Origin of the sequence: Bradyrhizobium sp. JR4.1 (genome assembly GCF_040548605.1) — a bacterium.
In the GTDB taxonomy this organism is placed as follows: domain Bacteria; phylum Pseudomonadota; class Alphaproteobacteria; order Rhizobiales; family Xanthobacteraceae; genus Bradyrhizobium; species Bradyrhizobium canariense.
On sequence record NZ_JBEPRY010000019.1, the window covers coordinates 109,411 to 152,541 of the forward strand.

A 43,131-nucleotide genomic window follows, 5' to 3' on the forward strand; every position below is an offset into this window, starting at 1 on the left:
ACAGCTTGTCGGCGGTCTCGAGGATCCGCTCTTTCATCGTCTGTGGGGCGGGCGGGGGAGCCATGCGGCGGTGAATGTCCTGTTCGCTTGACAGCGCACGCTATCCATAGCCTAAGTACACAGGTCTGTGTAACCAAAATCAACTGATATTGCAGACGACGGCGCTCGCGCCGCGCCGATGAGGGAGACGAAAATGCCCCTGTTGCAGGTCCTGCGCCCGACATTGCCCATCCTGATCGGCGCCTCGATCATGCTGACGCTGAGCATGGGGCTGCGGCAGAGCCTCGGCATCTTCATGCAGCCGCTGACCCACGACATCCATCTGTCGATCTCCGACTTCACGCTGGCGCTGGCGGTGCAGAACCTCGCCTGGGGCTTTCTCCAGCCGCTCGCCGGCGCGATGACCACGCGCTACGGCTTCCGTCCCATCATGATCGCAGGCTCGTTCATGTACATCGCGGGCCTGGTGCTGATGGCAACCGCGAACGGTCTCGTCGCCATCATGATCGGCGCCGGCGTGCTGATCGGCACCTCGCTCGCCTGCACCGCGGCGGCGATCGCGATGTCGGTGGCGGCTCGCGCGGTGCCCGCGACGGTGCGTTCCACCGTGCTCGGCATCGTCTCCGGCGCGGGCTCGCTCGGCGCGCTGCTGTCGGCGCCAATCGGGCAGATGCTCAACGAGGGATTCGGGTGGCGCGTCGGGCTCGCCGGCTTCGTGGTGATGTCGGTGCTGATGATCCCCGCGGCCTGGTATGCCGGGCGTGTCGACGCGGTCCCGCTGCCCAAGCCCGCGACTGACGAGATCGTCGATGCCACGGCCATGATCGCGGCGAAGACCGCTTTCGGCAACGCGTCCTTCGTGGTGATGACCTGCGCCTATCTCGTCTGCGGCATGCAGCTCGTGTTCCTCACCACGCACCTGCCGTCCTATCTCGCGATCTGCGGCCTCGATCCGATGCTGAGCGCGCAGACGCTGGGCATGATCGGCGGCTTCAACGTGCTTGGCTCGCTGTTCTTCGGCTGGGCCGGCCAGCGCTGGAACAAGCTCGCACTGCTCGGCGGCATCTACGTCTTCCGCTCGCTCGCGCTCGCCTGGTACTTTACGCTGCCGGCGACGCCTGCCTCGACCTTGCTGTTCGGCGCGATCATGGGCTTCCTGTGGATGGGTGTCGGCCCGCTGGTGGCGGGCGCGGTCGCCGAGATGTTCGGCTTGCGCTGGCAGGCGATGATCCAGGGCCTCGCCTTCATGAGCCACCAGATCGGCAGCTTTCTCGGCGCGTATGGGGGAGGGGTGATCTACGATGCGCTCGGCTCGTATACGATGGCCTGGCGCATCGGCGTCGCGCTGGGGCTGGCCGGCGGCATCATCCAGGTGGCGTTCGCGCTGATCCGGCCGTCACAGCCGCCGGCGCCGGTGTTGCGGACGGCGTAGGGGGGCGTGTCCTCGTGAGCGTCCGCTTGGGAGTTTCTAGCGGACGCCGCGCGTCTTGGTCGTGATCGGCCGCTTGTGACCCTGAGCGGACAGTGGGTATCGCCTACGTGCCGCTCCCGAAATGGGCTGCTGCAGCACCGACGCAGAGAGCAAAGATGGTCCACAAAATGATTGCAGCCATTCCGTAGTTAATCTGGGTTCTCGCGCGAGTGACCGTCGTCTTCAGGTCATAAGGAAGCCCATTAGCAATATCGTCCTGTCCCCAAAATTGCTTCGCGTACCAAGGGCTTTGCAACACGGTGTAGAACCATGGAAAGTTCGCGCCGTCGAAGCGGGCTCCGATCAACTTGTATGTCGAATAGGCCGTTCGCATGCTCAGCAGCCCGGATAGAGTTCCGACTATCGGAATAGAAATGAACGACGCTTTTGAGATTTCTGCCCACACGCCTTGCCTCACGATCATCAAACGATGAACTATGTCGCCCTCAATTGTCATCGTAGCAGGCAACACTCAATACGTCAGCTTCTGGCCCTCAGCGGACCAATCGGCAGCGTTGGCGCCAAGGCTGCTTTTGACCCAAAGCGGGCGACCAACATTACCGCTCGCGGCTCGCACGCCAGCTGGCCGCTCTTGCTTTTAGTCGCAGTGATCTGCGAACAGGCTCTGAACGCGGCTCTACTTCGGGATCGTGCCCATCTACGGTCTCTCGCTCATTGTGCGGTCGGTTTGACGCGATGATCATCCCGACGATTGCACCAATTCCGAAACCGCCGAGACCGACAAATACACTTAGTGCCAAAGCAATGAAGACGTACAAGTCGCCGTGCTTTTCAAGTAGATAGGCAAGGAACATTAGACCCGGGATGTTAGCCAAGGCAGCCAATCCCCAGCCCCACGCGATACGACGCGGGGAGAAGTACGCAAAACACAAAACAGCGACAACAAAGCCTGCGGCATTACAGAGTAGAATTGTAGCAATCATTGCGACTCTCTACCGGATCAGATCCTTCGCGTGTCTAAACGGATCGAGATAGCACGCTTTAGTAGAAACAGACGGAAGTCTTAACCTGACGTAAATTCGCGTGTCGACAGCTTCGACAGTCGGCTTGTGGCCCATCGTTGACCTAGAGCGATACGGCTTCAACATCGTCTTCTGAGCGCATAGCGGACGCGACAGCTTCAGGGGCCGCCGAGCCCACCCCTCGCGCCCCGGACGCAGCGCAGCGCTTCTTCAGCGGTGCGCTGCGTCCGGGGCCCACGTCTCTGCAGCGTGTTGTGTTGCTTTCCGGGTCCCCGCTCTGCGCAGCGGCGTTTCACGCTGCAGCGCGTCCGGGAGACGACAGGGAACGTGCGGGGCGCAGTCGCAGCCCCCGGGCCAATGCCGGGCGCCTCGACGCCGGCTGCCTTTCCGGAAGCTTTCCGCAATGCGAAAGAGTCTGCATCAGCGCGCCTCTGACGATCGGTTCGATCTTCGCGCAAATGAACCAGCAGACCAGAACAAGCATGCCCAGCGCGATCCAGACGGCCGAGGTGGCATCGAGGCCTGCATCGACCAGGGCACGGATGAGCGCCGTGCCAATGACGTTGTGCGTGAGATAGAGCGGATAGGTGATCAGTCCGAGCGTTCTCAAATAGGCCGGTGCCTTGGGGGACGCGATGCCCGCAGAGCGCCTGTGCCGGTTCGCGGCGATTGCAATGAGAAGCACCGCGGCTGCCCAAACCATAATCGGCACGAGAGCCGATTGATCCGAGATGGCGGGGATGGACGTCAAGAAGAACGAGGCAAAAAAGTAGATCTCCGCGGCGCCCGAAAGACACGCGACGGCAATTGCGACCTGTTCGAGCGCAGTCAATTCTCTGTTCGCGGAAATGAACAGCCAGATCCCCAGCGCAAAGAAGCATCCATGCGTCAGCAGGAATGCCGCGCACGGCACGCGAAACATCAAAATGACGAGATAGGGCAAGTCGGACGGCGTCGTGCATGACAGCACGAGCAGCGCGACGGCATTGAATATTGCGCTGTAGATGGTGAGACCCCAGGCCAGGTGCCGCAGGGTGATCTTCTTCGTGAGCATCGCGCAGAACACGAGGCCATAAAATGCCGTCTCGGCTGCCAGCGTCCAATAGACCTCGTCAAGCCACTGACCTGTGACTCCCTTGGGAACCATCAGCATGGCGTGGATGTAGGGCAGAATGAATTCGGAGGCCGGTCCGCTCCCGAAGAGAAGCAGAACGAGGAAGGTCGCGGTGGCGCAAACCCAGACCGCCGGATAGATCCTGAGGGCGCGACCAAGAAGAAACTCGCCCGGCGACGATGTGCTCGCGGAATTCGCGATGACGAAACCGGAAATGACAAAGAAGATTTCAACGCCGACCCAGCCGAACCATGTGAAGGGCGCGGCGGACGGGTAGAGGACATCCGCTGCGACGCTGCGCTCGAAACCCGGGACGCCAATCGACACCCAGGCCCAGGACCAGAACATCTGGTGAAACATGGCGACGCCAAGGGCAGCGGCGAAGCGCAACGGATCCAGCAACGGCAAATGGCTCTTCACGGGAATGGACCAAGGTCATGCAACGATCCCGCTGGAGATATTGAAACTGGTCACGGCGCTCTGCGAGGTGGGTCACACTTGCTTTGCTCCGGGCCAATGCATCAATTCCGCTCATTGATCGAAATCGGTCAGTCTTGCTCGATCTCGCAATACGATTTGTCGCTGCGACTGCCCGATGAAGCTGAGAATGTCACGGTCCCTGAGTTGCGACAGGGCACGCGAGACCGTCTCCAGCGTCAGGCCCAGATAGTCGGCGATATCGCGACGGTTCATGGGAAGGCTCATGACTCCGGCCGCAGTCAAGCGGACGTCCATTTCGATCAAGAAAGCGGCGACTTTCTCGATTGCCGTTTTCCTCCCGAGCAACAGCATGTGAGTTTCGGCATGTTGAAGGCTGCCCGTGACGAGTCTGAGCACATTGTTCGTCGCGGTCGCGCCGCCGCACTCTTGCTCGACGACGTTCTGGCGATCGGTCAGACGGACAATCGTTTCGACAATCGCCTCGGCGGTAAATCTATGAACTGCACCGTTCTCGACGCCGAAGATGTCACCCGGCAGATGAAAGGCCATGATCTGCCTGCGACCGTCAGCCAATAATTTATAGCTTCGAACCGCTCCGCTCTTGACCTGGTAAAGATATTGGATCGGCTCCGCCTCTCCGAAGATCTCGGTGCCACGCCGATACTTGAATTCACTGCAAAACACGGCGTGACCGGCGAGCGCATTCAATTCGCTCGAGCTTGGCCGTTGAGGCGGAATTTGTTGCTTCCTTACGAGCATTCGTGGCCCCCCGCGTTGCCTGGAACCCGACCGAGGCTATGGGAAAAACCGGCAAGCAAAGTTGAGGGGGATCAATTTTGATGTGATGAGCGCAGCGTTACGGGCGCGAGGCGAAAGGAAAAGCCGCCGGCGCTTGGCGGCACTGGCGGCTCATTGGGGAAGTAGCAGTGTTCGCTACCCAGGCGGTATGGACTAACGCGTGCGTCCTGATCGCTTGAGATCGGCGACCTTAAACCTGTTGCCGGCGGCCAGGCTGCTGCACAACCAGTGTGCCTTGTTTCGGTTGTCGCCCAGGAACGTCCTGGTTTCGACGCAATCCAGGTAGGATTTGTGGGTGATGGTGTCTCGGCAGGTTGGCGAGAAAGGTCCGTAGTCGATGTTGCCGCCCGACAGGCTGCATCCCACCCAGGGATCCTTGCCGCTTGGGAAGCTTGATGCACAGCCTCCGTTGCAGCTGCTGGCGACTTTCTCCAGGCTGGCAATCCTCCCCATCACAGAACCTGGCGCGTACGAAGGCGTTCGCGCGGTTGACGTTGGAGCTGTTGACGCAGTCCGACGCGGCGCAATTGTGTTTGCTCCCCGCTCCGACACGTGCGGCCTTGCCACCTGTTTCGCCGCGTCGACCGTGACGGGAGGGAGTGTGGCGGCGGAGCCGGTTGGGATTTGCGACGCTGCCGGCGCGCACAGCAAGGCAGTTGACAAGACGGCGACGGCTGAAGGCACGACAAGGCTTGATGACAATCTCATGACCATCTCCTTCCAAATCCGGACGGAAATGCCGTTCCGGTAAGTGCACGGTAACATGCATTGGGGGGCGGGCAACCGGGGGTTGTTAAAATATCTGCTGATGACTCACCGCGCCGAGTTCAGCTCTCGTGCCCGGACGCAGCGCAGCGCTTCTTCAGCGGTGCGCTGCAGAGCCGGGGCCCATGTCTCCGCGGCGTGCCGTGTTGCATTCTGGGTCCCGTCTCTGCGCAGCAGCGTTGCACGCTGCAGCGCGTCCGGGACACGAGAGAGGAGGGTACAAAATGAAACGGGGCCCGAAAGGGCCCCGCAAAAGTCTTCAGCGTTCCGCGATCTTGCTTGATGATCTTACTTGATCTTGGCTTCGCGGAATTCGACGTGCTTGCGCGCGACGGGATCGTACTTCTTCTTGACCAGCTTGTCGGTCATGGTGCGCGAATTCTTCTTGGCGACGTAGTAGAAGCCGGTGTCGGCCGAGGACACGAGCTTGACCTTGATGGTGACCGCTTTGGCCATGTTCAGAACCTCAGGAATGAAGGGAATCTGGAGCCGGCCAAATGGCCCGCGTTGGCCGGCAACCTAGCCAGAAACGGCTTGATGTCAAGATTTTAGGGCTCGAAAAGCACTCAAATCGGGCCAATCAGGCCTCGAAGAACCGGTTTTTAGGCCGCGGCAGGCCCAGATTCTCCCTCAAAGTGGGCCCTTCATACTCTTTGCGGAAAATCCCGCGCCGCTGCAGCTCCGGCACGACCTTGTCGACGAAATCGTCGAGGCCGGCGGGCAGGAACGGGAACATGATGTTGAAGCCGTCGGAGCCGCGTCCGACCAGCCATTCCTCCATCTGGTCGGCGATGGTTTTGGCGGTGCCGACGAAGGATAGCCCGCCATAGCCGCCGACGCGTTGGGCGAGCTGGCGCACGGTGAGCTTGTCGCGGGCGGCGAGATCGACCATGCGCTGGCGGCCGCTCTTGCTGGCATTGGTCTCGGGGATTTCGGGAAGCGGTCCATCGGGATCGAAGCCGGAGGCATCGGTGCCGAGGATGACCGAGAGCGAGGCGATGGCGCTGTCGTAATGCACGCGGCTGTCGAGCAGCGCGCGCTTCTCCTTGGCCTCGTCGACGCTGTCGCCGACCACGACGAAGGCGCCGGGCAGGATCTTGAGGTGTTCGGGATCGCGGCCGACCTTCTCCATGCGGCCCTTGATGTCGGCATAGAGTTTCTGGCTGTCGGCAAGACTGCCGCCGCCGGTGAAGACGGCTTCCGCGGTCTCGGCGGCGAGCTGCCTGCCGTCGTCGGAGGCGCCGGCCTGCACGATTACCGGCCAGCCCTGGACGGGGCGGGCGATGTTGAGGGGACCGCGCACTTTCAGATATTTGCCGTGATGGTCGAGCACATGCATCTTGGCGGGATCGACGAACACGCCGCTTTCGACATCGCGCACGAAGGCGTCATCGGCAAAGGAATCCCACAGGCCGGTGACGACGTCGTAGAACTCGCGGGCACGCTTGTAGCGCTCGGCGTGCTCCATGTGGTCGTCGAGGCCGAAATTCAGCGCCGCGTCCGGGTTCGAGGTGGTGACGATGTTCCAGCCCGCACGGCCGCCGCTGAGATGGTCGAGCGAGGCGAAGCGCCGTGCGACGTGATAGGGCTCGTCGAACGTGGTCGAGCCCGTCGCAATCAGGCCGATCCGTTCGGTGACGGCCGAGAGCGCCGACAACAGCGTGAATGGTTCGAACGAGGTGACCGTGTGGCTGCGCTTCAGCGCATTGACCGGCATGTTCAAGACGGCGAGGTGATCGGCCATGAAGAAGGCGTCGAACTTGCCGGCCTCGAGCTTCTGGATCAGCGTCTTGATGTGGCCGAAGTTGAAATTGGCGTCCGGCCAGGCCCCGGGATAGCGCCAGGCGCCGGTGTGGATGCTGATCGGGCGCATGAACGCGCCAAGCTTGAGTTGCCGTTGTGCCATCGCCCGGTGTCCGTTCTTGGTGTCGTTCCGGAAGACATAGGCATGCCCAGGAACTCCGCCATCGGGGGAGGCGGGAAGATTATTTTGTTTTTCGATGCGCGCTCAGCACATTCGCGTCATTCCGGGGCGCCGCGTAGCGGCGAACCCGGAATCCATCGAGCAGCAAGGACGGTGATGAATGGATTCCGGGTTCGCGCTTCGCGCGTCCCGGAATGACGGAGGAGAGACGTGGGCCCGCGCGGCCAGTCAGCTCAAAATATCCTTCTGCATCTTGCCGCCATAGAAATGGAAGAACGGCACCGGCGCGTCATGGCGGAGCGGGCCGGCGGCAAGGCGCGCGTCGAGCTCGTTGAGCACGTTGCGCGTCATGGGATGCAGATCGGCGAGCGGCTTCGAGCCGAGCTCGACCCAGACCAATTCGACAAGCTCGGCATCGGCATGGATCACGCCGTCGACGCGATGGGCGATCGCGGAGGCGTCCGCCGTGAAGAAGCGCGTGTCGAACCGCTTGACGCGGCCGGGCGGGGTGATCGCGCGCGCGATCAGGAACAGGCTGGAGGGATCGGGCAGCAGGCCCGCATCCGCGAACGGCTTCCAGGGGCCTTCCAGTTTCGCTTTGCCTTCGGCCTTGCGCCCGAGGCAGAGGCCGGTCTCCTCGCAGGCCTCGCGGATCGCGGCAATCGCCAGCGACTTCGCGCGCGAGGCCGGAGTCTTCGGACTGCCCTTGGCGAGATTGGCTTCCAGCTCGGCGGTTACAGGCGCCGCGCACGGCACGCGAAAATCGTCCTTGTCGACGCGGCCGCCGGGGAAGACGAATTTTCCGGGCATGAACACCACCTTGTCGTGGCGCTTGCCGACAAGGACTTTTGGAATGGCTCCGCTGCGGTCGACCAGGATCAGTGTCGCGGCATCCTTCGGGCGGAAATAGGGATAATGGTCGGCTTCCTTGCCCTCGTGGATCTTCGCCTTTTCTGCCTGCGCAATATCCGTCATGTCCTCACCCAAACCACTTTTGCTTATTTTGCTTACACCGGCGGAATACCATCCGTCGGGTTCTCGTCAAACCCATGCATGCGCAGAGCCCATTGCAATCCGACCACGGCTCCCTTCACCGGCTGCAGCAGTGCGAGCGAGGCGACAAAGGTGAAGGGCAGATAGGCCGCGAAGCTGATCCAGACCGGTGTGGTGTAATTGGTCTCGATCCAGAGGATGCTGGGCACCACGATGTGACCAACGATGACGATGACGAGATAGGCGGGCAGATCGTCGGCCCGATGCGGCGTGAAATCGAGGCCGCAGACCGCGCAATTATCCGCCGTCTTCAGGAAGGCGCGGAACAGCTTTCCCTCACCGCAGCGCGGGCAGCGGCCGCGAAAGCCGCGCCTTATCGCAGCAAAGACGTCGCGCTTCTCGACGAGGCCGGTCTCGCGGGTCCAGATCTTCGGGGCTGTGCTCACCATGCCTTACCCTTCTGACCCTTGCCCTTGCTTTGTCCTTTGGCTTTTTTCCCCTTGCCGGGCTTCTTCGGCTTGTCCGGCTTGCGCTTCTTGTCGGGACTGCGCCCCGGATGCGCCTTGAACGAGGGGCGGCGTTGCGGACCGGAGGACCTGCGGTGCCGCGGCGCGGTCTCACCCGTCGATGACAGCAGCTCGAAGCGCAGGGCGCCTGCGATGGGAGCTGCTTCGATCAGGCGGACGTCGACGACGTCACCGAGCTGATGCATGGTGCCGCTGCGGGTGCCGACGAGGGCGTGGCGGCCCTCGTCATAGTTGAAATATTCCGTGCCGAGGGATCGGATCGGGATCAGGCCGTCGGCGCCGGTCTCGGCGAGCTTGACGAACAGGCCGGCGCGCGTGACGCCGGAGACGCGGCCCTGGAAGCTCGAACCGATGCGGTCGGCGAGGTGATGGGCGATCAGGCGGTCGACGGTCTCGCGCTCCGCCTTCATCGCCCGCCGCTCGGTCACCGAGATGTGGGCTGCGACCTCGCCGAGAGTTTCCGGCGTCTCGGTGTCGGGCAGTGCGCCTTCGCCGAGACCGAGCGCGCGAACCAGCGCACGGTGCACGACGAGGTCGGCATAGCGGCGGATCGGCGAGGTGAAATGCGCATAGCGGCGCAAATTCAGGCCGAAATGACCGTAATTCTCCGAGGAGTATTCGGCCTGTGCCTGGGCGCGCAGCACGACCTCGCTGACCAGCGGAAAGTGGTCGTGGCCTTCGAGCTGCGCCAGCACGCGGTTGAACAGAGCGGGGCGCAACGCGCCTGATTTCGCGAAGGGAACGTCCAGCGTCTCCAGGAATTCCGCGAGCGCGTGGACCTTTTCCAGGGTCGGCTCGTCATGCACGCGGTAGATCAGCGGCAGCGACTTCTTCTCCAGCATTTCGGCTGCCGCGACATTGGCGAGGATCATGAACTCCTCGATCAATTTGTGCGCGTCGAGCCTGTCGGGCACGACGACGCGGTCGACCGTGCCGTCGCTCTTCAACAGGATCTTGCGCTCGGGCAGATCGAGATTGAGCGGATCGCGCTCGTCTCGCGCGCGCTTGACGCAGGCATAGGCGGCATAAAGCGGCCGCAGGATCGGATCGAGCAGGGGGCCGGTGGTGTCGTCCGGCCGGCCGTCGATCGCGGCCTGCGCCTGGGCGTAGCTCAGCTTGGCTGCGGAGCGCATCAGGATACGATGGAAGCTGTGCGAGCGCTTGCGCCCGTCGGGGGCGATGATCATCCGCACCGCGAGCGCGCCGCGCGGCTCGCCCGGCACCAGCGAGCACAGATTGTTGGAGATGCGCTCGGGCAGCATCGGCACGACGCGGTCGGGGAAATAGACCGAGTTGCCGCGGTCGAGCGCGTCGCGGTCGAGCGCGGTGCCCGGCCGTACGTAGAAGCTCACGTCGGCGATGGCGACATCGACGATGAAGCCGCCTCTGTTGTTGGGATCGGGATCCGGCTGCGCGTGCACCGCGTCGTCGTGATCCTTGGCATCCGGCGGATCGATGGTGACCAGCGGGACGTCGCGCCAGTCCTCGCGCCCCTTCAGATTGGCCGGCTCCGCCGCTTCGGCCTCGCGCTCCGCCGCGGGGCGGAATTGCAGCGGGATGTCGTGCGCGTAGATCGCGATCAGGCTGATCGCCTTCTCCGACTTAACCGAGCCGAGCTTCTCCTTGACGCGGCCCGACGCCAGCCCAAAGCCGCGCGAGCGGATGATGTCGACGCTGACGAGATCGCCGTCCTGCGCACCGTGCATCTCGGTCGCGGCGATGTTCAGTTCGCGGTCGGCGGACTTCTTGTCGACGGGGATGATTCGCCCGCCGCCTTCGGGCAGGCTGCGGAAGACGCCGAGGATGCGGCTCTTGGTCTTGTCGAAGACCTTGATGATGTGGCCGCGATAGGCCGGGCCATCGGTCTCATCCGAGCGCTCGACCCGCAGCAGCGCGCGATCGCCGACGCCGGCCGCGGTGCCGGGCTTGGGCCGGCGCGGCATCGTGATGAGGATCTTTGGCGGTTCGCCGCTTTCGACTTCGTCCCATTCAGTGGGGGAGGCGACCAGCTCGCCGTCGGCGTCTCGGCCGGTGATGTCGGCGACCAGCGTCGGCGGCAGGCTGTCCGGCTCTGAAATCGTATGGCGCTTTTTCTTGACGAGCCCGTCGTCGGCGAGCTCGCGCAGCATGCGCTTGAGCTCGATGCGGTCGGCGTTCTTCAGGCCGAACTCGCGCGCAATTTCGCGGGTTCCGACCTTTCCGGGATTTGCCTTGATGAAGGCGACGATGGCTGCCCTGTCGGGAAAGCCACGGTCATTCTTGCGTTTCACTTAACCTCTATTTGGTGCCGGCACTTTTCTTGGCCGGAGCTTTGGCGCCAGCTGCCTTGGTCGGCGACGTTTTGGCCGTCGACGACACGGCGGCGCGCGCCTTGCTGGTGGATTCGGATTTGGGTTTGGCCGCCTTCTTCGCGGCCGGCTTTTTGGTTGGCGCGGCGTCATCGCCGTCGGCGGCCTTCGCCGCAGCCTTCTTGGCCTTGGCGGGCTTGGCCGCCTTCTTCGGCTTCTTGCCGCCGCCCTTGGCCGCGCGCTCGTCGATCAGCGCGATCGCCTGCGGCAGCGTGATGGCATCTTTCTCGATGTCGCTCGGGATCGTGGCATTGACGCCGCCCGCCGTGACATAGGCGCCGTAGCGGCCGCCCTTCACCGTGACGGTGCCGAGGGTGGGATGATCGCCGATCGCCTTGCCGGGATCGGCGCCGAAGCGGCGGCTCGGGCCCTTGGCGATCTTCTCCGCGATCAGCGTCACCGCCCGGTTGATGCCGATGTCGAACACTTCGTCGCCGGCCTCGAGGCTGGCATAGGTCTTCTCGTGCTTCACGAACGGCCCGAAGCGGCCGAGGCCCGCGGTGATCGGTTCGCCGGTTTCCGGGTGCTTGCCGATCTCGCGTGGCAGCGACAGCAGCTTGAGCGCAAGGTCGAGCTCGACATCTCCAGGGGAAGTCCCCTTCGGAATGCCCGCGCGCTTCGGCTTCTCGCCCTCCGCATAATCCTTCTGCTCGCCGAGCTGAATGTAGGGCCCGAAACGGCCGGCCTTGACCCAGACATCGCGACCCGTATCAGGGTCCTGGCCGAGCGAACGATCGGCGCTGGCCTCGCCATCGGCGGCGAGCTGACGGGTGTAACGGCATTCCGGATAGTTCGAGCAGCCGACGAAGGCGCCGAACTTGCCGGCCTTGAGATTGAGCCGTCCGTTGCCGCAGCTCGGGCATTGCCTGATGTCGCCGCCATCGGTGCGCGCCGGATAGATGTGCTGGCCCAGCATCTCGTCGAGCACGTCGAGCACCTGGGCTACGCGCAGATCCTTGATCTCGTCGACCGCGCCGATGAAGCCGGTCCAGAAATCCTTCAGCACCTGCTGCCAGGAAATCTCGTTGTTGGAGACGCGGTCGAGCTGCTCTTCCAGATTGGCGGTGAAGTCGTATTCGACGTAGCGGGCAAAGAAGCTTTCGAGGAACGCGACCACGACGCGGCCCTTGTCCTCGCCGTGCAGGCGCTTCTTCTCGAGCTTGACGTAGCCGCGGTCCTTGAGCACCTGGAGGATCGAGGCATAGGTGGAGGGCCGGCCGATGCCGAGCTCTTCCATGCGCTTGACCAGCGAGGCCTCGGAGAAGCGCGGCGGCGGCTCGGTGAAGTGCTGGGTGACGGCGAGCGACTGCCGCTTCAGCGCGTCGTTGGGGCTCATCGCGGGCAGGCGGCGGGAGTCCTCGTCCTCCTCGTCGTCGCGGCCTTCCTGATAGAGTGCGAGGAAGCCGTCGAACTTGACGACCTGGCCGGTGGCGCGCAGGTCCAGCGTACGGCCGCCAACCTTCGCCGTGATGTCGACCGTGGTGCGTTCCAGCTCGGCCGATTCCATCTGGCTCGCGATGGTGCGCTTCCAGATCAGTTCATACAGCCTCGCCTGGTCGGACTCGAGCTTGCGGCTCATGCTGTCGGGACGGCGGGACATGTCGGTCGGCCGGATCGCTTCGTGGGCTTCCTGGGCGTTCTTGGCCTTGGCCTGGTACTGGCGCGGCGTGTCCGGCACATAGGCGTTGCCGTAATCCTCACCGATCACCTTGCGTGCCTGGGTGATCGCGGACGGATCGATCTGCACGCCGTCGGTACGCATATAAGTAATGAGTCCGGTGGTCTCGCCGCCGATGTCGATGCCTTCATAGAGCCGCTGCGCGATGCGCATGGTATGCGCCGGCGCAAACCCGTATTTGCGGCTGGCTTCCTGCTGCAGCGTCGAGGTGGTGAAGGGCGCCTGCGGATTGCGCCGCGCCGGCTTGGCATCGACAGAGGTCACGGCGTAGCTGGCGGCTTCCAGCGCCTTCTTGAAGTCTTCGGCTTCCGCGCCGGTGCCGATGTCGAGCCGCTGGATCTTCTTGCCGTCGGCGCCGACGAGACGTGCCTCGAAGGCGTCGCCGCGCGGCGTCAGCAGGGTCGCGATCAGCGACCAGTATTCGCGCGCAACGAACTTTTCGATCTCGAGCTCGCGGTCGCAGACCAGCCGCAGCGCCACCGACTGCACGCGGCCCGCCGAGCGGGCGCCCGGCAGCTTGCGCCACAGAACGGGGGAGAGGGTGAAGCCGACCAGATAGTCCAGCGCGCGGCGCGCCATATAGGCGTCGACCAGCGCACCGTCGATCTGGCGCGGATGCTTCATGGCGTCCGTGACCGCCTGCTTGGTGATGGCGTTGAACACCACGCGCTCGATCTTGTGGTCCTTGAGCGCGCGCTTCTCTTTCAGGACCTCCAGCACGTGCCAGGAGATGGCCTCGCCCTCGCGATCAGGGTCGGTGGCGAGAATCAGGCGATCGGCGTTCTTGAGGGACTTGGCAATGTCGTTGAGCCGGCCGGCCGCCTTGGGATCGATCTCCCAGATCATCTTGAAATTGGCGTCGGGATCGACGGAGCCGTTCTTCGCCGGCAAGTCCCGGACATGGCCGAACGAGGCCAGAACCTCGTAGGACGAGCCCAAATACTTGTTGATCGTCTTGGCTTTCGCCGGCGACTCCACAATGACGATATTCATGTAGTTCCAGTAACTTATGGGGAAAATTGGGGCCGAATTCGATGAGATTCGGGTCGGCCCTTTCGTCCCGAACATGGGTGGTGAGGCCCTCGCTGTCAAATCGAGGGGTGTTGAAAGCCACCCAGATGGGGAAAGTTTCATATCGAGAAAGTTGCAAAATACCACCTTTGAGTTGCGGCCGATGTCGGCGTAATGTTTCTACGGGGCATGGATTCGGGTGGGGGCTGGTGACTAAGCCAGGAAAGAAACGGGCCGGCGCCGCATCGCGCGCGGCGGGAGGCTCGCGTCACGAGGAACCGGGGGAGGGCGGCGTCGAGGAGGCGGTCGCCTTCATCGCCGAGCAGGTCGGGGCGCTGCGCAAGCTGGCCGAGCGGCACAAGCTCGACGTGCTGCATTATCTCCTGGGAATGACCAAGCTGGAGGCCGACGAGCATCTGCGGCTGCGGAGCAAGCGCAAGCTGTCGTGAGGGGGGAGTTGGACCCGTCATCCTGAGGCGCGAGTGGCGCGATGCGAAGCATCGCGCCGGGAGCCCCGAAGGATGAGCGACCCCGCTGAACGCAGGCTGGTCTCTACATCGCGTGCGCCACGCAACCGTCTTACGGAGTGCCCATTGTCCTGCTCGACGAGCCACGTCCGCGCGAGCGGGCGCAACCTATTTCGCGGGCTCGTCCGGCTTGGGCCGGCGAGCCAGGACCAGGGCTGGAAGCGAGAACAGGTAGCGCATCACCATCTCGGTGATGTTGCGCAGGTCGGTCAACTCCTTGCGGGTGGGCGGCTCGTCCTCATGTGCAGCTTCGTTGCCGAGATCGCGGACGTGATCCGCCCATTCGGCGATATCGGCCGTGAGCTTGCCTGCGGCCGCGAGCTTCTTGATGCGCACGGCGAGAACTCCCTTGGTCTCTGAGTCGATCTTCTTCAAGCCGACGTCGAGTGCCTTCCGGTACATCGTGCCGGCGGGTTCCTCGTTTCCCTGGATCGGGAAATTGCGCTCGGCCTGCAGATAGATGCGCTCTATGTCCGTCGGCAGAGCTTCGGGAATGTTTGGGCCTGGCACAGGCGGCCAAAATTGCTCGACTTGCCAGCCATGATTGGTCAGGTCCACCTGATGGCTGTCCCAATGGGATGGTTCGAGTTTGTTGTGGCCGTTTGGCTTCAGAATGACACAGGACGGCTTGTTGCATTTTGGGCAATCGAGATGCGCGCTGAATTTGCCGCTGTGGGGTGGTGTGGCCATTCCAAGACGCGCGCGCAGCGCAATGTGCTCGGTGAGGCAGTGCGGGCACTTATGGGTGAACGTCGCCATGTCAATCGAATCCAAAATGCAGGGAGCCGAGCGCGACATACGGATTGCGCTGCGCTCGAAGGACGCAATGGCGGCGAGGATATCCTTTTACGAGATGCGACCGGAAGCGGAAAAGCTAGACTTCGTGGCCGCCCTGATCAGTCGAGTCGTCGACTCGGATGCGGTCCGGTGCATTATTGTGCTTGCCAGCTGGTCGCATAGGGGTACGGGGTGGTTCCGATACCGCCGGCGTACATCAGGCCCTAAGTCAAGCGGGGCAAGAATGACGCGATCGACGCAGCGGCGATCTGCGAAGCGATGTCGCGACCGAATATGCACTTCGTGCCGATCAAGAGTGCCGACCAGCAAGCCATTCTGATGCTGCACAAGATCCGCGAACTGCTGGTGCAGGCGAAGGCGAATGCTGTCGTGAGGGGGCCCTATCGGTTCCGTCATCCTGAGGTGCGAGTGGCGCGATGCCAAGCGTCGCGCCGGGAACCTCGAAGGATGAGCGGCCCCGGGCTGTCGCCCTTCGAGGGCCGCTGAAGAAGCGTCCACCTCAGGGTGACGGTGAGAGATTGGAGCTCGCTGCACCAAAGTCGTCATTGCGAGCGCAGCGAAGCAATCCAGAATTCTACCGCGGAAAGACTCTGGATTGCTTCCGCCTTCGCTAAAGCTTCGGCGGGCAAGTCGCTACGCTCGCAATGACGGGTGAGGTTAGCCGTTGCGGCTTGCCATTTTGGCCAATCGCTGACCCAGATATTCGGCCGTGCTGAGGTCGGTCTGAGGCAAGGCGCTGTCGACCAGATGTGTCGCAAGGCCAAGCTGGCTGCCCAAACGATTGCGGCCACTCGGATCCTCCCCACCCGGAATATCCAGTCCGCACCAGAGCATGCCGTGCTGCGCGGCCAGAATGGAAAAGTAGGTCAGTGTGTGGAGTTGATCGCCGCCAGCGCATGCGCCCGTCGTGAATCCGGCTGCGAACTTGTTGGCCCATTGTTGCCGGCTCCATCGATCACTTGAAGCATCGGCAAACGCTTTGAATTGAGCGGCTGGTCCGCCCATATAGGTCGGGCTGCCAAATGCAACTGCGTCGGCGCGGTCGATCGTCTCCAGTAAGCTCTCATTCTGGAAGCGGCCTGACACGATGTCGCCGCCGGTGATGCGACAGAGCGTGACCCGCGCCCTGCCATCCGCTCCGCGCGCAACCGCATGCGCCAGCTTCTCGGTGGTGCCGGAGATGGAAAAATAGACAATGGCGAGCAGGGGCATGGTGGTGCCACTTTGGTGGACCTCGCCATCCTTCACGCTGGCGATGTCTTGTACAAGTCCCGCCGCGCCACACTCGCTCTCCCTCCGGAGTCGTCCTGGCGAAGGCCAGGACCCATACCGCGAGGTCTATTGACCTGAGCGCGGTGGGAATTCCGGGTGACACGTCTTCGCCAAACCCTCCTTGGGGTAATGGGTCCTGGCTTTCGCCAGGACGACGTTGGAGAGACAGCGCGCCTCTATCCCGCCGACCGCCGTCGCGGCGCCGGCCGCGGCTTCAGCGTGGTATCGGCTTGCGCAAGCAGTCGCCCGTCCTCTGCGCGCAGTTCGAGCTTCTTCACCGGGCGGCCTTTCTCGCGATCGACCAGGATGGTCGCGATCTCCGACGGGCGATCGTCGAATTCCTCGCTCCATTGGCGCAGCGCTACCAACACCGGGAAGGCGCCGCGGCCCTTCGGCGTCAGCACATATTCCTCGTAAGGGCTGCCGTCGGAGGCGGGGGCGGTCGCCAGAATACCGTGATCGACCAGCGAACGCAGTCGCGCCGAGAGAATGTTCTTGGCCATGCCGAGCTTGCTCTGAAACTCGCCGAAGCGGCGCAGGCCGAACAGCGCCTCGCGGATGATCAGCAGGGACCACCGGTCGCCGATCGCTTCCAGCGAGCGTGCAATCGGGCAGGCGTCGCCCTCGAAGCTCGTTCGTTTCACCATGGTCGGGTCCTTTCGCGATCGCACGGTCCAGTCGCCGTTCACGCGCTCGTGTGGTTGCATATTAAAACCAGATAGCCTAGATGGCAATCATAGTTTTATGATGCAACCACTGGAGGCGAACGTGAGACTGAAGAACAAGACGGCCCTGATCACCGGCGGCAATAGCGGCATTGGACTGGCAACGGCAAAGCTGTTCGTGGCCGAGGGCGCCAAAGTGGTGATCACCGGGCGCAACAAGGAGACGCTCGAGGCGGCCGCGAACGAGCTCGGGCCGAACGCGCTCGCGCTGACCGCCGACGCCACCGACATTGCCGCGACCGAAGCTGCGATCAAGAAGGGCGCCGGAAAGTTCGGCAAGTTCGACGTCGTGTTCGCCAATGCCGGCATCGCCGGCGGTACGCCGCTGGGGTCGGCCACGCTGGAGGTCTTCGAGAAGGTCATCAGCACCAATCTGACCGGCGTGTTCTTCACCGTGCAGTCCGCGCTGCCTTATCTCAACGACAACGCTTCGATCATCCTCAGCGGGTCGGTGATCTCCGTGCTCGGCATTCCCGGCTATTCGGCGTATGGCGCCGCCAAGGCCGGCGTGCGGGCGATGGCGCGGATCATGGCATCTGAACTGTCGCCGCGCGGCATTCGTGTCAACGTGGTCGCGCCGGGTGCGATCCGCACACCGATCTGGGGACCTGCGACCGCAACACCGGAAGCCGAGAAGGCGTTCGAGAAGCGGATCGCGCTGACGACGCCGCTGGGGCGCATTGGTGAAACAGATCACGTCGCGAAGACCGTGCTGTTCCTCGCCTCCGACGATTCCGCCCATGTGCAGGGCGAGGAAATCTTCGTCGACGGCGGCGCGGTTGCCTCGCCGAGCGGCGCGCCGATCTATCGCGGCTGATCAATCTTGGTGCAAATTGAATCGGTCGGCGCAGCGGCGAGTGGTTGCGCCGGCCGGTTCCCACGTCTCGCGAGCTGTATTTTCTGAACCTTGCGTGAGGCGTTGAACCTTCGCTTGCGCTGCCAAGACACTTTTACGGGCAGGGGGTCACGAAGACTCATTTTCAAGGGAGCCCGATATGCCAAAGGCAGCTCGTATTACTTCCCCGATTTCAGCACCGCGTATTTACACCGAAAACTCCACCATTCCCGCCAAGCGTTCCGACACCTCCGAGTTCATCGGGGTCGCTCTTTTCTCAGGCATCGGCCTGTTCGTTTCCCTCGTCGCCGTCATCCTCGGCATTCAGGGCTCCTGGTTTTAGCTTCGCCGATCGCGCACCGGTCGATCAGCCGCCGCAGGCAATGTTGCGGCGGCTGATGATGTGGGCGTTGCCTCAGGCCGCGCGCAGGCTGGTTGCCGCCTCAAGCGCGCTTGCGAGCGACTTCTCGCGATGCTCCGGCCCGACCTGGATGCCGTCGGCGGTGATGAATTCGGGATCATGGATGCCCATGAAACCGAACACGCCGCGCAGATAGCTTTCGAGGTGCTCCAGCGATGCGGCGGGCGTGCCCGCGCCGTAATAGCCCCCGCGCGAGATCGCGAAGATCACGCGCTTGCCGCCGGCAAGGCCCTGTGGGCCATTGGCGCCGTAGCTGAACGTCTTCCCCGCCACCAGGACGCGGTCGATCCAGGCCTTGAGCTGGCTCGGAATGGTGAAATTGTACATGGGCGCGCCGATCACGACGATGTCCGCCGCAAGAAACTCGTCCAGCGCGGCCTTGCTGGCGGCGAGGTCGGGGCCGAGTTCCGCCGGCGCAGGCGCGCCTTGCGCGGCCGCCAGATGCGAGCCGGAGAGATGGGCGAGCGGGCTCTGCGTCAGGTCGCGATACACGAGGTCGAGCGATGGCGTCGCCTTCCGCAGACGGTCGACGATGGCGGCGGAGACCTGCCGGGAAACGGAGTGGGGGCCGAGCACGCTGGAGTCGAGATGGAGGAGTTTCATTCGGGATCACCCTGGTATAAGTTTGTAACCAGAGCTACATGAGTGACTATCGAAATCCCCGCAAGAACGCACCTTTTTGAGCCATGGGCACATCCCTGAAACCTGCGCACATCGATTTGCCTGCCACACCGATGCCGGATCGCGACCACGCCGACTGCCGTGGCGTCGCCTCGATCCTCGCGCGCGTCGGCGACAAATGGAGCGTGTTCGTCATCATGATGCTGAGCGATGGGCCCAAGCGCTTCAACGAGCTCAAGCGCATGATCAACGGCATCTCGCAGCGGATGCTGACCCTGACGCTGCGCGGGCTCGAGCGTGACGGCCTGGTCACGCGCACGATCTTCCCGACCATTCCGCCGCGCGTGGATTACGAGCTGACCGATCTTGGCCGCGGATTGCAACAGCCGGTGAAGGCACTCGGCGAATGGGCGATCACGCATCAGGAGCAGATCGCCTCGGCGCGCACGCGCTTCGACAAGCGGAATACTTCTTAAAGCAGCGAGACCAAGCCACCGCCGTGGCGTTCGAGCCGGCCGGCGAGCTCGAGTTCCAAGAGCACGGTGCGCACGATGGCAGGCGAGGCGCCGGACATCCGCACGAGATCGTCGATCGTGACAGGGGCAGGGCCGAGCAGGCCGGTGATCTGGTCGCGGTCGTGTCCTTGCGGATCGCTTTCGAACGGCTCGCTGTCGGGCTCGCTCGCGCTGCGCATCAGCGGCCGCTCCATGATCGGCGCGACCGCGTTGACGACGTCGGCGGCTTCGGTGACGAGCGTCGCACCCTGCTTGATCAGATCGTTGGTGCCGGCGGCGCGCGGATCGAGCGGCGAGCCCGGCACCGCGAACACTTCGCGCCCTTGTTCGGCCGCCATGCGCGCGGTGATCAGCGAGCCCGAGCGGTGCGCCGCCTCCACCACGACCACACCAAGCGCGGCGCCCGAGATCAGCCGGTTGCGGCGGGGGAAGTCGCGGGCGCGCGGCTCGTGGCCGAGCGGCATCTCGGAGATCGCAGCACCCTTGCGGTCGAGGATCGCTGCGAGCAAATCGCCATGCTCCGGCGGATAGATGCAGTCATGTCCGCCGGCGAGCACGGCGATGGTGCCGCTCTCGACGCTGGCGCGGTGCGCGGCCTGGTCGACGCCGCGGGCGAGGCCGGAGATGACGACAAAGCCGGCCTCGCCGAGCTCGCGGGCGAGCTGACCGGCGAATTTCAAGCCTGCACCAGAGGCGTTGCGCGAGCCGACGATCGCGATCATCGGCCGCATCAGCGTGGCATTGTCGCCGCGCACGGCGAGCAGCGGCGGCGCATCGTCGAGCGTTGCCAGCCGCGCCGGATAGCCGTCCTCGCCGGGCGCGAGCCAGGCAATTCCAAACTTGCGGCTCGCGGCGAGCTCGGCCTTCGCCTCCTCGGCGCTACAGATGCGCGCAGATCGCTGCGCACCGCCGCGGCGTGCGAGATCCGGCAGCCGCTCCAGCGCCGCGCGCGCCGTGCCGAAATGATCGACCAGCGAGCGGAAAGTGCGCGGCCCGACATTGTCGGACCGGATCAGCCGCAGGCGGTCGATCCTGTCGGCCTCGGTCAGCTCTACGCTGGGATTGATGGCGTCCCGGCAGCTCCTTGCAGGCGCAGCATGGAACAACCTGAGGGCGTGGGCAACAGCTGCGCACGCTTGCGCGGCCTTGCCCCGATGCTAAAAGCGATCCCAATAAGAAGGGTATTGCCATGATCTCACTCGCCGACGTCCAGCGCCGCATCGAAGCGGGCGAGCTTTCGCCCGAGGCCGCCATCGCGCAATCGCATGCGGCCATCGAGGCCAGGGAGCAGGAGGTCCACGCGTTCGTCCGTCACGACAAGTTGGCGAAGGCGCAAGGCGCCGGGCCGCTGCGCGGCATCGCGGTCGGGATCAAGGACATCATCGACACCGCCGATTTTCCGACCGAGATGGGATCATCGATGTATCGCGGCTGGCAGCCGCGCGCGGACGCGCCTGTGGTGATGATGCTGAAGCGGGCAGGCGCCACAATCATCGGCAAGACCACGACCACGGCGTTCGCCTCGCGCGATCCGACCCCGACGCTCAATCCGCACAATCTCGGCCATACGCCAGGCGGCTCGTCCTCGGGCTCGGCCGCGGCCGTCGGTGCGGGCATGATCCCGCTGGCACTGGGCACCCAGACCGGCGGCTCGGTGATCCGGCCTGCGGCCTATTGCGGCACCGCCGCGATCAAGCCGTCGTTCCGGATGCTGCCGACGGTCGGCGTCAAATGCTATTCGTGGGCGCTCGACACGGTCGGCCTGTTCGGCGCGCGCGCGGAAGATCTCGCGCGCGGACTGCTGGCGATGACCGGCCGCACCGAATTCGCCGGCATCGTCCCGGCGAAGGCGCCGCGCATCGGCGTTATCAGGCAGGAGTTCGCTGGCGACGTGGAGCCGGCCGCCGAGGAGGGGCTGCAAGCCGCGATCAAGGCGGCGACGCGGGCCGGCGCCAGCGTGCAGACTATCGATCTGCCGGAAGCGGTGCAGGAGGCCTGGCGCATCCATCCGATTATTCAGGACTTCGAGGCGCATCGCGCGCTCGCCTGGGAATTTTCCGAACGGCACGACGAGATCGCGCCGATGCTGCGCGCCAGTCTCGATGCGACGGTCGGTCTCACACCCAAGGACTATGACGACGCACGCCGGGTCAGCCGCCGCGGTCGCCGCGAGCTTGGCGAGTTGTTCGAGGGGTTCGACGTGCTGCTGACCTATTCGGCGCCGGGCACGCCGCCGGCCAAGGAGCTCGCGAGCACCGGCGACCCCCGCTACAACCGGCTCTGGACGCTGATGGGCAACCCTTGCGTCAACGTGCCGGTGCTCAAGGCCAATGGCCTGCCGATCGGCGTGCAGGTGATCGCGCGCTTCGGCAACGACGCGCATGCGCTGGCGACGGCGTGGTTCCTGGAGCAGGCGCTGGCGAGATCAGGCTAGGCAGGTTCGAGGGCAACGATGCGCTGGCCGGATGCGGCCGGCGCTGCGCTGTGGTCGGTACCTTGCTTGAGCCAGCGCCCGGCGGCCTCGCGGCCGCTGCGGTGAAGCGCGCGAATGAAACCGCGGCCGAGATCGGTGGACGAGCGCTGCGCCAGGCCGTCGACGAAATCTTCCGCGGCGATCCTGGAGAGCCGCAGCGACGATGCGGCCTGCGATTGCGCCCATTCCATCGCCGCGATCTCGGCATTGAGGGCGGCGTTGGCCGCGATCTGGTCCAGCCTGCGGTCGATCGCGGCGAGCGTGATCGGCACGTAGCTGTCACGCGCTGGCGTGACCTGGACCAGCAGGATTTCGGTGCTCGTCGTGTCCTGCACGAGCCGCAGCAGGGGCGGATTGCCGCCGAGGCCGCCGTCCCAATAAGCCTCGCCGTCGATCTCCACCGCGCAATGAACCAAGGGTGGGCAGGTCGAGGCCAGCGCGACGTCGGCCGTGATGGCGTCATTGCGGAAGATCTGCTGCTGCCCATCGCGGATCCGGGTCGCCGCGATCAGAAGCTTAGGGCAGCTGGGGTCGCGCAAGGCGGAAAAGTTGATGTCGCGCGACAGCGCCTGCCGCAGCGGATCGAGATCGAACGGATCGAACTGGCCGGAGCGTAGCGTCGGGCCGAACGCGACCGAGCTTCCCGCCGGCGAGAAACCGCCGATCAGCATCAGCGATCGGAACGAGGCCTCGTGCATCAGCCGGATCCAGAATCGGTTCAGCCGCGCGCGCGCGCCTTCGCGGCCGCCCTCGGCGAAACCGGAAGCGAGCAGCAGCGCGTTGATCGCGCCGGCACTGGCGCCGCTGATGGTGTCGATCGCGATCGGTGGCTCTTCCAGCAGCCGCTCTAGCACGCCCCAAGTGAAAGCGGCGAAGGTGCCGCCGCCCTGGAGCGCTAGCGACAATTTTTGCGGCGGCCATGGGTTGGCGCGGGGCCGCGCGGACGCAACTGGCGCCGCTGCGGTCACGGCCTCGACAGTCAGAGGAGCTTGCGCGATGCGAGCAGGCTGCGGCGTCGGTGGCGAAACGGGCACAGGCTTGGGAGCAGGAACCGGCGAGGGCGCACTAGACCAGATATTCGTCGTCGAGAGCAGCCGGCTTGCCGCGGTGCAGGTAGCACCTCGCAAATCGCCATCCTCTTGCGCGCTGACAATCTTCTCGCTCATTCTGAGCAACCGCGTAGAGCCATGCCCACGATCAGGGCCAAGGCCTGGAACCCGTTCGTCCATACAGCCGTGATTCGGCTGCAAGTTGCGAACACCATTTGCGATATAATGCAGAAGGGGTGCCGCGGTATCCGTGGTTTCCCGGCTTATGCCTTCTCGCCGATCCGGCTTTCCTTGCCCGATTGCAGCCGCTTGATGTTCTCGCGATGAGCGTAGAACAGCAGCAGCGTCAGCACCGCCGCCAGTGCGGCGAGTGCGGGCTGGCCGAACCACAACAGGAACAGCGGGGTGATGAACGAGGCCACCAGGGCCGAGAGCGAGGAATAGCGGGCGGTAAAGGCGGTCGCCAACCAGAGCAGGCAGAACACCAGTGCGGCCGGCCAGAACAGCCCGAGCATGATGCCGATATAGACGGCGACACCCTTGCCGCCGCGGAATTTGAGCCAGACCGGGAAGAGATGGCCGAGGAAGGCACCGAGCCCGGCCAGCATCGCGGCATTGGGACCGGCGATGTAGCCGGCGATTACCACCGCCACGGTGCCCTTGAGCGCATCGAACAGCAGGGTCGCGGCGGCAAGGCCCTTGCGCCCCGTGCGCAGCACGTTGGTGGCGCCGATGCTGCCGGAGCCGATCGAGCGGATATCCTGTGTGCCGCCGAGTTTCGTCAGGATCAACCCGAACGGAATCGAGCCGAGCAGGTAGCCAATGACGAAAGCCACCGGCAGGAACAATTCAAGCGTCATGTCTGCAAATTCCCTGGCTGCAGCTCCGCACGTCAGACATGCTCGTACACGGTCCGTCCGCCGACAATGGTGCGCACCACGCGGCCTGTAAAGCGGGCCTCGTCGAAAGGCGTGTTCTTGCAGGGCGATTTGAGATCGGCGGGATCGACCACCCAGGGCACATCGGGGTCGATCACGATGACGTCGGCGGGGCTGCCTGTGCGCAGGGTTCCGCCAGGCAATCCCAAAATCTCGGCCGGCCGGGTCGACATCGCCCGGATCAGCGTCTTGAGGTCCAACTCGTCATTGTGCACGAGGCGCAGGCCCGCCGGGAGCATGGTCTCGAGCCCGATGGCGCCGGGGGCTGCTTCCGCGAAGGGCAGGCGCTTGACCTCGACGTCCTGCGGATTGTGGTCGGACATGATGACGTCGACGAGGCCGGAGGCGACGGCGGCGACCAGCGCGCGGCGGTCGTCCTCGGTGCGCAGCGGCGGCGACAGCTTCAGGAACGAACGGTAAGGGCCGATGTCGTTCTCGTTCAGCGCAAGGTGGTTGATCGAGGCCGAGGCGGTCACGGCGAGGCCGGCGTCGCGGGCGCGCTTGAGCACGTCGAGCGACTCGATGCAGGTCAGCGAGGCCGCGTGATAGCGGCCGCCTGTCAGCGCGACCAGGCGCATGTCGCGCTCCAGCATCACGGCCTCCGCCGCGTTCGGGATGCCCATCAGGCCGAGCCTCGAGGCGAATTCGCCCTCGTTCATCACGCCTTCGCCGACGAGATCGCGATCCTCGGTGTAGTGCACGATCAGCGCGTCGAAATCGCGCGCGTAGGTCAAGGCGCGGCGCATCACCTGCGCATTGATCACGCTTTTGTCGCAGTCGCTGAAGGCGATCGCGCCGGCTGCCTTGAGGAGGCCGAACTCGGTCATCTCCTCGCCGTGCATGCCCTTCGTCAGCGCCGCCATCGGCTGGATGTTGACGATCGCGGTGTCACGGGCGCGACGCATCACGAAGTCGACGGTCGCCGAGTTGTCGATCACCGGCAAGGTATCAGGCTGGCAGATGATGGTGGTGATGCCGCCGGTCGCAGCCGCCTGGCTCGCGGAGGCAAAGGTCTCGCGATGGCTGAAGCCGGGCTCGCCGACGAAGGCGCGCATGTCGATCAGGCCGGGTGCGACGATCTTGCCGGCGCAGTTGACGACATCGGTGCCCTCGGGGACGCCGGCAGCGCCAATGCCGCGGCGGGTCTCGCGGATGATGCCGTCGGCAATCAGGACGTCGCCGGGGCCATCGAAATCCCGGGAGGGGTCGACGACGCGGGCATTGGCGAGCAGGATGGGTCGGCGGTCGGTCAACATGAGCATCACGCGTTCGGCAGGTTGCGGGCGAGCGCTTCCAGCACCGCCATGCGCACGGCCACGCCCATTTCCACCTGTTCGCGGATCAGGGACTGCGCGCCGTCAGCGACCGCAGTGTCGATCTCGACGCCGCGGTTCATGGGGCCGGGATGCATGACGAGGGCGTCTGGCTTGGCGTAGGCGAGCTTCTTCTGGTCCAGCCCGAAATAATGGAAATACTCGGAGGTCGACGGCACGAAGGAGCCGTTCATGCGCTCGCGCTGGAGCCGCAACATCATGACGATGTCGGCGCCGTTGAGCCCCTCGCGCATGTCGCGCGCGACCTCGACGCCCATCCGCTCGATGCCGGGCGGCAGCAGCGTGGAGGGGCCGACGACGCGGACGCGGGCGCCCATCGCGTTGAGCAGGATGATGTTGGAGCGGGCGACGCGCGAATGCAGCACGTCGCCGCAGATTGCGACCACGAGGCCCTCGAGCCGGCCCTTGTTGCGGCGGATGGTCAGCGCGTCGAGCAGCGCTTGAGTCGGATGCTCATGCGCGCCGTCGCCGGCATTGATCACGGAACCGTCGACCTTGCGGGCCAGCAGTTCCACCGCGCCGGAGGCGTGATGGCGCACCACCAGGATATCCGGGTGCATGGCGTTGAGCGTCATGGCGGTGTCGACCAGCGTCTCGCCCTTTTTGATGGACGAGGAGGACACCGACATGTTCATGACGTCGGCGCCCAGCCGTTTGCCGGCGAGCTCGAACGAGGATTGGGTCCGGGTGGAGGCCTCGAAGAAGAGGTTTACCTGCGTCCGTCCACGCAGGACGGTGCGCTTCTTGTCAACCTGGCGGTTGAGCTCGACATATTCTTCGGACAGGTCGAGGAGGCCGGTGATGTCGGCCGCGGAAAGGCCCTCGATGCCCAGCAAATGCCGGTGACCGAGGACGAAGGTCGATTTCGATGTCATTAAAGCGAGAGCTATAGGCGGGGATGACCGGGGGGGCAAGGGCCAATGCCGGGGCGGGGAGTTATCCCCCGATCTGTACCTCGTCGTCAGTCCAAGGCGAGGCGAAGCAAGAGCAGCGCAATCGGCAAATCCGGAGTGCCATCGCACGCCGGTGACCTGCCGAGGCAGTTATGGCCCAAGCAGGATGGCCCTGTATTTCGATCCTGAGGCCCTACATCTTTTGGCTTTCTCGGATATGTTCAGCAATCCAAAAGCGAGCTGGATACGCAATCAATGACGTCCGACGATATCCGCAACGAACACCTCAAGCTCATTTGCCAACTGGCTCAATACATTGGCTGCAGCCATCATGACGGCCGGAACCTTCGTGCCCGCGGCTCAGTTCATCTTCAACATTCTGCCGCCAGGCACGGACAACGGTCTATTGATTGGGATCGGTGCGGTTTGCGTCGTGTTCGGTTTCGCCGTACACTTGGCTGGACACGTTTTCCTGGGAGGTCTCCGATGACCACCAACCAAGTGATCGCCTTGCTTTTCCCGGTAGGGGTCACGGTAGGTGCCGTGCTTACGGGATGGCTGGCGAAGAAACTCTGGGTGGATCGCAAGCCGGAGATCGTCGGTTCAACCCACGTTGACGAGGACATTCTCTCGGCCCTGGGCGAGGCGGAGCGTGCGATCCAGAAAGCCGATAAAGGCATGCGGGTAAAGGCTTCAGAACCTCTACCGAGGCATCTCTCGCCGCAGCCGTAGGCCAGATCGAGCGAAACGCAGCGTGGTTCGCCGAATTGGTCAAGTTTCATCGGTTCAATGACGCCAGCGTTCGCGCGATCGAGCCACGTGACTTCGAGTTCGCTCTTGTGCTCGCGTCCGAGACTGGGGGAGTTCGAACGCTTTTGGCCAAATCGATTCTGACTGCGCTTGTTGCAATTCTGTCGACCTCATACGTTCACGCCCAATCGCTCCCGGGCGGTTTCGTCTATTTGCACGACATCGATCCCAGCATCATCCAGGACATCCGCTACGCCACCTCGAACAATTTCGTCGGCCGTCCGCTCGCCGGCTACGGCGCGGGCGAATGCGTGGTGAAGCGGGAGGTTGGCCTGCGGCTGAAAGCGGTGCAGCAGGAACTGGCGGCGCAAAATCTCTCCCTGAAGATGTTCGACTGCTACCGGCCGGCGCGGGCCTCGCTCGACATGGTCAGGTGGTCGCAGAACGGCCACGAGACGGCCGCCGAGCGGCGCTACAATCCCAAAATTCCCAAGACCGAGCTGTTCCGCCTCGGCTACATCGCAAGCCGCTCGCAGCATTCGACGGGGGCGGCGCTCGATCTCACGCTGGTCGATCTCAAGGCGGACAATTCAGGCAAATACGACCCGTCAAAGGCCTACGCTGATTGCACGGCGCCGGTCGAGGCGCGACTGCCGGAGGGCAGCGTCGACATGGGCACCGGCTATGACTGCACCGACGTGAAAGGGCACACCGCCGGGCCGACGATCAGTCCGGATCAGCGCGCCTGGCGCAAGCGGCTGGTGGCTGCGATGGCGAGGCAAGGCTTTGTGAACTATGCGAAGGAGTGGTGGCACTTTTCACTGCCGGGGGCGGGAGGGGCGGCCTATGATTTCCCGATCCAGCCGCGGCGGAACTGATTCCGCGCCGAGGACACGAGATGACCCAGCCCAGCTTCGCGACCCACGAGGTCTTCAACCAGTCACCGCCGTTCGAGGACGTCGATCTGTTCGCCGCGGACCAGCCGCTGGTCGCGGCGGTCAGGACCAATGGCGGTGCGGCCGCGGAACGGGAGCTCTCGGAGTTCGGCAAGCATTGGGGCTCGGCTGCGATGGCCGATCGGGGGCGCGTCGCGAACGAGAACACGCCGAAGCTGCGCACCTTCGATGCCAAGGGCAATCGGCGCGACCAGGTCGAGTTTCATCCGGCCTATCATGAACTGATGGCCCACAGCGACCGTGCCGGCGTGCACAATTCGACGTGGACCGCGGATGGAAGACCCGCGGGCGATGCCGCGGAGGTCATCCGCGCGGCAAAATTCTACATGGCCTCGCAGGTCGAGACCGGCCATCTCTGCCCGATCACGATGACGCGCGCCTCTGTCGCAGCGCTGGCGATGCAGCCTGATCTGCTCGCCAGGGTGATGCCGGTGCTGTCGACGAAAAGCTACGATCCCAGCTTTGCGCCGTGGTGGGAGAAGCGCGGTATGACGCTCGGCATGGGCATGACCGAGAAGCAGGGCGGCACCGACGTGCGCGCCAACATGACGCGCGCGGTGCGCGACGGAGGCGCCTACCGCATCACCGGCCACAAATGGTTCATGTCGGCGCCGATGTGCGACGCCTTCCTGGTGCTGGCCCAGGCAGACCAGGGACTGACCTGTTTCTTCATGCCGCGCTTCGCGCCGGATGGGTCGGTGAACGCGATCCAGTTCCAGCGGCTGAAGGACAAGCTCGGCAACCGCTCCAATGCGTCGTCCGAAGTCGAGTTCGTCGGTGCCTATGCGGAAGCCGTCGGCGACGAGGGCAAGGGCATCCGCACCATCATCCAGATGGTGCAACTGACGCGGCAGGATTGCGCGATCGCCTCGGTCGGCTTGATGCGCTCGGGGCTCGCCCACGCGTTGCATCACGCCCGGCACCGCAGCGTGTTCCAGAAACGTCTCGCCGATCAGCCGCTGATGCAAGCGGTACTCTCGGACATGGCGCTGCATGTGGAGGCGAGCACGGCGGTGGTGATGCGGCTCTGTCGCGCCTTCGATCGGACGCCGTACGATCCGGCGGAGGCCGCCTACATGCGGCTGCTGACGCCTGCGATCAAATACTGGACCTGCAAGAGCGCGCCGCCGTTCCTCTACGAAGCCATGGAATGCCTCGGCGGCAACGGCTATGTCGAGGACGGCATTCTGGCGCGCCACTACCGGGAGGCTCCCGTCAACGCCATCTGGGAGGGCTCGGGCAACGTGATGTGCCTCGACGTGCTGCGCGCGCTGTTGCGCGAGCCGGAGGCGGCGATGGCGGTGCTGCAAGCGCTTGCTGCCGAAACGAACGGTCTGCCAGGGGCAGGTGATGCCGTCTCGTTCATCGGCAAGACCTTCCGGCGCGCGGACGGCGAGCGCGTTGCCCGCCTTGCGGTCGAGAAGCTGGCGCTGCTTGCGGCCGCCGCCGCGCTCAACGGCGTGTCGCCGCGCCAAGCCGAACTGTTCTCCGCCACACGCCTCGCCGCCAATCACGCCAGCATGTACGGCGCGGTCGAGCTCGAGAGCGGCGATGTGCGCGCGCTGCTGGAGCGGGCGCTGCCGTGAGCCTCTCAAACGAAAGCGCTTTAATGGACTCCCTCAATCCCGATCATCCTCCGCTCATCGAGACGCCGGCGCCGCGGGTCTGGAAATTCTGGGGCACGGCGCTGTGGGGCATCGCTATCTTCGCAGCCATGTTCGTCGGGCAGATCGGGGCCATCGTCTATCTGGTCTGGGTCGCCCGCGACCCTATCGACCTCGCATCACTGCAGCACGTCGGTGGCGAGCCGGCGTCGCTCGCGTTTTCGGTCACGATGGGCCTGCCGGCGACGCTGGCCGCCGTGTGGCTGGCCATCCGCATCAAGAAGGCGTCCTTCGTCGACTATCTCGCGTTGTATTGGCCGTCATGGAAGCAACTCCTGTTCGGCGCCGTCGGGCTGATTCTGATCGTGGTGGCCTGGGAGACGATGTCGCGGAGTCTCGGCCGCGAGGCGACGCCGGGCTTCATGACCGATCTGTTGAAATCCGGCCGCGACAAGGGCGCCGCCGCGATGCTGCTGTTCGCCTTCAGCGTCGCGGCGCCGATGTCCGAAGAGGTCCTCGCCCGCGGCTTTCTCTATCGCGGCTGGTCGGCGAGCTTCCTGCGCGTCCCCGGCGCCATCATCCTGTCGTCGCTGGTGTGGACCGTCGTGCACCTGCAATACGACCTGTACTTCCTCGCCGAGGTCTTCTCCATCGGCCTCTGGTTCGGCTACATGCGCTATCGCAGCAACTCACTGTGGCTCACGATCGTGCTGCATGCGCTGAACAATCTGACGGCGGTGGTGCTGACGATGTGGTTGGGGAGTTAGGCCACCAGCGCGATCGCGATCGGCATCGTGATCGCCGCCAAAATCGTCTGCAGCGTGATGATCTGCGCCAGCAGCGGGGCATCGCCGCCCATCTGGCGGGCCAGCACATAGGCGCTGGTCGAGGTCGGCACCGCGGCGCAGATCGCGACGATCGCGAGACTGTCGCCGGACAGTCCGAACCAGACGGCGAGCACCAGCGCGATCACGGGCATCAGCACCAGCTTGAACACCACGCCGATAGCGGCGCCCGTGCTGGGGCGCAGCAGGCCTTCAAGATGCAGGCCGGCGCCGGTGACGAGCAGGCCGATGGCGAGCGAGGAGCGGCCAAGTGCGTCTGCCACCTCATGCCAGATCTTCGGCAGCGGCAGATGGACGACGTTGATGACGAGGCCGATCACGCAGGCCCAGATCAGGGGATTGCGGACAACCGTCATGACAACGGTGCGCGCGGATTGCTTCTTCGGCGCGGCGTAGTGGGCGAGCACCGCGACGCTGAGGACGTTGACCAGCGGAATGATCGCCACCATCGCGACGGAGGCGAGCGCCAGCCCGACCTCGCCGAACATATTGGCGGAGACGGACAGCGCCACATAGGTCTGCCAGCGGATCGCGCCCTGGAAGATCGAGGTGAAGGCGGGGCCGTCGATATCGAGCCGCGACAGGGCCGGACGGAGCGCGAGGCAGAGCAGCGACATCGCGAGCGCCGAGAGCAGCAGCGCGCCGCCGACGCCGGCCACCGGCACCTTCGACAGGTCGGCCTTCACCAGCGTCTGGATCAGCAGCATCGGAAACAGCACGAAATAGGTCAGCCGCTCCAGCCCGTTCCATTGCGTATCGAGCCGCATCAGCGTGCGCTTCAGCACCACGCCGAGCACGATCAGGATAAAGACGGGGAGGAGCGCCGCGATCACGACGGCCATGGATCAGTCAGGCCCCGGGGCTGCGCGCAGATTGGCGAGGCGGTCGAGCGCGCCTTGCAGGATGAAGATCGCGGCGTGCTCGTCGATCACTTCGGCGCGCTTGGCGCGGCTGACGTCCATGCCGATCAATTCGCGCTCGACCGCGGCAGTCGATAGACGCTCATCCCAGAGGCCGATCGGCAGCGCGGTCAGGCCGGCGAGGTTGCGGGCAAACGCCCGGGTCGATTGCGCGCGCGGGCCTTCGCTGCCGTCCATGTTGATGGGCAGGCCGAGCACGAAGCCGACGGCCTTGCGTTCACTGGCAATCGCGAGCAGCCGGGCGGCATCCTGCTTGAACGCCTTGCGCTGGATGGTCTCGACGCCGGTCGCCAACCGGCGGTCCGGATTGGACACGGCAACGCCAATGGTCTTGGTACCCAGATCAAGGCCGACCAAGCCGCCGCGTTCCGGCCAGTGGGTTGCAGCATCGACGAGAGGCAGGATAAGAGCCGGCATGGGACTAGCGCATATCACGCGTCGCGCTACGGTGCTACAACATGGAAAAGCCGCACGAAAGGCGGCTCAGACGGCGACGATGCGCCCCTTAATTGCGAATAGATCGGGCGGCTCATAGCGCCTGAATTGCTCTGCAACCTCTAAGCCCGGCGGCGGCTCACCAATCACCGAGCTCTCTTCCCGTATCTGGAATCCTGCCTCGCGGAATAGTCGCAAATAGTCGCTGTGGCGCAGCCGATTGACGTACTGCTTGCCACTGTTGAACGGTCGCCACTGTTCATCCGAATAGCGGAGGAAGTTCAGTCTCGAAACTGACTTGTCCGACCTGGCATAATGGTCGCTATAGTCGATTGAATGCGTCGTGAGGCCATTGGTGACGGCGCGCAATCCCTTGAGAAGGGTTACAAGCTGGTCTGCCGGCACGTGCTCCAGAACCTCGTTCGAGCAGGAGCAATCCACTTTCGTTCCGTCGTCGTTCACATAGTACGGGGCCCGATACTCAATCCCCGACCGCGCAAGGTCATCCCAAGTCTCGAACTTGCCGCCGAGCCTGCTTCCTGCATGCCGGATCAGATCTAGCTTCGCCAGCCGCTCGACGTCGCACGCGATGATCTTCCGCACGCCAAGCGCCCTGAGGGCGATAGGAACGGCCAGATCGCGTCCGGCGCCGAATTTCCAAGACCGATCCAGGAAGGGCATCGCTCACGGCACTGTAGTCCGCTACAACGCGCCGGGCGATTCCGGCAAGAGCATCAAGCGTAGCATCTCGGCGAGGCCAGTTCCGCGTGACGTGGCGCTGCAAGAAGTAGTGCGCCTGAGCCCCGCCGGGGAGATCGAGCGCACGGAACGCAAGTGCTTTAAGCCGCCAATCCATGGCCTTGCCCTACTATGGGTCGAACGAATTGTCGAGGAGACCGAGTTGCGGGGGCTGCCGGGATCGCATGTTCGCCGTGACGGCGATGCTGGTCACTTACGCCCTGGAAGACCGCAGCCACTGGTTCGTGCTGCTGTTCGCCATGTTCTGCGTGCCCGGTTCGGCTTACGGCTTCCTGCAAGGGGCCTGGCCGTTCGGGCTGATCGAGGCGATCTGGGCCACTGCGGCGCTGGGGTCTCAGGCCGCGATGACGTCATCGTCCTGCTTCAGGCAGGCGGAAAACCCGTTCAGCGCGCTGGTTTGATGTCCGGCACGACGCTGGATGAAGAGCGTCTCGACTTGCGCGTGCGAATGGCTCAGCGCGTGCATCGACACGCTGCCATTGATCGCGCTGCGTTCGACCACGGCGCGCGGCAGCAGCGTCACACCCATGTCGGCGGCGACACAGCCGATCATGCCGTCGAGCGTGCCGAGCTCGAAGCGTGCGGCTGACGGCCAGCCGAACTCGACAAAGATCTGCTCCAGCCGCTGCCGGTAGGTGCAGCCAGTGCGGAACGTCAGCGCGGTCGGGCCGGATTCCGGCGTGCCGGCACGCAACTCGGCGAGCGTGGCCCAGCGCCGCGCACTGACCAGCACCAGCTCTTCGCGGAACGCGCTTGTCGCGGTGAGATCGGCATGCGCGATCGGACCTGCGACGAAGGCGCCGTCGAGCGTGCCTTCGAGCACGCAAGCGACGAGGTCGGCGGTGGGCGCGGTGCGCAGGCTCAGCCGGACGGCGGGAAAGCGGCGATGAAAATCGGCCAGCAGCGGCGGCAGCCGCACCGCCGCGGTCGTTTCCATCGAGCCAATCGCGAGCGGTCCCTTGGGCTCGCCGTCGTCGCAGGCCGCGAGCACGGCCTCGCGCGCGAGTGCGGACATCCGTTGCGCGTAAGGCAACAGCCTTTTGCCCGCGCCGGTCAGGGTCATGCCGCGGCTATGGCGTTCGAACAGCGGTGTACCGATCTCCGCCTCCAGCGCCTTCACGCGCTGGGTCACGTTCGACTGCACCGTGTTGAGCTCTTCGGCCGCGCGGGTGATGCCGCCGGTGCGGGCGACGGCAGCGAAGGTCTGGATGTCGCTGAGTTCCATAATATCGTTTCTCTTTTGAGATGGTAGCGTTCGTTAGAATTCAATTTTAGAGAATGGTATTCTGGACTAATGTTCGTGTCGAGAGCGGAGGAGCCATGCCGATCATCACGCCGCTGACCCAGCTCCTGGGGATCAAACATCCGATCCTGCTGGCTCCAATGGACACGATCGCCGGCAGCCGGCTGACGCGGGCGGTCAGCGAGGCCGGCGGCTTCGGGATCCTGGGTGGTGGCTACGGCGATCAGGAGCGGCTCGAGGCCGAGACCAGGCAACTGAGCGGCTCTGCTTCGTTCGGTATCGGCTTCATCACCTGGAGCCTCGCAAAAAAACCAAGACTTCTCGACATCGCACTCGACGCCAATCCGCAAGCGATCATGCTGTCATTCGGCGATCCCGCGCCATTTGCAGCGCGCATCAGGACGTGCGGGGTGCGCTTGATCTGCCAGGTGCAGAGCGAGGACATGGCGAAGCAGGCGCTCGACGCCGGTGCGGACATCCTGATCGCGCAGGGTACCGAAGCCGGCGGCCACGGCGCATCGCGCACCACCGTCGATATCGTACCTGCGATCGTCGATCTCGCGGCCGGGCGGGTGCCGGTGGTTGCCGCCGGCGGAATTGCCGATGGTCGCGGGCTGGCCGCAATGATGATGCTGGGCGCCTCCGGCGTGCTGATCGGCACGCGCTTCTATGCCAGCGTGGAGGCCAATGGCGCGGAGGAAGCCAAGCAGCGCATTCGCGACGCTGATCCCAATGACACGGTGCGCGGCGTCATCGTCGACTGGTCGCGCAGCCTGTTCTGGCCGACCCCGTTCACCGCGCGAACGCTGGTCAACGATCATATCAGGCGCTGGACGGGCCGCGAGATCGAGCTGATGCAGCGCGCCGCCGAGGTGACCGTCGAATATGCCGCGGCAAAGGCCGCGGGCAATTTCGAGGTCGCCGCGGTCTTTGCCGGCGAGGCTGTCGGCCTGATCCATGATATTCCGTCCGCCGCCGAAATCGTCGAACGGATTGCGACCGAGGCCGAGCAACTGCTAACCGGCCGGCGAAATTCCAGCGTGTCCGCCTAAACTGCGAGAGAACAACCATGTGGCCGAACCGTCGACTGATCGATCTCTTCAAGACCGAATTCCCGATCGTGCTGGCGCCGATGGCCGGCGTGATGGACGCGGAGCTGGTGATCGCCGTTGCGCAAGGCGGGGGGCTCGGCTCGCTGCCGAGCGCGATGCTGTCGCCCGAGAAGGCGCGCGAGCAGGTCAACATCATCCGCCAGCGCGTCTCCGCGCCGGTGAACATGAATTTCTTCTGCCACACACCGGTCGAGCTCACAGCCGAGGCGGAGGCGCGCTGGAAGCAGCGCCTCGCGGGCTACTACAATGAGCATGGCCTCGATCCTGCCGCACCCATCAATGCCGCGAACCGCGCGCCGTTCGACGCCGGCTTCTGCGAGGTCGTGGAGGAGCTGAAGCCCGAGATCGTCAGCTTCCACTTCGGCCTGCCGGAGGCCGCGCTGCTCAAGCGGGTCAAAGCGGCAGGATGTCTCGTCATCTCCTCGGCGACCACGGTGAGGGAAGCGATCTGGCTCGAGCAGCACGGCGCTGACGCGGTGATCGCACAAGGCGCGGAGGCCGGCGGTCATCGTGGCATGTTCCTGACCGACAAGATCTCGGAACAGCCCGGCACCTTCGCGCTGGTGCCGCAGGTGGTCGACGCGGTGAAGGTCCCGGTGATTGCGGCCGGCGGCGTTGCGGATGGCCGCGGCATTGCAGCCGCCTTCGCGCTCGGCGCGGCCGGCGTGCAGATCGGGAGTGCCTATCTGCGCTGTCCGGAATCCAAAGTCAGTGCAGCGGCACGGGCGGCGCTCGCCGAGGGGCGGGATGATTCCACCGTTATCACCAATGTCATGACGGGGCGGCCGGCGCGTGGCGTCCAGAACCGCCTGATGCGCGAGGCCGGCCCGATTTCGCCGGACGCGCCGCCATTTCCCCATGCCGCAACCGCGCTCGGACCGCTGAAGGCGGCTGCCGAAAAGCAGGGCAGGGTAGATTTCACCAATCTCTGGGCCGGACAGGCGATCGCCCTCGGCCGCGAGGTCCCGGCAGCCGAATTGACCCGGGATCTCGCCAAAACGGCCCTGGCTCGCATGAAAGCTCTCGCCGGATAGGTCCCCGCCGCCGGTTGCGGCGCAAAAGCGGCCTCTGCTATACGGCACATAGGTTTTTGCCGTGAGAGGCCTTATATAATGTCCGTCGACGCCGCTACTGTCCGCCGCATCGCGCATCTGGCGCGCATTGCGGTTTCCGAGGGCGAGGTTCCGCATCTGCAGGGCGAGCTCAACGCCATGCTCGCCTTTGTCGAGCAGCTCTCGGAGGTCAATGTCGAGGGTGTGGAGCCCATGACCTCGGTCACCCCGATGCAGATGAAGAAGCGGCAGGATTTGGTCAATGACGGCGAGGTCGCCGACGATATCGTTGCCAACGCGCCCGCGACCGAAGGCCACTTCTTTCTGGTGCCGAAGGTCGTCGAGTAACTTGCATAGCGTTTTCGAGCGAAGTGGAAGCCGGTTCGCGTAAAGAAAACGCGTCAAACTAAAGAGTCTTAGGACGTGGTCCGATGTGCATGCTTTGCGACGACGAGAAGGCCTATCAGGCCTATATGAACTATCTCGACAAGATGGAGCGGCAGGGCAAGGCCGCCGACCCCAATGTCGCCGTGAATGCCGTGCTCGACGAGATCGAGGCGGCGGCCAAAGCGTCCGCCAAAAAAGACGACCCGGCCAACGACAAGTCCCTGTCTCCGTTCTTCTGCAGCCCGATCAATAAATGACCGATTTGACATCGCTGACGCTCGCCGAGGCCCGCAAGGGCCTCGCGGCCAAGACTTTCACGTCCCTCGAGCTGACCGACGCGCATCTGAACGCGATCGAAGCCGCGCGCGTGCTCAATGCTTTCGTCATGGAGACGCCGGACCAGGCGCGAACCATGGCACGCGAGGCGGACGCCAGGATCGGGAAGGGCGATGCGGGGCCGCTCGCCGGCATTCCGCTCGGCATCAAGGACCTGTTCGCGACCAAGGGCGTGCGCACCACGGCGTGCTCGAAAATCCTCGGCAATTTCGTGCCGACTTACGAGTCCACCATCACCTCGCAGCTGTGGCGCGACGGCGCGGTGATGCTGGGCAAGCTCAACAATGACGAGTTCGCGATGGGCTCGTCGAACGAGACCTCGTGCTTCGGCCCGGTCGGCAATCCCTGGCGGCGCGACGGAAGCAACGCGACGCTGGTGCCGGGCGGCTCGTCTGGCGGCTCGGCCTCCGCCGTGGCCGCGTTGCTCTGCATGGGCGCCACCGCGACCGACACCGGCGGTTCGATCCGCCAGCCGGCGGCGTTCACCGCAACGGTCGGCATCAAGCCGACCTATGGCCGCTGCTCGCGCTGGGGCATCGTCGCCTTTGCCTCCTCGCTCGACCAGGCCGGTCCGATCGCGCGCAGCACGCGGGATGCCGCGATGCTGCTGCGCTCGATGGCCGGCCACGATCCGAAGGACACGACCTCGGTCGACATGGCTGTGCCGGACTACGAGGCCGCGATCGGCAAGTCCGTGAAGGGCATGAAGATCGGCATTCCCAAGGAATACCGGCTCGACGGCATGCCGGCCGAGATCGAAAAGCTTTGGGAGGCGGGCGCGGCCTGGCTGAAAGCGGCAGGCGCCGAACTCGTCGAAGTGTCGCTGCCACACACCAAATACGCGTTGCCGGCTTATTACATCGTGGCGCCGGCGGAGGCGTCCTCCAACCTCGCGCGCTACGACGGCGTGCGTTACGGCCTGCGCGAGCAGGGCCGGAACATCAACGAGCTCTACGAGAACACCCGCGCAGATGGTTTTGGCGCCGAGGTGAAGCGCCGCGTCATGATCGGCACCTATGTGCTCTCGGCCGGCTATTACGACGCTTACTATTTGCGCGCCCAGAAGGTGCGCACGCTGATCAAGAAGGACTTTGAGGATTGCTTCGCCAAGGGCGTCGACGCGATCCTGACGCCGGCGACGCCATCGGCGGCTTTCGGCATCGGCGAGAAGGGCGGCGCGGACCCGGTCGAGATGTACCTCAACGACATCTTCACGGTGACCGTGAACATGGCGGGCCTGCCGGGCATCGCCGTGCCCGCCGGCAAGGACGCGCAGGGCCTGCCGCTCGGCCTGCAGCTGATCGGCCGTCCCTTCGACGAGGAGACGCTGTTCTCGCTCGGCGAGGTGATCGAGCAGGCCGCCGGCCGCTTCACGCCGGCGAAATGGTGGTGAACATGGCGGCGTATATCGCCAGCCTCGACGGCGTCGCGCCGCTGCCGGATCTCAGCGCTCCGCTCGCCGCACTGTGGTGGGCCGCCAAAGGCGACTGGGACCAGGCGCACAAGATCGTCCAGGACGAGAGCAGCCGCGAGGCCGCCTGGGTGCACGCCTATCTGCACCGGGTCGAGGGCGACCTCGGCAATGCCGGCTATTGGTACCGCCAGGCTGGCCAGCCCGTGGCCACGGATTCGCTTGAAGCAGAATGGCAGCGCATCGCCGATACGCTGGGTGGGAGTGCATCCGCATGAGCGAGCCTGGTTTCACGGGTCCGAAAGCGAAGCCGGAGGATTTATTCGGCCGTTTTCGCGAGATCGTTTCCGATCCGCTCAACCTCCTGATCGAGCGCGTCCCGATGGCAGGCCTCGTCGAAGGCGACCAGGTCTATCTGCATAACGGCCTGAAGGTTCCGGGCATCGGGCCCGGAGCCTATTACGGCCCCTTCAGCAGTGTGCTCATCATCAATCGCGGCGTCCACGAGCCGCTGGAAGAATATGTCTTCCAGGAATTGCTGAAGCGGCTGGGCGAGGCGCCCTCGATGATCGAGCTCGGCGCCTATTGGGGCCACTATTCGATGTGGCTCAAGAAGGCGCGGCCCAAGGCAGAGGTCATCCTGGTCGAGCCGGATCCCGCTTGCCTGAAGACCGGTCAGGATAATTTCGCGCGCAACGGACTGCGGGCCGAATTCGTGAAGGCCTTCGTCGGCAAGGGCAAATTCGAGGTCGACGCCTTCTTCAGGGACAGGAAGATTAAGCATCTCGACATCTTGCATGCCGATATCCAGCCCTTCGAGGTCGAGATGCTGCAAGGCGCGGAGAGCGTGCTCGCCAAGCGCCGCGTCGATTATCTCTTCATCGCAACCCATTCGCAGGCCCTCCATGACGAGGTCGTCGATCGTCTCAAGGCGCACGGCTACCGCGTTGAGATCTCCAGCGATTTCGAGGAGCAGAGCACGTCGTTCGACGGCTTCGTGTTCGCCTCCTCGCCGGAGGTCGACGCGCTGTTCGGAGAGATCGAGGTGATGGGCCGCCGCGAGATCGCGTTGCGCCAGCCGGCCGATGTGCTTCGGTCGCTCAACGGGCTCCTCGAAGCCGGTGAAGCGCGAGCGGTCAAGGGACCAGTAAAGGAACCAGTCAAGCCATGAACGCACCTGCCGCACCCCACAAGCTTCTCAAGGGCTCAACCGGTGACTGGGAGATGGTCATCGGCCTGGAGGTCCACGCTCAGGTGACGTCGAACGCGAAGCTGTTCTCCGGCGCCTCCACCGCGTTCGGCGGCGAACCGAACTCGCATGTGTCGCTGGTCGACGCGGCGATGCCGGGTATGCTGCCCGTCATCAACGAGGAATGCGTCAGGCAGGCTGTCCGGACCGGACTCGGGCTGAACGCGCAGATCAATCTGCGCTCGGTGTTCGACCGCAAGAACTATTTCTATCCAGACTCGCCGCAGGGCTACCAGATCAGCCAGTACAAGTCGCCGATCGTCGGCGAAGGCGAGGTCGTGGTCGAACTGGACGGAGGCAAGACCGCCACGATCGGCATCGAGCGGCTGCATCTGGAGCAGGACGCCGGCAAATTGCTGCACGATCAGTCGCCGACCATGTCCTATGTCGATCTCAACCGCTGCGGCGTGGCGCTGATGGAGATCGTCTCGAAGCCCGACATCCGCGACGCCGAGCAGGCCAAGGCCTATGTGACCAAGCTGCGCTCGATCCTGCGCTATCTCGGCACCTGCGACGGCGACATGGAGAAGGGATCCTTGCGCGCCGACGTCAACGTCTCCGTGCGCAAGCCGGGCGCGCCGCTCGGCACCCGCTGCGAGATCAAGAACATGAACTCGATCACCTTCATCGGCCAGGCGATCGAATACGAGGCCAAGCGCCAGATCGAAATCCTCGAGGACGGCGGCGCGATCGACCAGGAGACCCGGCTCTACGACCCCAACAAGGGCGAGACGCGGTCGATGCGGTCCAAGGAAGAGGCGCACGACTATCGCTACTTCCCCGATCCCGACCTGCTGCCGCTGGAATTTTCGCAAAGCTTCGTCGACGAGCTGAAGGCTGAGCTGCCCGAGCTGCCAGACCAGAAGAAGACGCGCTTCGTCGCGGATCTCGGCCTGTCGGCCTACGACGCCAGCGTGCTGGTCGCCGAGCGCGAGAGCGCGGTGTTCTACGAGACCGTGCTGGAGAAGCTCGCCAACCGCGCGCGCGATGGCAAGGTCGCCGCGAACTGGGTGATCAACGAGTTGTTCGGTCGTCTCAACAAGGAAGGCCGGGATATTACGGACTCTCCGGTCGATGCCGCACAGCTCTCAGGGATCATCGACCTGATCGGCGAGGGCACGATCTCCGGCAAGATCGCCAAGGATCTGTTCGAGATCGTCTGGCAGGAGGGCGGCGATCCCCGCGCGCTGGTTGAAAGCCGCGGCATGAAGCAGGTCACGGATCTTTCGGCGATCGAAAAGGTTGTCGACGACATCATCGCGGCCAATCCCGACAAGGCGGCGCAGGTCAAGGACAAGCCGCAGTCACTCGGCTGGTTCGTCGGCCAGGTGATGAAGGCATCCGGCGGCAAGGCCAACCCGCAGAGCGTCAACGAGCTGCTCAAGTCCAAGCTCGGCATCTGACCTCGCGCGTTCGAACGAGGTGACGGACAGGCGTCGTCACCTCGCTTCGGTTCGCGATGCGACGCTCGCGCGCATCCTCTGCGACGAACTTCATCCCGATCGAACGCGATACGCCGACCGAATCGCCGTCACGCGATTCGCGCAAAACGGCGACTTGCACGCGCTCTGACGAGCGTTCGCGCCGTTAATCATGAAAATATTTTCGTTGCCAAAAGTCGCGACTCAGAGTCCGCGAAACGCCTTCGCGAGGCGCTCGCGCGATCGGCAGGATGCATCATTGCAACGATCGCGCGCGATGCGCGCGCGCAAAAAAATACTTTCTGCATAGCGTTTTTCTGCAATCGCATCTCTCGCAAAGGTCGATGCTGCGGGCACTCTCCGCGATCGCAAGCACACGTCATGCAGACCGCTTGCATCGCGTTCGCCAAGCGCAGGCGCGTTGCGTCGTCAACACTTCTTTAAGCGAGACGCTGTTTTTTTCGTTGTGTTGGTGTATTCGGGATGAGTGTGCACTCGATCCCCGACTGCATGCAGCGATTAAGCCATCTCACACATCGGAGGGCAACATGGCCAAGAAAGCTAAGAAGGCAAAGAAGGCGAAGAAGGCGAAGAGCGCAGTGAAGAAGACTGCGAAGAAGACCCGCAAGGTCGCCAAGAAGAAGTAACTTCGCTTTTTGAAGTTGCCGGCTCCTAGAGAGCCGGCACGTCATCAGCGCCTCTCAAAAGGTTCTGGTCGACGATAGAGGGTGTCGGCGAGACATCAGGTCAACGGTCGGATCGTTCTCTTTCGCGGGTTCGCTCGCCAAAGGCCGGTCCGGCAGAAGAAACAAGTTTTCTTCGTTCGTGCGGTTCTCCGTAAGGGGCTCCGCAATTTCACAAGTGGCCTTCGGGCCAACGTGGAAGCTGGTCCTGACGTGTTCGCCGACGCCCTCGTTCTCATGAGGCCGGGGTATTGCCGGCATTCCCATATCCCGACATTGTTGATCTGACCGCGGCGTGGCCGTTCTGCCCTTGACCAGGCGGGTTCGCATATGAGGTCTCAGCGGCGCCTGAGCGAGCGCCTCGTCCTTCGAGACGACCGCTTCGCGGCCTCCTCAGGATGAGGCTCAGCTGCACCCATCTGCGTTGCTGCTGCCGCATCCTCATCCCTCATCCTGAGGGTCCGCCGCAGGCGGGCGTCTCGAAGGATGGCCGCAGTCGAGCTTCCAGCCATATGTTTCTTCATATGCGCGCCCTGCTCGAGCAGGGAGGCTGCGGCGCAATTGCTCGCTGTTCGCGCGCCGCTGGTCCATTCGCGGCGTCATCGCCCGGCTCCGATCGGGCGATCCAGGACGCCGCAGCTTCCCGTGGGACCATTGCTGTCTCTGGAATACTGGTGACGACAGCGGGCGGGGACGCCGCAGAACCGACGTCACCGTGTGCAATGGTTATCGTTCTCCCAAAATCCCAAGGTAAACCGAATCTGACGAATTGCAGAAGTGCCTGCAAAACTGGGACTTCTTGCATTTGTCGCACGCCCCTGGGGCGGACGCGTTTACGTCTGCTTCATCGCGATGTTTAAACTGCCATTCAAATTTGCCCGCCATCATTACCTCCAACAAGCCGGCAAACGGCACGGGCAAGAAGCCTCGGGGATGAGTTGAACAGTTGATTGGACGGGAGCCGCGCTCGGGGGACGGGACGGCACAAAAAAAGGGGATGCGTTATGTTTCAGGGTACTTTCGATCTGGAGACCGCGACGCCGATCGACGCAGACGCGCTGTCGGACGTGCTGTTCGAGCGCGGCCTCTATTGGGCGAGCGGACGCTCCGGTCTCGTCGATCTCGTCGCCGCGCACAAATGGTTCAACCTCGCCGCGCTCAAGGGCCGCAAGGACGCCGTGACGCTGCGCCAGGAAGTCGCCGGGCAGATGTCGGACGCCGATATCTCGGCCGCCCAGCGCGAGGCGAGGGCATGGGTTTCCGCCCACTGAGTGGAGATCACGTCCTGGCCGTCGTTTCGCAGGTGAAAGCTGATTTTCGCTGAATCAGGTTCCCTCGTGCTCCGCCAACCGGATTCGGGGCGGCATGAGGCCACCGTCGCGTGTCAGGTGAAGGAACGCACAGATCTCGGATTCTGCCTGAGCGACCCGAGACATAGGTGACAGTTCGTACCGGACACATGGGTTACACTTTCCGCTTTTGTTCTGCGGGAGGTGTAGATGCCGTGGAAAGCG

44 protein-coding genes (1 of these 44 only partly in view) are annotated in these 43,131 nt (G+C 64.2%); 20 read left to right on the forward strand and 24 right to left on the reverse strand.

Going from position 1 to position 43,131, the window contains the following annotated elements:
- On the reverse strand, positions 1 to 64 hold the 5' portion of the coding sequence (locus ABIB90_RS29885; protein ID WP_354158387.1) for a TetR/AcrR family transcriptional regulator. Its footprint begins 545 nt before the window's first position; only the first 64 of its 609 coding nucleotides appear in the window; its start codon is at positions 62 to 64; its stop codon lies off the left edge, out of view.
- Positions 65 to 193: 129 nt separating this feature from the next.
- Here ABIB90_RS29885 and ABIB90_RS29890 point away from each other — a divergent pair, with 129 nt between their 5' ends.
- Positions 194 to 1,432 carry an MFS transporter gene (locus tag ABIB90_RS29890; RefSeq protein ID WP_354158385.1) on the forward strand — a complete coding sequence of 413 codons (1,239 nt, stop codon included), beginning with the start codon at positions 194 to 196 and terminating at the stop codon, positions 1,430 to 1,432.
- A gap of 103 nt (positions 1,433 to 1,535) precedes the next feature.
- Here ABIB90_RS29890 and ABIB90_RS29895 read toward each other — a convergent pair whose 3' ends face one another.
- From ABIB90_RS29895 to topA, 10 genes are all read right to left on the reverse strand, one after another.
- A complete protein-coding gene (locus ABIB90_RS29895; RefSeq protein WP_354201888.1) occupies positions 1,536 to 1,928 on the reverse strand; it encodes a hypothetical protein in 393 nt (130 codons plus the stop codon).
- Between the two features lie 100 nt (positions 1,929 to 2,028).
- Positions 2,029 to 2,415, reverse strand: coding sequence for a hypothetical protein (locus ABIB90_RS29900; protein WP_354158381.1), 387 nt, complete (start codon positions 2,413 to 2,415; stop codon positions 2,029 to 2,031).
- A 331-nt stretch (positions 2,416 to 2,746) separates the two neighbouring features.
- Positions 2,747 to 3,976, reverse strand: a complete 1,230-nt coding sequence (locus tag ABIB90_RS29905; RefSeq protein WP_354201889.1) for an acyltransferase family protein — start codon at positions 3,974 to 3,976, stop codon at positions 2,747 to 2,749.
- Between the two features lie 123 nt (positions 3,977 to 4,099).
- Positions 4,100 to 4,768, reverse strand: a complete 669-nt coding sequence (locus tag ABIB90_RS29910; protein WP_354158377.1) for a helix-turn-helix domain-containing protein — start codon at positions 4,766 to 4,768, stop codon at positions 4,100 to 4,102.
- A 1,092-nt stretch (positions 4,769 to 5,860) separates the two neighbouring features.
- Positions 5,861 to 6,028, reverse strand: a complete 168-nt coding sequence (gene rpmG / locus ABIB90_RS29915; protein WP_007603295.1) for a 50S ribosomal protein L33 — start codon at positions 6,026 to 6,028, stop codon at positions 5,861 to 5,863.
- A gap of 124 nt (positions 6,029 to 6,152) precedes the next feature.
- A complete protein-coding gene (locus ABIB90_RS29920) occupies positions 6,153 to 7,478 on the reverse strand; it encodes an LLM class flavin-dependent oxidoreductase (protein WP_354158374.1) in 1,326 nt (441 codons plus the stop codon).
- 246 nt (positions 7,479 to 7,724) lie between these two features.
- The gene (locus ABIB90_RS29925; protein WP_354158372.1) at positions 7,725 to 8,471 is read right to left on the reverse strand and encodes an NUDIX hydrolase; all 747 of its coding nucleotides are present in this window, start codon (positions 8,469 to 8,471) and stop codon (positions 7,725 to 7,727) included.
- 32 nt (positions 8,472 to 8,503) lie between these two features.
- Positions 8,504 to 8,938, reverse strand: a complete 435-nt coding sequence (locus ABIB90_RS29930; protein WP_007603299.1) for a DUF983 domain-containing protein — start codon at positions 8,936 to 8,938, stop codon at positions 8,504 to 8,506.
- Positions 8,932 to 11,286, reverse strand: coding sequence for a ribonuclease R (rnr, locus tag ABIB90_RS29935; protein WP_354201890.1), 2,355 nt, complete (start codon positions 11,284 to 11,286; stop codon positions 8,932 to 8,934). Before rnr ends, ABIB90_RS29930 begins: the two co-directional genes overlap by 7 nt.
- A 7-nt stretch (positions 11,287 to 11,293) precedes the next feature.
- A complete protein-coding gene (gene topA, locus ABIB90_RS29940) occupies positions 11,294 to 14,035 on the reverse strand; it encodes a type I DNA topoisomerase (protein WP_354158368.1) in 2,742 nt (913 codons plus the stop codon).
- Positions 14,036 to 14,262: 227 nt separating this feature from the next.
- On the opposite strand from topA, the gene ABIB90_RS29945 reads away from it, so the two are divergent.
- On the forward strand, positions 14,263 to 14,502 hold the full coding sequence (locus ABIB90_RS29945) for a hypothetical protein (RefSeq protein WP_007603303.1): 240 nt from the start codon (positions 14,263 to 14,265) through the stop codon (positions 14,500 to 14,502).
- Between the two features lie 186 nt (positions 14,503 to 14,688).
- Here the strand turns inward: ABIB90_RS29945 and ABIB90_RS29950 are convergent, their stop codons facing one another.
- The 3 genes from ABIB90_RS29950 to ABIB90_RS29965 all read right to left on the reverse strand — a co-directional run bounded on the left by ABIB90_RS29950 (position 14,689) and on the right by ABIB90_RS29965 (position 17,297).
- Positions 14,689 to 15,339, reverse strand: a complete 651-nt coding sequence (locus ABIB90_RS29950) for a DUF4145 domain-containing protein (RefSeq protein WP_354158367.1) — start codon at positions 15,337 to 15,339, stop codon at positions 14,689 to 14,691.
- A gap of 696 nt (positions 15,340 to 16,035) precedes the next feature.
- Complete coding sequence (locus ABIB90_RS29960; protein ID WP_502916940.1) at positions 16,036 to 16,626, reverse strand: flavodoxin family protein; 591 nt, start codon at positions 16,624 to 16,626, stop codon at positions 16,036 to 16,038.
- 200 nt (positions 16,627 to 16,826) lie between these two features.
- The gene (locus tag ABIB90_RS29965) at positions 16,827 to 17,297 is read right to left on the reverse strand and encodes a winged helix-turn-helix transcriptional regulator (RefSeq protein ID WP_354158365.1); all 471 of its coding nucleotides are present in this window, start codon (positions 17,295 to 17,297) and stop codon (positions 16,827 to 16,829) included.
- A 121-nt stretch (positions 17,298 to 17,418) separates the two neighbouring features.
- Here ABIB90_RS29965 and ABIB90_RS29970 point away from each other — a divergent pair, with 121 nt between their 5' ends.
- Both ABIB90_RS29970 and ABIB90_RS29975 read left to right on the forward strand, forming a co-directional pair.
- Positions 17,419 to 18,192, forward strand: coding sequence for an SDR family oxidoreductase (locus ABIB90_RS29970; RefSeq protein WP_219684745.1), 774 nt, complete (start codon positions 17,419 to 17,421; stop codon positions 18,190 to 18,192).
- Between the two features lie 178 nt (positions 18,193 to 18,370).
- Positions 18,371 to 18,553, forward strand: coding sequence for a hypothetical protein (locus ABIB90_RS29975; protein WP_007603307.1), 183 nt, complete (start codon positions 18,371 to 18,373; stop codon positions 18,551 to 18,553).
- 72 nt (positions 18,554 to 18,625) lie between these two features.
- On the opposite strand, the gene ABIB90_RS29980 is transcribed toward ABIB90_RS29975, so the two are convergent.
- Positions 18,626 to 19,234: an FMN-dependent NADH-azoreductase gene (locus ABIB90_RS29980; protein ID WP_354158362.1), complete on the reverse strand. Its 609-nt coding sequence runs from the start codon at positions 19,232 to 19,234 to the stop codon at positions 18,626 to 18,628.
- An 83-nt stretch (positions 19,235 to 19,317) separates the two neighbouring features.
- Between ABIB90_RS29980 and ABIB90_RS29985 the strand changes: the two genes are divergently transcribed.
- On the forward strand, positions 19,318 to 19,728 hold the full coding sequence (locus tag ABIB90_RS29985) for a winged helix-turn-helix transcriptional regulator (protein WP_354158360.1): 411 nt from the start codon (positions 19,318 to 19,320) through the stop codon (positions 19,726 to 19,728).
- Here the strand turns inward: ABIB90_RS29985 and dprA are convergent.
- Positions 19,725 to 20,873, reverse strand: coding sequence for a DNA-processing protein DprA (dprA, locus tag ABIB90_RS29990; RefSeq protein ID WP_354158358.1), 1,149 nt, complete (start codon positions 20,871 to 20,873; stop codon positions 19,725 to 19,727). The two genes, ABIB90_RS29985 and dprA, sit on opposite strands and share 4 nt — an antisense overlap.
- 83 nt (positions 20,874 to 20,956) lie before the next feature.
- Between dprA and ABIB90_RS29995 the strand changes: the two genes are divergently transcribed.
- Entirely contained in the window at positions 20,957 to 22,201 is a 1,245-nt protein-coding gene (locus ABIB90_RS29995; protein ID WP_354158356.1) for an amidase, read from the forward strand.
- Here ABIB90_RS29995 and ABIB90_RS30000 read toward each other — a convergent pair.
- The 4 genes from ABIB90_RS30000 to ABIB90_RS30015 all read right to left on the reverse strand — a co-directional run bounded on the left by ABIB90_RS30000 (position 22,198) and on the right by ABIB90_RS30015 (position 26,436).
- Complete coding sequence (locus ABIB90_RS30000; protein ID WP_354201891.1) at positions 22,198 to 23,406, reverse strand: patatin-like phospholipase family protein; 1,209 nt, start codon at positions 23,404 to 23,406, stop codon at positions 22,198 to 22,200. The genes ABIB90_RS29995 and ABIB90_RS30000 overlap by 4 nt on opposite strands.
- 146 nt (positions 23,407 to 23,552) lie before the next feature.
- The gene (plsY, locus tag ABIB90_RS30005; protein ID WP_007603313.1) at positions 23,553 to 24,149 is read right to left on the reverse strand and encodes a glycerol-3-phosphate 1-O-acyltransferase PlsY; all 597 of its coding nucleotides are present in this window, start codon (positions 24,147 to 24,149) and stop codon (positions 23,553 to 23,555) included.
- Positions 24,150 to 24,181: 32 nt separating this feature from the next.
- Positions 24,182 to 25,489, reverse strand: a complete 1,308-nt coding sequence (locus ABIB90_RS30010; protein WP_007603314.1) for a dihydroorotase — start codon at positions 25,487 to 25,489, stop codon at positions 24,182 to 24,184.
- On the reverse strand, positions 25,489 to 26,436 hold the full coding sequence (locus ABIB90_RS30015; RefSeq protein WP_007603315.1) for an aspartate carbamoyltransferase catalytic subunit: 948 nt from the start codon (positions 26,434 to 26,436) through the stop codon (positions 25,489 to 25,491). Before ABIB90_RS30015 ends, ABIB90_RS30010 begins: the two co-directional genes overlap by 1 nt.
- A 504-nt stretch (positions 26,437 to 26,940) precedes the next feature.
- Between ABIB90_RS30015 and ABIB90_RS30020 the strand changes: the two genes are divergently transcribed.
- From ABIB90_RS30020 to ABIB90_RS30035, 4 genes are all read left to right on the forward strand, one after another.
- Positions 26,941 to 27,186 carry a hypothetical protein gene (locus tag ABIB90_RS30020; protein ID WP_354158351.1) on the forward strand — a complete coding sequence of 82 codons (246 nt, stop codon included), beginning with the start codon at positions 26,941 to 26,943 and terminating at the stop codon, positions 27,184 to 27,186.
- 143 nt (positions 27,187 to 27,329) lie between these two features.
- Entirely contained in the window at positions 27,330 to 28,082 is a 753-nt protein-coding gene (locus ABIB90_RS30025; RefSeq protein WP_051058558.1) for a M15 family metallopeptidase, read from the forward strand.
- 20 nt (positions 28,083 to 28,102) lie between these two features.
- Positions 28,103 to 29,746 (forward strand): acyl-CoA dehydrogenase family protein, encoded by a 1,644-nt coding sequence (locus tag ABIB90_RS30030; RefSeq protein ID WP_354158349.1) that lies wholly within the window; start codon positions 28,103 to 28,105, stop codon positions 29,744 to 29,746.
- 23 nt (positions 29,747 to 29,769) lie between these two features.
- A complete protein-coding gene (locus tag ABIB90_RS30035) occupies positions 29,770 to 30,531 on the forward strand; it encodes a CPBP family intramembrane glutamic endopeptidase (RefSeq protein WP_354158347.1) in 762 nt (253 codons plus the stop codon).
- Here the strand turns inward: ABIB90_RS30035 and ABIB90_RS30040 are convergent.
- The 3 genes from ABIB90_RS30040 to ABIB90_RS30050 form a co-directional block, all read right to left on the reverse strand.
- Entirely contained in the window at positions 30,528 to 31,451 is a 924-nt protein-coding gene (locus ABIB90_RS30040; protein WP_354158345.1) for an AEC family transporter, read from the reverse strand. The two genes, ABIB90_RS30035 and ABIB90_RS30040, sit on opposite strands and share 4 nt — an antisense overlap.
- A 3-nt stretch (positions 31,452 to 31,454) precedes the next feature.
- Positions 31,455 to 31,946, reverse strand: a complete 492-nt coding sequence (gene ruvX, locus ABIB90_RS30045) for a Holliday junction resolvase RuvX (protein WP_007603328.1) — start codon at positions 31,944 to 31,946, stop codon at positions 31,455 to 31,457.
- 66 nt (positions 31,947 to 32,012) lie between these two features.
- Positions 32,013 to 32,567 (reverse strand): hypothetical protein, encoded by a 555-nt coding sequence (locus ABIB90_RS30050; RefSeq protein WP_354158343.1) that lies wholly within the window; start codon positions 32,565 to 32,567, stop codon positions 32,013 to 32,015.
- Between the two features lie 320 nt (positions 32,568 to 32,887).
- On the opposite strand from ABIB90_RS30050, the gene ABIB90_RS30055 reads away from it, so the two are divergent.
- Positions 32,888 to 33,124 (forward strand): hypothetical protein, encoded by a 237-nt coding sequence (locus ABIB90_RS30055; protein WP_502916941.1) that lies wholly within the window; start codon positions 32,888 to 32,890, stop codon positions 33,122 to 33,124.
- On the opposite strand, the gene ABIB90_RS30060 is transcribed toward ABIB90_RS30055, so the two are convergent.
- On the reverse strand, positions 33,058 to 33,948 hold the full coding sequence (locus ABIB90_RS30060) for a LysR family transcriptional regulator (protein ID WP_354158341.1): 891 nt from the start codon (positions 33,946 to 33,948) through the stop codon (positions 33,058 to 33,060). The genes ABIB90_RS30055 and ABIB90_RS30060 overlap by 67 nt on opposite strands.
- A gap of 95 nt (positions 33,949 to 34,043) precedes the next feature.
- On the opposite strand from ABIB90_RS30060, the gene ABIB90_RS30065 reads away from it, so the two are divergent.
- The 9 genes from ABIB90_RS30065 (at position 34,044) to ABIB90_RS30105 (ending at position 42,888) form a co-directional block, all read left to right on the forward strand.
- On the forward strand, positions 34,044 to 35,018 hold the full coding sequence (locus ABIB90_RS30065; RefSeq protein WP_354158339.1) for an NAD(P)H-dependent flavin oxidoreductase: 975 nt from the start codon (positions 34,044 to 34,046) through the stop codon (positions 35,016 to 35,018).
- Positions 35,019 to 35,035: 17 nt separating this feature from the next.
- On the forward strand, positions 35,036 to 36,112 hold the full coding sequence (locus ABIB90_RS30070; protein ID WP_354158337.1) for an NAD(P)H-dependent flavin oxidoreductase: 1,077 nt from the start codon (positions 35,036 to 35,038) through the stop codon (positions 36,110 to 36,112).
- A 78-nt stretch (positions 36,113 to 36,190) separates the two neighbouring features.
- Positions 36,191 to 36,478, forward strand: coding sequence for an Asp-tRNA(Asn)/Glu-tRNA(Gln) amidotransferase subunit GatC (gene gatC, locus ABIB90_RS30075; protein ID WP_354158335.1), 288 nt, complete (start codon positions 36,191 to 36,193; stop codon positions 36,476 to 36,478).
- An 83-nt stretch (positions 36,479 to 36,561) separates the two neighbouring features.
- A complete protein-coding gene (locus tag ABIB90_RS30080; RefSeq protein WP_007603337.1) occupies positions 36,562 to 36,774 on the forward strand; it encodes a hypothetical protein in 213 nt (70 codons plus the stop codon).
- Positions 36,771 to 38,246 carry an Asp-tRNA(Asn)/Glu-tRNA(Gln) amidotransferase subunit GatA gene (gene gatA / locus ABIB90_RS30085; RefSeq protein WP_354158332.1) on the forward strand — a complete coding sequence of 492 codons (1,476 nt, stop codon included), beginning with the start codon at positions 36,771 to 36,773 and terminating at the stop codon, positions 38,244 to 38,246. Before ABIB90_RS30080 ends, gatA begins: the two co-directional genes overlap by 4 nt.
- Positions 38,237 to 38,542, forward strand: coding sequence for a hypothetical protein (locus ABIB90_RS30090; protein WP_354158330.1), 306 nt, complete (start codon positions 38,237 to 38,239; stop codon positions 38,540 to 38,542). The genes gatA and ABIB90_RS30090 overlap by 10 nt, the downstream gene beginning before the upstream one ends.
- Entirely contained in the window at positions 38,539 to 39,435 is an 897-nt protein-coding gene (locus ABIB90_RS30095) for a class I SAM-dependent methyltransferase (RefSeq protein ID WP_354158328.1), read from the forward strand. The genes ABIB90_RS30090 and ABIB90_RS30095 overlap by 4 nt, the downstream gene beginning before the upstream one ends.
- A complete protein-coding gene (gene gatB / locus ABIB90_RS30100) occupies positions 39,432 to 40,916 on the forward strand; it encodes an Asp-tRNA(Asn)/Glu-tRNA(Gln) amidotransferase subunit GatB (RefSeq protein ID WP_354158326.1) in 1,485 nt (494 codons plus the stop codon). The genes ABIB90_RS30095 and gatB overlap by 4 nt, the downstream gene beginning before the upstream one ends.
- 1,705 nt (positions 40,917 to 42,621) lie before the next feature.
- Positions 42,622 to 42,888, forward strand: a complete 267-nt coding sequence (locus ABIB90_RS30105) for a hypothetical protein (RefSeq protein WP_007603354.1) — start codon at positions 42,622 to 42,624, stop codon at positions 42,886 to 42,888.
- Positions 42,889 to 43,131: the final 243 nt, after the last annotated feature.

Excerpts from the sequence above, each read along its gene's own strand:
- ABIB90_RS30040 (WP_354158345.1), bottom strand. The coding sequence starts at position 31,451 with ATGGCCGTCGTGATCGCGGCGCTCCTCCCCGTCTTTATCCTGATCGTG.
- ABIB90_RS29975 (WP_007603307.1), top strand. The coding sequence starts at position 18,371 with ATGCCAAAGGCAGCTCGTATTACTTCCCCGATTTCAGCACCGCGTATT.
- ABIB90_RS29890 (WP_354158385.1), top strand. The coding sequence starts at position 194 with ATGCCCCTGTTGCAGGTCCTGCGCCCGACATTGCCCATCCTGATCGGC.
- ABIB90_RS30010 (WP_007603314.1), bottom strand. The coding sequence starts at position 25,489 with ATGCTCATGTTGACCGACCGCCGACCCATCCTGCTCGCCAATGCCCGC.
- ABIB90_RS30080 (WP_007603337.1), top strand. The coding sequence starts at position 36,562 with ATGTGCATGCTTTGCGACGACGAGAAGGCCTATCAGGCCTATATGAAC.
- ABIB90_RS29925 (WP_354158372.1), bottom strand. The coding sequence starts at position 8,471 with ATGACGGATATTGCGCAGGCAGAAAAGGCGAAGATCCACGAGGGCAAG.
- ABIB90_RS30030 (WP_354158349.1), top strand. The coding sequence starts at position 28,103 with ATGACCCAGCCCAGCTTCGCGACCCACGAGGTCTTCAACCAGTCACCG.
- ABIB90_RS30070 (WP_354158337.1), top strand. The coding sequence starts at position 35,036 with ATGTGGCCGAACCGTCGACTGATCGATCTCTTCAAGACCGAATTCCCG.
- gatB (WP_354158326.1), top strand. The coding sequence starts at position 39,432 with ATGAACGCACCTGCCGCACCCCACAAGCTTCTCAAGGGCTCAACCGGT.
- ABIB90_RS30055 (WP_502916941.1), top strand. The coding sequence starts at position 32,888 with ATGTTCGCCGTGACGGCGATGCTGGTCACTTACGCCCTGGAAGACCGC.
- ruvX (WP_007603328.1), bottom strand. The coding sequence starts at position 31,946 with ATGCCGGCTCTTATCCTGCCTCTCGTCGATGCTGCAACCCACTGGCCG.
- plsY (WP_007603313.1), bottom strand. The coding sequence starts at position 24,149 with ATGACGCTTGAATTGTTCCTGCCGGTGGCTTTCGTCATTGGCTACCTG.
- ABIB90_RS30090 (WP_354158330.1), top strand. The coding sequence starts at position 38,237 with ATGGTGGTGAACATGGCGGCGTATATCGCCAGCCTCGACGGCGTCGCG.
- ABIB90_RS29920 (WP_354158374.1), bottom strand. The coding sequence starts at position 7,478 with ATGGCACAACGGCAACTCAAGCTTGGCGCGTTCATGCGCCCGATCAGC.
- ABIB90_RS30105 (WP_007603354.1), top strand. The coding sequence starts at position 42,622 with ATGTTTCAGGGTACTTTCGATCTGGAGACCGCGACGCCGATCGACGCA.
- topA (WP_354158368.1), bottom strand. The coding sequence starts at position 14,035 with ATGAATATCGTCATTGTGGAGTCGCCGGCGAAAGCCAAGACGATCAAC.
- ABIB90_RS29995 (WP_354158356.1), top strand. The coding sequence starts at position 20,957 with ATGATCTCACTCGCCGACGTCCAGCGCCGCATCGAAGCGGGCGAGCTT.
- ABIB90_RS30020 (WP_354158351.1), top strand. The coding sequence starts at position 26,941 with ATGACCACCAACCAAGTGATCGCCTTGCTTTTCCCGGTAGGGGTCACG.
- ABIB90_RS30060 (WP_354158341.1), bottom strand. The coding sequence starts at position 33,948 with ATGGAACTCAGCGACATCCAGACCTTCGCTGCCGTCGCCCGCACCGGC.
- ABIB90_RS29980 (WP_354158362.1), bottom strand. The coding sequence starts at position 19,234 with ATGAAACTCCTCCATCTCGACTCCAGCGTGCTCGGCCCCCACTCCGTT.
- gatC (WP_354158335.1), top strand. The coding sequence starts at position 36,191 with ATGTCCGTCGACGCCGCTACTGTCCGCCGCATCGCGCATCTGGCGCGC.
- ABIB90_RS29930 (WP_007603299.1), bottom strand. The coding sequence starts at position 8,938 with ATGGTGAGCACAGCCCCGAAGATCTGGACCCGCGAGACCGGCCTCGTC.
- ABIB90_RS29985 (WP_354158360.1), top strand. The coding sequence starts at position 19,318 with ATGGGCACATCCCTGAAACCTGCGCACATCGATTTGCCTGCCACACCG.
- ABIB90_RS30035 (WP_354158347.1), top strand. The coding sequence starts at position 29,770 with ATGGACTCCCTCAATCCCGATCATCCTCCGCTCATCGAGACGCCGGCG.
- ABIB90_RS30015 (WP_007603315.1), bottom strand. The coding sequence starts at position 26,436 with ATGACATCGAAATCGACCTTCGTCCTCGGTCACCGGCATTTGCTGGGC.
- ABIB90_RS30000 (WP_354201891.1), bottom strand. The coding sequence starts at position 23,406 with ATGAGCGAGAAGATTGTCAGCGCGCAAGAGGATGGCGATTTGCGAGGT.
- ABIB90_RS29895 (WP_354201888.1), bottom strand. The coding sequence starts at position 1,928 with ATGACAATTGAGGGCGACATAGTTCATCGTTTGATGATCGTGAGGCAA.
- ABIB90_RS29900 (WP_354158381.1), bottom strand. The coding sequence starts at position 2,415 with ATGATTGCTACAATTCTACTCTGTAATGCCGCAGGCTTTGTTGTCGCT.
- rpmG (WP_007603295.1), bottom strand. The coding sequence starts at position 6,028 with ATGGCCAAAGCGGTCACCATCAAGGTCAAGCTCGTGTCCTCGGCCGAC.
- gatA (WP_354158332.1), top strand. The coding sequence starts at position 36,771 with ATGACCGATTTGACATCGCTGACGCTCGCCGAGGCCCGCAAGGGCCTC.
- ABIB90_RS30065 (WP_354158339.1), top strand. The coding sequence starts at position 34,044 with ATGCCGATCATCACGCCGCTGACCCAGCTCCTGGGGATCAAACATCCG.
- ABIB90_RS29965 (WP_354158365.1), bottom strand. The coding sequence starts at position 17,297 with ATGGTGAAACGAACGAGCTTCGAGGGCGACGCCTGCCCGATTGCACGC.
- ABIB90_RS30095 (WP_354158328.1), top strand. The coding sequence starts at position 38,539 with ATGAGCGAGCCTGGTTTCACGGGTCCGAAAGCGAAGCCGGAGGATTTA.
- ABIB90_RS29950 (WP_354158367.1), bottom strand. The coding sequence starts at position 15,339 with ATGGCGACGTTCACCCATAAGTGCCCGCACTGCCTCACCGAGCACATT.
- ABIB90_RS29910 (WP_354158377.1), bottom strand. The coding sequence starts at position 4,768 with ATGCTCGTAAGGAAGCAACAAATTCCGCCTCAACGGCCAAGCTCGAGC.